This is a genomic window from Paenibacillus sp. FJAT-27812 (assembly GCF_001273905.1).
GTDB lineage: Bacteria > Bacillota > Bacilli > Paenibacillales > Paenibacillaceae > Pristimantibacillus.
Genome location: NZ_LIGH01000001.1, coordinates 6,551,620 through 6,609,290, shown reverse-complemented (window position 1 = coordinate 6,609,290; position 57,671 = coordinate 6,551,620). Strand labels below are relative to the sequence as shown.

Genomic DNA, 57,671 nt, shown 5'->3' with positions numbered 1-57,671 from the left:
CTTGTCATCGGTACGCAAGACCGCGAGAAGATCATGACCTTCGTTAATCAAATTCAAGGCGACCGCATGCCGGTAAATGCCGTGAGAAACATTATGAAAACGCGCGATTTTGAGGAGCTGGACGTTCCCGATTTCTCCGAGCGGACGCGCGCGTTCTTGAAAATTCAAGAGGGCTGCAACAACTTTTGCACATTCTGCATCATCCCATGGTCACGCGGACTTTCTCGCAGCCGTGCTCCGCAAAGCGTCTTAGAGCAGGCGAAACAGCTGGTAGCTGCTGGCTACAAAGAAATCGTGCTTACCGGAATTCATACCGGCGGCTACGGCGATGATATGGAAAATTACAATCTAACAAGCTTGCTATGGGATTTGGACAAGGTTGAAGGGCTAGAGCGCATTCGGATCAGTTCGATCGAAGCAAGTCAAATCGATGATGCGATGATCGACGTGCTGAACCGTTCGAGCAAAATGTGCCGTCACCTTCATATTCCTTTGCAAGCCGGCGAGGACTCCGTGCTTAAGCGGATGCGTCGCAAATATACGACGGCTGAATTTGCCGCTAAGATTAAACGCCTGTATGAGGCGATGCCTGGCGTGGCGATTACGACTGACGTCATCGTTGGTTTCCCGGGCGAAACCGAAGAAATGTTCGAGAGCGGCTTCCGCTTCATGGAAGAGCTCAAATTCGCGGAAATGCATGTGTTCCCTTATTCCAAGCGTACAGGCACGCCTGCGGCTCGGATGGAGGAGCAGGTGGATGAAGAGATCAAAAATGAGCGGGTCCACAAGCTGATTGATCTCTCCGAAAAAATGCAGCTTGCATACGCGAAGCAGTACGTTGGCCAAGTGCTTGACGTCATTCCTGAGCGCGATTACAAGGGTGCGCCGGGAACGGGACTCGTTATGGGTTATACGGACAACTACATTCAAGTGGTGTTTGACGGCTCGGAGGCTTTGATCGGCAAATTATGCCGCGTCAAAATTACCGAAGCAGGCGTCAATGAATGCCGAGCGAAGCTTGTCCGCGTCATGGAAGATCACCCTGCTGAGTCGAGCGAGATGGAGCTTCACAGCTTCGTGCTTGAGCGTCCGGAAGCCATTAGGGCATAACGTAAGCTTCACAAATACGGGGATTCCTTTGCTTATCGATTCCTTCTACGGAAAAGATGGAGGAATCCTTTGCTGCATATACTAAACATTACCGCTGCAAGGGGGAAACGGACATGAAGGAAATTTCAGCAGGCGGAGTCGTTTACCGCCGCACCGAGGAAGGTAAGCTGCAAATTCAGCTCATTCAGGATCGTTATGGAAAAGTATCGCTGCCAAAAGGAAAGATGGAGGCCGGCGAAACGATTGAACAGACCGCATTGCGGGAAATTGTCGAAGAGACAGGTCTTGAAGGAGTGATCATTGCTCCGATTGACCAAATCAAATACAAATATGAGCATGAAGCTCACGGCACGGTAGATAAAGAGGTTCATTATTATTTGGTGGAAGCCGTTGGCGGCTCCTTGCAGGCGCAGGTGGAGGAAATTCGCGGCGTCGACTGGTTTGATCCTCAAGAGGCGTGGAAGCGTCAGAAGCAATCGGGCTACGATAACAACCATCGCATCGTAGCCGGAGCGTTTCATTTGCTAGGGCTGCAAACGGATTAAGCTAGCGGACAGGGTCCAGCCGGCGAAATGCGCCCAGGTAGCAAAATGGCAATGCGAACAATGAGCTTAGAATGTTGAAGATCGTCTGCGTATGGGCGATTTGCCCTGCCGGGGACGAAGAGATCCATTCCGACAGCAGGGTGAGTTCGCCGATGAAGGGCATGAACAGCAAGGCGCCTCCAGCGTTCAAGACGACATGAGACCATGCTACATATTGCCCGGCTTTAGTGCCGCCAATGGAAGCAAGCAGCGCGGTAGCGCATGTGCCGATATTAGCGCCAAGCACGACTGCGATTCCAAGCTCAATAGGCATAGCTCCGATGGATACGAAGCCCATAATAATGCCTATGACGGCAGCGCTGCTATGAACGGCAGCGGTAAGTATGGCGCCGGCTGCTAGACCCCACCATAAGCTATCGTCTGCTTTGTCTAGAAACCATCCAAACAGAGGGCTATCTTGTACGGCAGGGCCGACGCCCTGCATCATGGTGATGCCCGTCAAAAGCAGGCCGAAGCCGCACAGAACGACCGACGATGAACGCAGCGTATCGAGCCAGCGTGCGCTTCGAATGGCCGGAAATAGCCGGATCTCGCCAAACAACGCCGTGACAAGCCATGTGCACATGGCTACCATTAGTAATGGCATGGCAAGCTTATTTAAATTTAAACCGATCAACTCCGTCGTTATACAGGTGCCGATATTCGTGCCGAGTATGATGCCGAGCGTACGAGGGAAGGTAAGCAAGCCGGCATTAACCATGCCGATTGCAATAACCGTTACAGCCGTACTGCTCTGCAGGAAAGCTGTGGAGGCGGTGCCGATCACCAGTCCATGGATTGGCGTTGCGGTAGAACGAGCAAGGAAGCAGGTCAAGTAAGGGCCTGCCAATCGGTGGAGCGCAAGCTCCATCAGCTTCATGCCGCACATGAATACAGCGAAACCGAGCAGCATCGGAATAAGAATCGTTTGAACCATTAGACGGTCTCCTTATTTGTTAGTGAAAAGTTCATTTCGTAAGTATACATATGCCGCCAGCGAGACAAGCATGACAAGCAAGCTCAATGAGGGGAAGAGAGACAATCGTGAGTAATCCAAAAGTAGTTCTACTAAAGGCGAGAAAAAAAAGGCTGGAGCAAGGACATCCTTGGGTCTATGCAACAGAAATTGATCGGCTGGAAGGCGAGGCGCAGCCCGGAGATTTGGTTGATATCGTAACGCATCAAGGCCGTTATTTGGCAACGGGTTATTGGAATCCTAAATCGCAGATTACGGTAAGAGTGGTGTCCTATCAACCGATCGCGGCAATGGACGTTAGCTTTTTCCGCGACAGGCTTCTAAAGTGCCAGGAGCATCGCCGCCGCTTCGTAAAAGATGCCGATTGCCGCATCGTTTACGGCGAGGCGGATTTCCTGCCGGGCCTTGTTGTCGACCGCTTCAACAATGTGCTGGTGCTTCAGCTGCTCACGCTTGGAATGGACGCGAGAAGAGAAGCGCTAATAGAAGCGCTAATCGAAGTGTTCCAGCCGCAAGGCATATATGAGCGCAGCGACGTCAGCGTTCGGTTGCTTGAAGGGCTGGAGGAGCGTACGGGCGTACTATATGGCGATTGTCCATCGATTATTGAAATCGAGGAGAACGGCTTGAAGCTGGAGGTTGATATTGTAGAAGGCCAAAAAACTGGCTATTTCTTCGATCAACGGGAGAATCGCGCAGCCATCGCACCGCTTATGACAGGCTGGGGCGGCCGCAGCGGTATTCGCCTAGCAGATCGCGAAGCAGCGGAATCGGGATTGGCAGGCTCGGGCGAACTTGCGGCGCATAAGGCAGCGGATTCTGCGAACCTTGTTCCCGTTAATGCAAACGGCAAGATCGTTACGTTCCCTTATTGGGACGGCGCTTCTGTGCTTGAATGCTTCGCGCATACCGGGAGCTTCACGCTGCATGCTTGCAAATATGGCGCTAAGAAGGTAACTTGCCTTGATGTCTCGGAGCATGCCATCGATACAGCGAAGCGCAATGTCGAGCGCAATGGCTTTACAGACCGCGTTGAGTTTGTCGTTGCGGATGCGTTTGAGTATTTGCGCACGCAAGTTAAAGGAATCGACGAGCGGAAGCAGCGCGGCCTTGGCGGCGTGGATACCTCGAAGAAGCTTGAAGGCGCCGCTGGACGGACATGGGATGTCGTCATTCTGGACCCGCCCGCTTTTGCCAAAACAAAAAGCGCTGTTCCGGGCGCATGCCGCGGCTACAAGGATATTAACCTTCAAGGGCTAAAGCTTGTGAATGAAGGCGGATACCTTGTCACGGCAAGCTGCTCGTACCATATGAAGCCTGAATTATTTTTGGAGACGATTCAAGAAGCGGCGGTCGATGCAGGCAAGATGCTCCGTTTAGTCGAGTGGCGCGCAGCGGGCAAGGATCACCCTCAGCTGCTTGGCGTGAACGAAGGTCATTACTTGAAATTCGCGATTTTTGAAGTTAGAAGCAAATAACCGATAATTAACGGATAGACGGGAGAGCTGGGTATGTCGCTTCGCTTTGTCATCGGACGATCGGGAACCGGTAAAACATCCTATTGCTTGAATGAAATAAGGGAGCAGCTGCGCGTTCAGCCGGACGGGCCGCCGCTCGTCATGCTCGTTCCGGAGCAGGCAACCTTCCAAACGGAATATGCGCTGCTTCAAAGCGGCGATTTGAATGGCACCATCAGGGCACAGGCGCTTAGCTTTCGGCGTCTGGCCTTTCGTGTTATGCAGGAAACGGGAGGGACAGCGCTTGTTCCAATCGGCGATACGGGCAAGCATATGCTGCTTTATAAGATCGTTCACAGGCTTGGCGCTCAGCTGGAGTTGTTTCAAAGCGGTGCAGAGCAGCCTGGATTCATTGACCGTCTTGCGGAGCTGTTAACGGAGTGGAAACGTTATGGCATCGATTCGGAGCTGCTGCAAGAGAGGCAGGAGGCAGCAGACACGGGTGCGGGGCAGTCCACATTACTAAAGCGTAAACTGCATGATTTGCAGCTTATTTATAGCCAGATGGAGCAGGAACTCGCGGGCATGTACATCGACGCCGAGGATTATTTGCGTTATTTGCAAAATGGGTTCGCGGACGCAGCCTCCATGCATGGCGCGCAAATATGGGTCGATGGCTTTTATGGCTTTACGCCAACCGAGTATGAGGCTCTTGGCGCGCTAATTGCTTCCTCGGCGCAGGTTACGGTAACGCTGACGCTTAACCGGTCTTATGAATTAGGAGAGCTGCCGCATGAGCTTGAGCTCTTTCATCCGACCGCCGAGACGTATAACAAGCTGATGGAGCTGGCAGCTAAATACGAGGTCGATGTCCAGGAGCCGACGGTGCTGGGAACTGACCTTCCCATCCGCTTTAGAAACAGTCCGATGCTCGCCCATCTTGAGAAGCATTATAGCGATCGAGTGCCGATGCTGATTGCGGACCGGGCGATGATGGATCATGAGGACAGGCGCAGCGGCGTATCGCTGCACGCTGCCGCGAATCGGCGAGCCGAGGTTGAGGCAGTCGCGCGCGATATCGTTCGCAGAGCGCAGAAGGAGGAGCTTCGCTGGCGCGACATCGCCGTGATGGTTCGCAATAGCGAGGATTATACCGACTATATTGGACTTGTATTTGCCGATTATGGCATTCCATATTTTGTCGATCAGAAGGAGAAGGCAGTCCATCATCCGCTTGTCGAATTTATCCGGTCCGCGCTCGAAACGGTGCTCTTCGGCTGGCGGTATGACGCGGTGTTCCGCTGCGTCAAGACGGAAATGCTGTTTCCTATGGATGGCAGCTTGCTGCGCGAGTGGTTCGATCTGCTCGAAAACTTCGCTTTAGCGGCAGGCATAGACGGCTGGAAATGGCTCGATAAGAAGCGCTGGCATCCATTAGTTCCGATTTCCCTCGATGATGACGAGGAAATCGATACGAAAATCAGCGATAAAGCGCAGCGAGAGTTCGATATTGTGCTTGCTGCAAGAGAAGCCGTAGTTCCTCCGCTTCGCCGCTTCGGCGAGGCGCTGAAGAAGGCGGAGAACGTCCAGCAGATGTGCGAGGCGTTATACCGCCTGCTCGATCACTCGGATGCAGCGGATCGTTTGGAGCGGTGGAGCTTGCAGGACACGCAAAATGGGAAGACGCAGCGGGCCAGAAGCCACCGCCAGCTCTGGGACAGCGTCATGCTGCTGCTTGATCAGTTAGTTGAGCTTGCAGGTACGCAGTCGGTATCTCCTGAGCTGTTCGCCGGCATGGTTGAGGCTGGCCTCGACAGCTTGAAGCTTGCGGCGGTGCCTCCGGCGCTAGACCAGGTGCTGATCGGAAGCATGGACCGGACGAGGTCCGGCCATGTACAGGTCTGTTATGTTCTTGGCGCCAACGATGGCGTCATGCCGATGAGAGTGAAGGAAGACGGCATTCTTACGGAGCCCGAGCGGGAGAGGCTCGCAGAGGACGGATTAGCGATGGCGCCCGGCGTGCGCCGCCGCTTGCTCGATGAGCGGTTTATGATTTATAACGCCTTGACGACGCCAAGCCGGCATCTGTGGCTAAGCTGGGCGCAAGCAGACGAGGAAGGCAAAAGCTTGCTTCCCTCAGAGATTGTAAGGCATGTCAGGCAGCTCTTTCCCGGCATTCCGGTAAAGAATGTTGCGGCTGAGCCGTCTCCAAGCTTGACGATATCAGAGCAAAGAATGTTCGTGTCGCAGCCGCAGCGAACGTTGTCTTATTTAATTGCCGCAATTCGAAAATGGCAAAATGGCGCGACGATCGCCCCTTTTTGGTGGGATATGTACAATTGGTTCGCGGTTCGGCCGGAATGGCAGCACAAGCTTCAGCTGCTGACAGCCTCCTTAACTTATGAGAACCAGGAGCAGCTGCTGTCGAAGGATACCGCTAGGCAGCTTTATGGAGCGCGGCTGCAGGTTAGCGTGTCGCGCATGGAGCGGTTCGTATCCTGTCCGTTCCAGCATTTTGCGATACATGGCTTAAAGCTCCGCGAAAGAAAGCTATACCGCCTGGAAGCACCCGACGTGGGGCAGTTGTTCCATGCGGCGCTCAGCCGGATGGCAGCAGGCCTTGGAGAGCGCTGGGGCAAGATGCCTGAAGCCGAGATTAGAGCCGCCGCCTCGCAAACAGTCGACGAGCTGGCACCTAAGCTTCAATCGCAAATTTTGCTCAGCAGCAGCCGTTTTCAATATATTGCCCGCAAATTGAAAGAGATCGTTGGACAAGCTGCGCTTATGCTGGGCGAGCACGCGCGCAGAGCGCAGTTTCACCCGGTCGGCACAGAGGTTGATTTTGGACCGGATGGCACGCTGCCTTCCCTGCGCATTCCGCTGGAAGACGGCGGTGTGATGGAGATTATCGGAAGGATTGACCGCGTAGATGCGGCTGAGACGGAAGAAGGTCTATTGCTGCGCGTGCTTGATTACAAATCAAGCTCCACGCAGCTGCGGCTGGAAGAGGTTGCTTACGGGCTTTCCCTGCAAATGCTGACTTATCTCGACGTGCTCGTAACGCATGCATCCGCATGGCTTGGACAGCCTGCGTCCCCTGCAGGCGTACTCTACTTTCACGTTCATAACCCGCTGCTGGCGCTGACAAACAGCATGAGTCCAGCCGAGGTCAATGGACAGCTGCTGAAACGCTTCAAGATGCGCGGCCTCGTTACCGCCGATTCGGAAACCGTAAAGCTTATGGATGATGAACTAGAGACAGGTTACTCGGAGCTGCTCCCTGTGGCGCTTAAGCGTGACGGAAGCTTCTACAGCAGTTCCTCGGTCGTTACGAATGAGCAGTGGGATGTGCTTAGGCATTCCGTCAGAAGCACGATTAGCCGGATCGGCAGCTCGATCCAAGCGGGCGAGGTATCCATTGAGCCTTATCGCATGGGAACAAAAACGCCATGCCAGTATTGTGACTATAAAGCGGTATGCCAGTTTGATGCGCAGTTCGAAGGAAACGAATATAGGAAGCTGGGCAAGCCATCTAAGGAAGAGATTTGGCAGCAGCTGGAGAAGGAGTGATGAGTATGCACACGGCAAAGGATTCCCCCAAACCGGAAAACAGCACATGGACCGACGACCAGTGGGATGCCATCGTCACTAGCGGCTCCAACATTCTTGTTGCTGCCGCGGCTGGCTCGGGCAAAACAGCGGTGCTGGTTGAACGGATTATTCGAAAAATTTCGGCGCATACCGACGTCGACCGTCTGCTTGTTGCGACCTTTACCAAGGCGGCGGCAGCGGAGATGAAGGATCGGATACGGCTGGCGCTTGAGCAGGAGCTTGAGCGTGAACCGGATTCCGAGCATTTGCGCCGCCAGCTTGCTTTGATGAACCGTGCCTCCATAACGACGCTGCACTCTTTTTGCCTCGATGTTATCCGGCGGTATTATCCTTTAATCGGACTGGATCCTGGCTTTCGCATTGCGAACGAAACGGAGAGCGAGCTGATGCGGCTCGATGTGCTTGATCAGCTATTCGAGCAAAAGTACGAGGGAGCTGGAGATGACGGGGCGTTTCTTCGTTTAGCGGACCGCTATGGCGGCGAGCGCGGCGATGAACCCTTATACAGGCTGGTACAGCAATTGTACGATTTTGCGCAAAGCCATCCATGGCCGGAGCATTGGCTGCGCCAGACAGCGGAAGCATTTGACGTTGAAGACGTGGCAGCCCTTCAAGGCAGCCGATGGGTGATCAGCTTAAAGAACGATATCCAGCTTGCCTTGGAAGGCGCGGCTTCGCTGCTTCATCAAGCGCTGGATTTGACGCGGCAGCCTGCCGGCCCTGCGCCTTATGCCGCAACGTTCGATGAGGATTTGCAGGTTGTTCGCAGCCTTGAGGATATGATTCATGCGCAGCCTTGGGAGAGGTGGATTGAATCGTTTCAAGCGATTCAATTCGGCAAGCTGAAGGCGATGCGCGGCGATGAATTTGACAAGTCGCTGCAGGAGCAAGCGAAGGACTTGCGCGATCAAGCGAAGAAGCTGATTACATCGCTTGCGGAGGAGCTGTTCGGCAGGGATGCCGGGCAATTTCTGGAGGAGCTCCAGGAGCTGGCACCGCTGATGCGCGCGCTGGCAGAGCTTGTTATTGAATTCGGACAAGGCTATGAAGCGGCAAAACGTGCGAAAGGGCTGCTTGATTTTGGGGATTTGGAGCATTACTGCTTGCGGATTTTGCGAGATGCCGCATCGACGCCGGAGCATATGACCCCTTCGGTAGCCGCGATTGAATTCCAGCAGCAATTCGATGAGATTTTGCTGGATGAATATCAGGATACCAATATGGTGCAGGAGGCTATCGTATCCTTAATCGAGCGCCCTGGCGCAGGGAATCGTTTTATGGTAGGCGATGTCAAACAGAGTATCTATGGCTTTCGTCTTGCGGAGCCAAAGCTCTTTTTGCAAAAATACAAATCCTACCTCTCGCGCCGGGAAACGAGCAAGCTGACTGAAACGGATGTCCCTCATGCCCTGCGTATTGACTTGGCGCGCAACTTTCGCAGCCGCTCAGAGGTTGTTGACGGGGTAAATGCGGTATTCCGTGCGATCATGCGTGAGAATGTGGCCGAGATGGACTATGACGAGCGAGCGGAGCTTGTATGCGGCGCCTCCTATCCGAATCCGGTACCGGCTGACCGTTTCCAAGTGGAGTTTGCTGTATTAAACAAAGGGGATATGGATGACGCCGAGGATGATGATGCCGAAAATGCGGAGACCTCTGAGCTAACGGATGATGGCGACCAAGGCAATTTAGCTACGCAAGCGGAGTCGCCTTCCGAACTGAAAACGGCGCAGCTTGAGGCTCGCTGGATCGCGCAGCAGCTGAATGCCTTAATCGACAGCGGCTTTCAGGTCTATGACGGGAAGCGGCGCGAGAACAGGCCTATGCAGTGGCGAGATGTCGTCATTCTGCTGCGAGCGACGCAGCAATGGGCGCCAATCATTATTGAGGAGCTTCAAGGGAGCGGCATCCCGGCATATGCAGAGCTGAGCAGCGGGTATTTTGACGCGATTGAAGTAGAGACGATGTTATCGTTGCTTCGCGTCATCGATAATCCGTATCAGGATATACCGCTGGCAGCAGCCTTGCGTTCGCCTTTATTTGCGCTAAATGGGGAAGAGTTAGCCCTCATTCGCATCCAATCGGCAAAATCGACGTATTACGATGCGGTGCTTGCAGCGGCTGGAGATTTGCTTCTGGAGGATGAAACTCGCAGAAAGCTTTCATTGTTTTTGGAGAGCTTGGACCGTTGGCGCGAGGAAGCAAGGCAGGGCTCGCTAGCTAATCTGCTGTGGGAAATCTATCGTGAAACGGGCTATTACGACTTTGTAGGCGGCTTGCCGGGCGGAACGCAAAGACAAGCGAATTTGCGAGCGCTGCATGACCGTGCGCGGCAATACGAGGCGACATCGTTCCGCGGCTTGTTCCGTTTTCTGCGGTTTATCGAGCGCATGCGCGATAGCGGCGGCGATCTAGGGACGGCAAGAGCGCTCGGCGAACAAGAGGATGTCGTGCGCATCATGTCCATCCATAAGAGCAAAGGTCTCGAGTTTCCGGTCGTATTTGTGGCTGGTCTTGGCAAGCTGTTCAATCAGCAGGACGTACGCAGCGCTTTCCTGAAGCATAAAGAGCTTGGATTTGGCCCCCGCTTTGTTGATCCGGCTCTCCGTATCAGCTACCCTACGCTTCCTTATTTGGCGATTAGAAGGGCAATGCGAGGAGAGATGCTTGCGGAGGAAATGCGGATTCTATACGTTGCTTTGACTAGGCCAAAGGAAAAAATGTATCTTGTCGCAACGGTATCGGACGCGGAAGCAAAGCTTCGGCGCTGGCTGGCTTCAGTTGATGCGAATGGCAGAATGCCGGATTTCCGCGTGGCTTCCGCAAGATCCTTTATCGACTGGCTTGGGCCGCTCGCCGCAAGGCAAATCGCGGCAAAGCAGCAGGCGGACGAGAACGCGCCGAAGTGGCAAGCTGGAATCGTATCGGCTTCGATATTCGGCACGGAAGCCGCCGCGGCGGTAGAAGAGCCTGACCAAGAGGATTTGGCTAAGGAAGAAAGGCTGCAAGCCGTAACTTCCTTGTCCTTGCTTGAGCAAGTCGAGGAGGACCGGCAGCTCCGATCCCGGCTGGAATGGCAATATCCGCATCAAGAGGCGGCGCTGCTTGCAGCCAAAACATCGGTTACCGAAATGAAAAGGCTGCATACGGAAGTAATGGAGGATGCGGTTCCTTTGAAGGAGCCGCAGAGTAATGATTATGCTGAGCAAGCGGACCCATTCTCCATTCCGGCTGCTAATTACACCTTGCGCCTTCGACGTCCCAGCTTCATGGAAGAGAAGTCGCTTACAGCGGCGGAGAAAGGCTCTGTCAACCATTTGCTCATGCAGCATGTATCCCTTACGGAGCCAGCAGATGAGGAGAGGTTGAAACTAACGCTCGACGACATGATTAAACGCCGTTTAATGACGGTTAAGCAGTCGCAGGCGATTGATCTGACAGCGGTCGCCGCGTTTTTCACAAGTGAGCTAGGCCAGCGGCTGCTAGCCTCTGAGTGGGTACGAAGAGAGGTTCCCTTCAGCTGCATGTTTCCTGCGAGCCGGGTATATCCGGATTCCAGCGAAGCGTTAATGCAGGAACCAATATTGATTCAAGGCGTTATCGACTGCTTGTTTGAGGATGAGCGCGGCGTCGTATTGCTAGATTACAAGACGGATCGGATCAGCAGGCAGCAATGGGCAGAAGCGGCAGAGAGGCATAGGTTTCAGCTTGAGCTGTATGCGGAAGCGATCGAATCCGTACTCGGGCGCAAAGTGGATGAGTGCCATGTCTTTTTCTTTGACGGCGGACAGTCTGTGGAGCTGAAGCAAACGAACAAAGCATAAAAGGAGGCTGCGAAGTTGGAACAGCAGCAAACGGGCAAACGCTCGATCGCGCTGCCGATTACACTTGTTATTCTCGTATTCAGCTTAATCGGCAATGTATTTTTATACTCACAATTTTTACAGCATAAGCAGGAAAATAGTTTTGTAAAAGGCCAAAAGATTTTTGCGGCAGCCATGGAGTCGAAGCAATATGTGGATGAAATGATTCCGGTGCTTGATGCGATGCTGCAAAGCAAAAGCTTAGAGGAACGCCTTAACGTAAAATTTGATGCAGGCAGAGTAACGGCAAAAGGAAATGCTGTAGCTAAGCTCACTGAAGAAGCGGCGAGCGTATCTGCTGAACCGGAGAAATTTAGTTCGGAATCGACACTGGCTTTTTTAGCTAATGCCGAAAAAGGCTTGCAATCACTAGGAAGCTACAACGGTGCGCTAAACGAAGAGGAACAAAGCTATGCTACAGGATTAAAAAGTTCTTTTGAAGCTATGTCTAAAACGATGAATGGCTTCAATACCAGCATCGCCGATAACCGAATCGCTTTAATCCGCTTGTCCAGCGGGCTTGACTGGATTGATCTGGTTTCGAAGCTTCAAGAAACGATGAAAAGCGCATCAAATTAATGCATGAGCCGGCAGTCTGGTATTCCATTGGACTCGCTCCCGATTTTTCGTTATGATAAGAGAAGGTTATTGAACAGGGGGTGAATCACATGGACTGTATTTTTTGCAAAATAATCGAAGGCGCAATTCCGTCGAAGAAGGTTTTTGAGAACGACAGAATTCTCGCATTCCACGACATACAGCCAGCTGCTCCGGTACATATTCTCATCATTCCGAAGAAACATATTCCGACCATGAATGACGTAACCGATGAAGATGATCCGGTCGTAGCCGAGCTGTTCTCGGTAGCCCGCCAGATTGCCAAGGAGCAAGGGATCGCGGAGTCAGGTTACCGTCTTGTCAACAATGTTAATTCCGATGGAGGACAGCTTGTTTATCACCTGCATATCCATTTGCTAGGGGGAACAAAACTTTCTTCGCAGCTGGCAAATATCCAAAGTTGACACTGCCTTTTGGTTTGACATATAATGAAATTTGATAAACCGTGTTATAGCTCTGGACGGTCTGTTTCGGAGGGAGGGAAAACTGGTGTCTGAAACTAAAGTTCGCAAAAACGAAACTATTGATGCTGCGCTTCGCCGCTTTAAACGTTCCATCGCTAAAGATGGAGTTCTAGCTGAGGTGAAAAAACGCAAGCATTATGAAAAGCCAAGTGTGAAGCGCAAGAAGAAGTCTGAGGCTGCGCGCAAGAGAAAGTTTTAGGAGGATCCTTCCATAATGAACCTGAGCGAAAGATTGACCGACGATATGAAGCAAGCCATGAAGAATCAGGACAAGTTTAAGCTTTCCGTAATTCGTATGATGCGCGCGTCAGTGAAAAACTTGGAAATCGATCTCAAGCGTCCTTTGGACGATAAAGAAGTGCTTGATATATTGAGTCGCGAAATCAAACAACGTAAAGATTCCCTCCAAGAATTTAAAAAAGCCGGCCGTGATGATTTAGTAGCGGGTCTTGAGGTCGAAATTGAAATTATTAGTCAATACCTTCCCGAACAGCTGACTGAAGAAGAGATTCAAGAGATAGTAACGCAGACCATCCATGAACTCGGTGCTTCTTCCAAAGCCGATATGGGAAAAGTTATGAGTGCCCTTTTGCCCAAAACAAAAGGACGCGCTGACGGTAAACTAGTAAATCAGCTCGTACAGCAACATCTCAACTAACTAAACATTCGGACTCACAAAACACCCCTTAACGGGGGTGTTTTTTTGTTTGTTCTGGTTCGAATGGTATAGTATGGAGAGCGAACAATGAAACTTTTTGGCCAGTTGTACGTAGTAGGGATCAATACATGAAAAGAAGGAGGAAGCTTCTTGCACATGAACCGATGGCGAAGAAGATTGTCCGCCGCACCTATTGCACTGCTTACGGCTATTTTTCTGGTGACGCTTGCAGGCTTGTTCGGCACTCCGGCGGAGCAGGCGAAGGCGGCGAATGAAATCGGTCCCGCCGTTTATGTTATCCCAGTAAAGCAAACAGTTGAGTCTGGGCTGCAATCGTTTTTGGAGAGAGCGTATAAAGAGGCAGAGGAAGCGAAAGCAGAGCATGTCATTCTCGTAATTAATACGCTTGGCGGCAAAGTGGTGAACGCAGAGAGCATCGGCCATTTTATTCGGGAGAATAAAATTCCGACAACGGCGTTCGTTGAAGGCAAGGCGGTATCGGCAGGCACATATATCGCGCTCAATGCAGATAACATCGTCATGCAGCCTGGCAGCACGATCGGTGCCGCTGCGGTTGTAGATGGATCGGGTAATCTGATTGAAAATCCGAAGACGATCTCATTTTGGACTTCCGAAATGGCCGAGTCGGCGGGCTTGCAGGGGCGTGACAAAAGCATCGCTGCGGCGATGGTTGATCCGAATGTGACGCTGCCTTTGAAGGATAAGATTGGCAGAGACAAGCTTAAGGGCGAGATCCTTACACTGACAGCCAGCGAAGCGGAGAAGGTCGGCTACTCCGAGCATACGGCTGCTTCTGTCAATGAAGTGGTGAAGTGGCTTGGCCTTGATGGCCGCACGCAGATTGAGGTTGCTCCGTCTCTTGCCGAAAATGCGGCCAGATGGCTCATCAATCCAATCGTCATGACGGTGCTGCTCATCCTAGGCATTGCAGGCATTGTCATCGAAATGCTCGTTCCTGGCTTTGGCGCTCCAGGCATAATCGGGCTGTTGTCGTTTGGCCTTTATTTCTTTGGCCATTACGTTGCCGGATTTGCGGGGATGGAATCGGTTGTCCTGTTCGTAATCGGGATTGCGCTGCTGATTATCGAGGTATTTGTACCGAGCTTCGGAATATTGGGCATACTCGGAAGTGCGTCGCTCATAGCGGGTGTAGTCCTGGCGGCGAATGATCCGATGACGGCATTCATCTCGATTGTCATCGCTCTTGTAGGTGCGATCATTCTGATTGCCATATTTGTAAGATTGAACAAAAAACGCGGCATTTGGAACAAATTTATTTTGCGTGACAAGCTGACGACGGAGCAAGGTTACTTGTCTGCTGATGTGAAGGATTCACTTCTAGGGCTCGAGGGGATGACGATTACGCCGCTGCGCCCAGCGGGTACAGTATTAATCGGCGATAACCGCATCGACGTGGTCACATCCGGCGAATTCGTCGATACGAATCGTTCCGTCAAGGTTATCAAGGCAGAAGGAACCTGGGTAGTCGTCAAAGAAATCGTAAAATAGAGCTGACAATTTAAATACATGGAGGTTGGACAAATGGATCCATTGGTTTCCTTTTTGATTTTGGCCGTAGTCGTTATTATCGTGCTGTCCGTATTTCTAAGCTTCTTCCCGATTATGCTTTGGATTTCGGCACTGGCATCAGGCGTTAGAGTAGGCATTATTACGCTCGTTGCGATGCGCTTGCGCCGGGTTGTGCCAAGCAGAATCGTTAACCCGCTAATTAAAGCGACTAAAGCGGGACTTGGGCTAAACATTAATCAGCTTGAGAGTCACTTCCTTGCTGGCGGTAACGTTGACCGCGTTGTAAACGCATTGATTGCCGCGCAGCGCGCGAACATTCCGCTTATATTCGAACGTGCGGCTGCCATCGATTTGGCTGGTCGCGATGTGCTTCAAGCGGTTCAAATGAGCGTTAACCCTCGTGTTATTGAGACGCCTATCGTTGCGGCGGTGGCAAAGGACGGCATCGAGGTAAAGGTTAAAGCACGAGTAACGGTACGTGCCAATATTGAACGTCTCGTCGGCGGTGCGGGTGAAGAAACAATTATTGCCCGTGTCGGCGAAGGTATCGTAACGACTGTCGGTTCGGCTAGTTCCCATAAGGATGTGCTTGAGAATCCGGATATGATATCGCGTACGGTGCTCGGCAAAGGGCTTGATGCGGGTACAGCGTTCGAAATCTTGTCGATAGATATCGCGGACGTAGACGTGGGCAAAAACATTGGCGCACACCTTCAAACCGAGCAAGCTGAGGCGGATAAGAAGATCGCTCAGGCGAAAGCCGAGGAGCGCCGCGCAATGGCTGTCGCGCATGAGCAGGAAATGAAAGCGAAGGTCGTCGAGATGGAAGCTCGCGTAGTCGAGTCGGAATCACAGGTTCCGCTTGCGATGGCTGAAGCGCTCAGAAGCGGGAAAATCGGCGTTTTGGATTATATGAACTTGAAGAATATCGAGGCTGATACGCAAATGCGCAGCTCCATTGGCAAGCAGGATAACTCCCCTGACCACAAAGAAGGCCGCTAATGCGATCGTTTGCAGCAAATAGCGTGACCGAGCCTTGGAGGTGAAGGCATTTTGAAAATTATTGAGTTTCTGATGAATAACATCTTTATCGTTGTCATAATTTTCGGAGCGCTTGCTTCGCTATTTGGCAAAGCAAGCTCGAAGAAGAAGCCAAGGCAAATGCCGGACTTTGGCGGAGGAGGGCTGCCTCGAACCTTGTTTCCGCAAAGCGAACGGGAACCAAGCCTAGATCCGCCCCAGCAGGAGCATACGGAGGGACAGCCCGTTTACCGGACTGATTCTGATCCGCAGCGTCAGCGTTCAGCTTATCCATCGCAATTAGCTAGAGAAACAGACGAGGCCGCAGGAACGTCTCAGATCGCGTCTCTGCAGCGTTCGCTTGAGCGGGCATCGGCAAGCAAAGCATTGGCCCAGGCTACAGCAGAGCGCAAATCAGCTGGTCAGAGCGCTGCTCGAACAACTGTGCAAGCTGACGATCTGCGCAACGCGGTCATATGGGCTGAAATTTTGGGTCCGCCCCGGTCCAAGAGACCGTATCGAAAATAATGAATGAACCGCCTGAGCATACCGCTCCGGCGGTTTTTTTGTTTTCCAAGGCGCATAAGCTTTATGTGGGAGATTCATCTCATAAAAACGTTAACTCTCGCATATTTTGGTACAGTACATGAAAACCGCCACTCCTTTGCTTTGCTCTGGCAAGGCTTAGCTTATGCTTGCTTACATAGCAGGTTTGCTCAACGAACCTAGAAGGAGGCAAAGATTCTTCCATGCGCCGTATAAAAAAGAAATTTCGCAAAGTGACAGCAGAGCTATTGGATATGCCGCATGATGTCGTCTTTGATTTGCCGCGTCTAACGATGATCGGCGATTGCCAGTTATATATCGAAAACCATCGGGGAGTCGTTCATTTCTCGAGCGAACGCTTGCGGCTCGCGCTAAGCAAAGGAGAGCTGGAGGTTACGGGCACCTCGCTCGTCATCCGCACCATATGGACGGAAGAAGTGTTTGTAGAGGGTCAAATCACTAACATTCAACTGATACCCTAAAATAGATGAAAGCAAGCTTGTTTTGCAAAAAAATAATGTATCGGAGGCGAACGGAATGAGCGGACAAGGTGCCGATTGGTTAAAGGGAATGGTTACCGTTCACATAAGGGGAGGACAACCGGAGCTGCTCGTCAACCGTGCGCTCTCCGGCGGCTTGCAGCTGTCTTCCATTAGATGGACAAGCAGCGGCTTGCTCGAGTTCGAGATCTCGGTTAGCGACTTTTTTGGTCTTCGCCCGTATTTAAAGGAGACAGGCTGCCGGGCGCATGTCACTAAGCGCAAAGGGCTGCCGTTTCTGCTCGTGAAAGCGGAGCGCAGAAAACTATTTGCAGCCGGTATCGTTTTGTTTTTTGCAATCATATTCATGCTTTCGTCCTTGGTGTGGAGCGTTGAGGTGCAAGGCAATGTAAAGCTGACCGAGGATCAAATCCGTCTCGCCGCAAAGCAGGAGGGATTATATCCGATGCAGTGGTCGTTTCGCCTTGCCGATGCCGATGTTTTGTCCAAGCAGCTTGTGCGCAAGCTTCCGGGCTCAACATGGGTTGGCGTAGAGAAGAAGGGCACGAAGGTTATTATTCAAGTGGTGGAAGCTACGATCCCGAAGCTGGCTTCTTTGCAAACGCCGCGTCATCTCGTAGCATCGGCAGACGCTGTCGTGACAGAAATTATCGCGGAGGCGGGCAGGCCCGTAGTCAGAAAAAATACGAAGGTGAAGCAAGGGCAGACGCTGATCTCCGGAACCATTGGCGGAGAAGAGTATTCGCGAACGATCGTTGCCAAAGGCAAAGTAAGAGGCCTCGTCTGGTACGAGTTTGAAATCGCCTCGCCCATGGTTCAGCATGTTAAAGTATACACAGGCGAAAAGAAGACAAAATGGTTTGCGGTAATAGGCTCGCGCGCCCTCCAAGTAAGCGGCTATGGCGATAATCCCTTCAGCGATTCTGAGGCGATACGCCATGAGGAGAAGGCGGCATGGCGCAATTGGTCGCTTCCGATCGGCCGCATGAAGGAAACGATTATGGAGACGCGCATGGAGGAGAGGACGCTGACGGAAGAAGAGGCGAAGAGCGCCGGCATCCTGCAGGCAAAAGCCGATGTGCTCATAAAAGCAGGAAGCGATGCGGTCATCCGAGATGAAATTGTTTTGCATGAAAAGGCGGACAATGGTAAAGTTTATATGAAAGTTCTTTTTGAGGTCGAGCAATCTATCGTTAAGGAAATGCCACTAGTCCAGATGCAGGGAGAATGAGGATTGTTGCAAATTGAGACGAAAGTAGTAAAAATACCTCTAGGCAACGCAGCGGAGGGACTGGCTGTATTCGGACCCCAAGACAATTACTTGCGGCTTATTCAATCGCAGGTTGAATCATCGGTTACATCACGTGAAGCGGAAATTGTCATTTCAGGTCCATCTGAAGAGGTTGATTCGCTAGAACAGCTTTACAATGTGCTCATACAGCTCGTACGCGGGGGCTATCAGCCTTCCGAGAGAGATGTAGCATACGCGCTTGAACTCGCAAGGTCAATGCAAGCAGAAGAGCTGTTAGACTTGTTTAAGAAAGAAATTACGACGACGTACCGCGGCAAGCCGATTCGTGTGAAGACGATTGGGCAGCGCCATTATGTGAAGACCATCCGCAAACGGGATATCGTATTCGGGATTGGTCCCGCGGGAACGGGCAAAACCTATCTTGCCGTCGTATTAGCTGTAGCAGCGCTTAAGGAAGGCTCTGTGAAGCGAATCGTACTGACAAGGCCTGCTGTCGAAGCGGGAGAAAATCTCGGATTTTTGCCTGGCGACCTGCAGGAAAAGGTAGATCCATACCTTCGTCCGCTATACGATGCTTTGCATGATGTGATGGGCCCAGATCAAACAGTCAAAGCGATTGAGCGCGGCATGATCGAAATCGCGCCTCTTGCATACATGCGGGGGCGTACGCTCGACGATGCCTTTATTATTTTGGATGAAGCGCAAAATACAACACCGGAGCAAATGAAGATGTTTTTGACAAGGCTTGGCTTCGGGTCGAAAATGGTAATTACAGGGGACGTTACGCAAATCGATTTGCCGCGGGGCAAAAATTCGGGCTTAATCGAAGCGCAGCGTATTTTGAAAAACATAGAGGAAATAGGCATTATCCTTTTCTCTGAGCAGGATGTCGTGCGTCACTCGTTAGTGCAAAAAATAATTGTAGCCTACAACTGGGATGCTGAAAACAAAGCCTAGAAAGGAATGTCTGCTGCATGAACCAAAACCAGACCGGAAAACAGGAGAGCTTGCGGCCGTCTAAAACGGCGGGCTGGAAGCAAAGCACAGCCGTTCGCTGGGTGCTGATGTTTATGTTTGTGCTGCTATTCTATTTCAGCTTGGCTCCGCATCTCGTTCCCGAAACCTATGATATTGAGGAGGGCGCTGTAAGCGAGAAGGATATTAAAGCGCCCTTCCAAATAAAAGACGAGAAGGCGACAAGGCAGGCGGAAGAGGATGCCGCTGACAAGATCGACGTTATTTATTCGATCGTGCCGGTACGAAACGAGGCGCTGGTTGAGCAAATCTTTGTTCGGATTGAGCAGTTGAATTTGGATGACCAAGTGACCGTTCAAAATAAAATCGATATTTACCGAAATGAAATTCCAGGTCGTTATTCGGAATTCGTTGATAATTTTGTGAAGCTTAACAAGGGCAAAGGCACTTACAACGATACGCTGCTGGAAGAAATGTCGGTCATTACGAAAGAGCAGCAATATACGATTCCGGAAGAAACGTTCTACAAGATGCCGAACTTAACTTCCGAAACCTTAACCGAGATGCGCAAAGTAGCTCGGGATATTGTGCGTAAGCTGTCAGGCGAGCAGCTTCGCGAGGCGGAGACTGCAAGAACACAAGTCGCTGAGCTCGTAAACGCAAGCTCGTTATCTAGCCGGACAAGCAGAGAAATCGTGCAGGAGCTGGCAAGATTCGCGATTATGCCAAACAAGTTTTTGGACAAAGCGGCAACGGATGAGGCTAAAGTGCAGGCGAAGCAAAATACGCCGCCTGTCGTCATTAAAGAAGGGGATCTGATCGTCAAGCGCGGCCAGACGATAACGCCTGATTTGTACAAGCTGCTGGTAGATTCCTCGCTGCTGCAGGATAAGAAGAACTATTGGCCGCAGCTGGGGCTGTTGATTATGTCCTTGATGTTCATCGTTGTGATTTATGCTTATTTGCATCAATCCGGAAGCATCAACGGCATAAAGCCGAAATATAACAATGCGTCGCTGCTTATGTTGTGGCTCATCTTCCTAATAAATGTGATCACAATCCAGATTGTTTCATTGACGCAGACTGATGCCGCGCCGTATGCGGGCTATTTGGCACCTGCCGCGCTTGGAACGATGCTGATTACGCTGCTCCTTGATATGCATTTAGCGATGATCAGTTCGATATTATTTGCGATTATGGGAAGTATTATATTAAATACCAGCCAGAACCAAATTTTCGATTTCCAGTACGGCTTTGTCATTATTGTCGTTTCGTTTGCCGCTATTTTCTCGATACACAGGGCGAGCCAGCGGTCTACCATTTTGAAGGCAGGTATTATGGTGAGCTTGTTCGGCTCCTTTTCCGTCATTACGGTTTTGCTGCTGTCCGAGCAGATGGATCGCATGCCGTTCATTTATTCGGTCGCATTTGCTTTCGGAAGCGGACTAATAACGGCGGTTCTGGTTATCGGCCTAATGCCTTTCTTTGAAATAACGTTTGGCATTTTGTCGGCGCTCAAGCTTGTGGAGCTGTCGAATCCGAACCATCCGCTGCTTCGCAAGCTGCTGACGGAAACGCCGGGCACGTATCATCACAGCGTAATGGTCGGCAATTTATCGGAAGCGGCGGCCGAAGCAATTGGGGCAGATGGCTTGCTGTGCCGCGTGGGTTCGTTTTACCATGATATCGGGAAGACGAAACGGCCGAATTATTTTATCGAGAATCAGACGAATATTGAAAATCCTCACGACACGATCGATCCAAAGCTTAGCAAATCGATCATTGTTGCGCATGCAAGAGATGGTGTGGACATGCTCAAAGGGCATAACATCCCTAAGCCGATCCGGGATATCGCCGAGCAGCATCATGGGTCAACCTCGCTGAAGTTCTTTTATTACAAAGCGGTTAAACAGGCGGAGGAGCAGGGAGTGGAGCCCGCGTTTACGGAGGATGATTTCCGTTATCCTGGTCCGAAGGCGCAATCGAAGGAAGCGGCAGTCGTCGGCATTGCCGATTGCGTGGAGGCGGCGGTGCGCAGCTTGCGCAATCCAACTGTGGAGCAGGTAGAGGCGATGATCCACAAAATTATTAAAAGCAGGCTGGATGATAATCAGTATAATGAATGTGATTTGACGTTGAAGGAGCTTGACAAAATTGCGCAGTCGCTTAAAGAAAGCGTAATTGGCATTTTCCATTCGCGTATTGAATATCCAGATGACGTGAAAACAAAGGAGCGCTTGGCATGAGCTTGCAGCTAGGTTGGAGCAACGAGCAGGATAAATTAGAAATACCTGAGCAGTGGATTACAAAATTAGAACAGCTGTTGCAGCTTGCAGGCGAAGCGGAAGGCATTACGGGCGGCGAGGTATCGCTGACGTTCACGAACGATGAGGAAATTCATCAGCTTAACCGCGAATACCGTGGCATTGATCGCCCTACGGATGTCTTGTCGTTTGCCATGCAAGAAGATGGCGTGGAAGAGCTTGACATCATCTTCGAAGTAGAGAGCGAGGACGAGGTTGATCCGATTTCCGGAATGCTTGGCGACATTATTATCAGTGTCGATACGGCACAGGCACAAAGTGAGGAGTATGGCCATTCTTTGGAGCGAGAAATCGGCTTTTTGTTTGTCCATGGTTTTCTGCATCTCATCGGCTATGACCATCAAGACGATGCAACGGAAGCAGAAATGACCGCGAAGCAGGAAGCGATTTTGCAGAAAGCTGGCCTTTCCCGGTAATGAGTAAGTTTATTCATAGCTTCGCTGTTGCGATATCCGGGATCGGCTTCGCGCTACGAACGCAAAGCCATATGCGGTTTCATGCCGTTGCTGGCTTGGCGGCATGCCTTTTAGGGCTAATCGTATCGCTTGAGCCGCTGGAATGGGCGATTATTTTGCTCGCTATCGCCGTTGTCATAAGTGCGGAAATGATCAATACGGCAGTTGAACAAGCAGTTAATCTGGCTAGCCCGGACATTCATCCGATAGCTAAAGTAGCGAAGGATGTTGCGGCGGGAGCCGTGTTAGTTGCGGCAGCGATCTCTGCTATAATAGGGCTGCTCATCCTTGGGCCGCCCTTATGGCATTTAATGGTGAAATAAGCTGGAATAAAATGAGGGGGATGGTCAGAATGGTATACGAAGGGTTATCGGAGCCGTACACGGAGCTGCTGCTTGCAGCGAAGGAAGCGATGTCTCGTGCATACGTGCCTTACTCCAATTTCCAAGTAGGCGCAGCGCTGCTCGATGATGAGGGACATGTCCATTACGGCTGTAATGTGGAAAATGCGGCGTATAGCCCTACCAATTGCGCGGAGCGCACAGCTTTGCATCGCGCAATCGCAGATGGAAAGCGCCCAGGCCAATTTCAGGCAATTGCCGTAATGGGAGACACGGATGGACCAATCGCGCCATGCGGCGTTTGCCGTCAAGTGTTGGTGGAGCTCTGTGCGCCAGACATGCCCGTTATCATGGGGAATTTAAACGGTCAATGGACGATATCGACCGTATCAGAAATATTGCCGGGAGCTTTCACGCCGGCTTCACTAGTAGATAATAGGGAGCGTTAATTAAACATATGAATCGAACAACATCAAATGAGCGTGACAACAAAAAATTCAGATCCGGCTTCGTCGCTATTATAGGCAGACCGAATGTCGGCAAATCGACGCTGATGAATCATCTAATCGGCCAGAAAATTGCCATTATGTCGGACAAGCCACAGACGACACGGAACAAAATCCACGGCGTCTACACAACGAACGATACACAAATCGTATTTCTGGATACGCCGGGCATTCACAAGCCGCAATCAAAGCTTGGAAACTACATGATGCAAACGGCTGAAAGCGCGCTTCGAGAGGTTGAGGCGGCGCTATTTTTGATCGACGCAGCCGAAGGACTTGGCGGCGGCGACCGCTTCATTATCGAGCAGCTCAAAAAAGTAAAAACGCCTGTTTTTCTTGTTATGAACAAGATCGATAAGGTAGAGCCGGAGCAGCTTCTGCCGATGATTACGCAATATAACGAGCTTCATGATTTTGCGGAGATCATTCCGATCTCAGCGCTCAAAGGAAATAACGTAGAAACGTTGCTCGAGCAGCTGTCTCGTTATTTGCCGGAAGGTCCGCAATATTATCCCGCGGATCAAATTACGGATCACCCTGAGCAATTTGTTTGCTCGGAGCTGATTCGCGAGAAAATTTTGCATATGACGCGAGAAGAAATTCCTCATTCCATTGCGGTTACGATCGAGGATATGCGCGTGAAGGAAAATGGCGTCGTTTATATCGGAGCGGTTATATTTGTCGAACGCGACTCCCAAAAAGGAATCATTATCGGCAAAAAAGGCGAACTGCTCAAGGAAGTCGGAAAACAGGCGCGCAAGGATATCGAAGCGCTTCTCGGCTCACGCATTTACCTTGAGCTGTGGGTGAAAGTGAAGAAGGACTGGCGCAACCAGGAACGCGTATTGAAGGATCTTGGTTATCGCCACGATTAACATGAATTGACGTTTTTTGTTAAGGATAGATTGAAGCGGATTATCGCATCCTATTACCGTCTGGAGCAGCATTTCTTGGGACGGAAAGGGATGAATACGTATGCGAAATTTTTCGTGGAAGTATTTTACGTTGACCGGGGATGTCGAGTCCTTCATGCTTTACAAGGAAATCAATCAATTTGGGTCCGATGACTCCAATGCGTTAGCTGTTGATCAAGACGAGCTTGCCATGATGGAATTAGAAGATACATCAGGCTAATGGATCAAAGGTATTATTGAATCGAATGATCAGGTATAGAAGGTTTGAAAAGATAAGCGGGCATAATTTGGATCCAATATGCAATGCTTGTTTTTAACCGCTAAGCGGAGGTTCGCCGCCATGGGACGGCGAATCTCACGTTTTTGCTTTCAGGGGAGAGTTTGCAATATGCTGTATCGTGTCGAGGGAATTGTCATTCGAAGCATGGACTATGGGGAAGGCAACAAAATTGTTACACTGCTCACGAAGACAAACGGCAAAGCGGGTGTTCTCATCCGCGGCGCGAAGAAGGTGAAGAGCAAACATTCTTCACTCGCCCAGCCGTTTACATATGGAGAGTTCGCTTATTTCCGCACAAGCGGACTCGGCACGCTTAATCATGGTGAGATCATTGAATCTCACCATGTTTTGCGTGAAAAGCTTGATTTGGCGGCATATTCCTCTTATGTAGCGGAGCTGACAGACCGCTCCTTGCAGGACGACGAGGCCACAGGTTTTCATTTTGAGCAGCTTAAGGCTTGTCTTTCGGCTTTCCAAGAGGGGAAAGATCCTCAAATTGTCACCCATCTATACGAAATGCGAATTTTGGACCTGTCTGGCTATGCGCCGGCGTTAGATGAATGCGTAAGCTGCGGCAATGTCGTCGGACCCTTTAAGCTCTCTCCCTATATGGGAGGCATTCTATGTACGCGATGCTCCGGCAAAGACCCGCATGCGGTGCTGCTTGGAGAAGGCGCATACAAGCTGCTTCGATTGTTTCGCAGAATGGATATGAGAAGGCTTGGCTCGATCCAAGTTAAACCCGAGACCAAAGCAGAGCTTAAAATTGCGATGCGCAAGCTAATGGATACGCATCTAGGTCTCCAGCTGAAATCACGTAACTTCCTCGATCAGCTTGATAAGCTGATGTAAGCTGTTATGGATTAATATGGTTTTTTTCTACATCTGAGGTCGTAGACCATGCTCCTACTTTTGCATGTTTACATGAATGGAGCGATTGATTTATGCTAGATGATGTCGTTTGAGACTAGTATTTAATTGGAGGGATTCACCTGATGTCAGCAAGGCAAAATAGGCTGGGATTCGTTGTTGCCGGGCTTTTACTTGGCATATTGGTCGCATCGATCGATAACACGATCGTGTCAACCGCCATGGCTACCATCGTGTCCGATCTAGGCGGTTTGGACAAATATGTATGGGTTACATCCGCATATCTCGTAACGGAAATGGCGGGTATGCCTATTTTCGGAAAGCTGTCGGATATGTACGGAAGAAAACGTTTTTTCGTATTAGGCATTTCATTGTTTTTACTTGGATCGGTGCTTTGCGGCACGGCGGAATCGATTACTCAATTGACCATTTACCGCGCTATCCAAGGTATAGGCGGCGGCGCTATGATGCCAATTGCTTTTGCTATTGTTTTTGATATTTTTCCTCCAGAGAAGCGCGGAAAAATGGGCGGCTTGTTCGGAGCCGTATTTGGCACTTCAAGCTTGTTCGGACCGCTAGCAGGGGCATACTTAACGGAATACATCAATTGGCGCTGGATTTTTTATATCAACGTACCGATTGGGCTTGTCGCTCTTGCTTTCATCGTTATTTACTATAAGGAATCGCATTCCCATTCCAAACAAAGAATCGATTGGTGGGGCGCTGCGACGCTTGTTGGGTCAATTGTCTGTCTCATGTTCGCCCTTGAGCTTGGGGGTTCGGAATTCGCTTGGGATTCTGCGCAAATTATTGGCTTGTTTGCCGGATTTGCCGTACTGCTTGGCATTTTCTTATTCGTGGAAACGAGAGCAGCCGAGCCAATTATATCATTCAACATGTTTAAGCAGCGTCTGTTTGCTTCAAGCACGGGTGCCGGCTTATTTTATGGCGCGGCGTTTATTACAGCAGCTTTGTACATTCCGATGTTCGTGCAGGGTGTTTTTGGCGGAACAGCGGTTAGCGCAGGCTTAACTTTGCTGCCTATGACGCTTGGCTCCGTTATCGCAGCACAGCTGGGCGGCGTGCTGGCTAACAAAATGCAGTACCGGAACGTAATGATGTTATCCGCTGTCATCTTCATCGCGGGCATTGTACTGCTTTCTACGATTACGCCGGACACGACACGCTTTATGTTGTCTGTGTATATGTTCCTGACAGGCTTCGGAATCGGTTTCTCCTTCTCGGTTCTTGGCATGTCGTCGATTCACGGCTTCGATATGAGACAGCGGGGAAGCGCCACTTCCACGATGTCGTTCGTTCGCTCGCTTGGAATGACAGTCGGCATTACGATATTTGGCATCATTCAGCGGAATCATTTTACGAGCGGCATGGCCGATGCTTTTGCTGGAAGCGAAGGCGCCGGCCCGATGACGGAAAATGCCCGCGAGCTGCTATCGCCTGAGAAGCGTGCGGAAATTCCGGCGCCAATTATGGAGAAAATCGTTGCGGCTCTGTCCGAATCGGTGTCGGTAACGTTTCTGTGGTCGATCGTTCCCGCAGGTCTAGCCTTGGTTTGTGTGCTTATGATGGGTAACGCAGGCATGAAGGATATTATCGGTAACCGTACCGGCAAAGCGATTCCTGCTGAAGAGATTCGCGGCCACTAATCTTTGGGTGACGTTGTTTGAATTCCTTGTTTGACAATTGCGCTAAAGAAGCATAAAATAGTGCAATATAAATATTGGGCAATGATGGAGAAAGTAATCGTTTCGTGTCGACAAGATTAGCGAGCTGGGAATAGTGAAAGCCCAGTTGGACAAAGCGGTGAACGGGCACTCCGGAGTCGTATCGAACAAAGAGGGTTTGCTCGAAAGCGAGCTAACCAAGTAGGGTGGAACCGCGGGATTATAACTCTCGTCCCTACGTCTGGCAGCAGGCGTAGAGACGGGAGTTTTTTGCATGTCTTCGCCTTTGCCAGAAAATGTCCGGAACAGGACGAAAACAGAGGAAAAAGGAGAGGGTCAGTAATGAATTTTCAAAAAATGATTTTGACGCTGCAGCAATTCTGGGCCGAGCAAAACTGTATACTAGTGCAGCCTTATGACGTGGAGAAGGGTGCGGGAACGATGAACCCGATGACCTTCCTGCGTTCCATTGGTCCTGAGCCATGGAATGTAGCTTATGTGGAGCCTTCCCGCCGTCCGGCAGATGGCCGTTATGGCGAGAATCCGAACCGTCTTTACCAGCATCATCAGTTCCAAGTTATTTTGAAGCCGTCGCCAGACAACATTCAAGAGCTTTATCTAGAGAGCTTGAAGCAGCTTGGCATCGATGCAAATGACCATGATATCCGCTTCGTTGAGGATAACTGGGAGTCGCCAACGCTTGGCGCTTGGGGCCTTGGCTGGGAAGTATGGCTTGATGGCATGGAAATTACGCAATTCACATACTTCCAACAGGTTGGCGGCATTGACGCTAATCCGGTTGCAGTAGAGATCACTTACGGTATGGAGCGTCTTGCTTCTTACATCCAACAAAAAGAGAATGTATTCGATCTGGAATGGGTAGAGGGCGTAACGTACGGAGACGTCTTCAAGCAGCCAGAATACGAGCATTCCAAATATACGTTTGAGACTTCAGATACAGCAATGCTGTTCTCCTTGTTCAACATGTACGAGGAAGAAGCCAAAAAAACGATGGAGCATCATCTTGTGTTCCCGGCTTACGACTATGTGTTGAAATGCTCGCATACGTTCAACCTGCTTGACGCTCGCGGCGCGATCAGCGTAACGGAAAGAACAGGCTACATTACAAGGGTTAGAAATCTAGCGCGCGCTTGCGCATCGACTTATTTTGAGGAAAGAGAACGTCTTGGATTCCCGTTGCTGAAGAAAGGAGTGGAGCAGCATGACTAGAGATTTATTGCTTGAAATTGGTCTAGAGGAAGTACCGGCTCGCTTTGTTCGAGGCGCTATGAATCAGCTTAAGGATAAAATGGTGAAATGGCTGGCGGATTCCCGCATTCAGCATGGCGAAGTTAACGTATACGCGACTCCTCGCCGGATTGCGGTTCTGATTCAGGAAGTTGCTGAGAAGCAATCCGACATGAATGAGGAAGCAAAAGGTCCTTCGCGCAAAATCGCGCAAGACGATCAAGGCAATTGGAGCAAAGCTGCGCTAGGCTTCGCACGCAGTCAAGGCGTGGAGCCCGAACAGCTTTATTTCCAAGAGCTTGCTGGCGTTGAATATGTATATGCCAACAAGAGCAGCATCGGCGCAGAGACAGCAGCCGTATTGCCAGAGGGCTTGCTATCGCTTATTACGTCGATGTCGTTCCCGAAAAATATGCGCTGGGGAAGCTATGAGCTTCGTTTCGTAAGACCAATCCGCTGGTTGGTTGCGCTATTTGGCCAAGATGTGATTCCGTTTGAAATTACGGGCGTCCAAACAGGAAACGTATCGCGCGGACATCGCTTCCTAGGAAAAGAAGCAACTGTGTCGGCACCTGCCGAATACGTGGAACGGCTGCGCGAACAGCATGTTATCGCAGACGTTAGCGAGCGTGAGCAGCTAATCGTTGCACAGATTGATCGCCTAGCGAAGGAAAAAGGCTGGGAGATTGCAATCAAGGAAGATTTGCTTGAAGAAGTGCTGTTTTTGGTTGAATATCCAAACGTCTTGTTTGGCGGCTTTGATCCGGCATTCCTTCAAATCCCGCAAGAAGTGCTGATTACTTCGATGCGCGAGCATCAAAGATATTTCCCGGTATTTGATGGGGAAGGCCAGCTACAGCCGTTCTTCGTAACGGTTCGCAACGGCGATTTGAAATCGATTGAGCTTGTTGCAAAAGGTAACGAGAAGGTGCTTCGCGCAAGGCTTTCGGATGCGAAGTTTTTCTATGAGGAAGATCATAAGCTTACGATTGAGCATGCTCTCTCGAAGCTTGAAAATATCGTGTACCATGAAGAGCTTGGCAGCGTAGCTGACAAAGTAAGACGGATTCGCGCTACTTCCGATCTGCTTAGCAAGCAATTGCTGCTGGATGAGCAGGTAACGAAGGAGATTAGCCGCTCCGCCGATATTTGCAAATTCGATCTCGTATCGCAAATGGTATATGAATTCCCAGAGCTTCAAGGCATCATGGGTGAGGATTATGCTCTGAAAGCAGGAGAGAGCAAAGCGGTGGCGAAAGCGATTAACGAGCATTATCAGCCACGTTTTGCGGGCGATCTAGCGCCATCTGAAATTACGGGAGCAATCGTAAGCTTAGCTGACAAAATAGATACGATCGTAGGCTGCTTCTCGATCGGCATTATCCCGACCGGCTCGCAAGATCCTTACGCACTCCGCAGACAAGCGGCTGGCATCGTGCAAATTATTTTGGCACATGGTCTCAAGCTGCAGTTGAACGAATTGTATGACGCGGCTCTTTCCGTGCATGAAGCTCGCGGCCTAAAACGCGACGCTGCGGAAATTCGCAAGGATCTTTCCGATTTCTTCGCGCTTCGTGTTAAAAACGTATTGTCTGAGCAAGGCGTTCGTTATGATGTCATAGATGCGGTTATGGCTTCGGGCTTTGCCGATCTGAAATCAACAATCGAGCGTGCTACGGTTGTGCAAGCGCTGGCTGCCAGCGATGACCGTTCAGAGTTCAAGCTGTCGGTTGAGCAGTTTAACCGCGTCAGCAATCTGGGGTCCAAAGCAGATGGCACAACGGTTGATCCGGCTTTGTTTGCAGAGCAGGTAGAAACAGAACTTTATGAGAAATGGCTGCAGCAGCGGCCGGCATTTAGATCGGCGATTGAAAGCGGCGATATGGCAAAAGCCGTTCAAAGCTTGTCATCTCTGAAGCCTTTTATTCATACTTATTTTGAGAAGGTTATGGTTATGGCGCCGGATGAAGCTGTACGCGCAAACCGTCTGTCTACGCTTGCAGGAATCGCTGAAGATATTGCGATTGTTGCCGATTTCTCGAAGCTAGTTTGGTAATAGGCCCAGTAAGGGAGGATGATGGATCATGTCTCGTTCTAATCCGGAAGTGATCGTATATGTGGTATCCGATGCCGCAGGAGACACAGGGGAGCTTGTTGTACGCGCGGCGATTGCACAGTTTCATCCGATTAATACAGATATCCGCAGAGCTCCTTTTATTACGGACGAAGCCAGCCTCCAGCGGATCGCAGAGCAGGCTAAGCAAGCCGATGCAATTGTGTTGTATACGCTAGTTATTCCGCATCTTCGCGACTGCATGCGGAAGCTGGCTGAAACCTACGCCGTTGTCGCCATCGACCTTTTGGGCTCTTTTATCGAAACGCTGGAGCAGCGAACAGGGCGCAAATCCCGTCAAGAGCCTGGTCTTAACCATGTTCTTGACGCGGACTACTTCAGAAAAGTAGAGGCTGTCGAATTTGCTGTAAAATACGATGACGCAAGGGATACATCCGGTGTTCTGAAAGCCGATATCGTTCTTGTAGGCGTATCGCGCACTTCAAAAACACCTTTGTCCATGTATCTGGCGCATCAAAAATTTAAAGTTGCCAATGTACCGCTTGTGCCGGAGCTAAAGCCGCCTGACGAATTGTTTAAGCTTCCAAAACGCAAAATAATCGGGCTTACAATTGGAGTGCCTTATTTAAATACGATTCGTAAGGAACGGCTCAAAGCACTTGGTTTGCCGAATAATGCATCCTATGCGACTCCTGACCGTATAGAGAAGGAGCTTCATTACGCCGATACCATCATGAAGCAGCTCGGATGCGTCGTCATAGACGTATCTCACCGGGCGGTTGAAGAAACGGCAAGCTTAATTATGGAATATGTAAGAATGCCTTAACGGCAGGAGGCAGGATTTTTTATAGTTATGCCGTATATAATAGTACAGGATAAGAATTTGAATTCGAGCGGTGATCTCATATTCGACTAATGCAACCTACTATTGTGGTCGACGCGGATGCATGTCCGGTAAAAAATGAAATAGGCGAGACGGCGAGACGTTTCTCGGTTCGCGTGCTGATGGTCGCCTCTCATGATCATCGCCTTGAGCCGCAGCCTGGCGTGGAAATCGTCCAGGTGGATCGAAGCAATCAATCCGTTGATCTGTACATCGTGAACCATATCGTTCGCGGAGATATCGTCGTAACGCAGGATTTTGGACTGGCATGCATAGCGATCGGCAAAGGCGCCATCGTATTGTCTCCTAGGGGAGAGCAATACTCGGATGAAAACATCGATTATTTGATGGAGCGTAGACATGAGCTTGCAAAACGTCGACGTACCGGAGGCAAAACAAGAGGACCGAAAGCGATGAATAATGACGATCGTGATCGTTTTCAACAAAAGTTGACAAAAGTTTTGCGAAATGAGCAGGAGAACCATGACGTATAGCGAATATTATTTACGTGTTACTAGGATGAAGGTGATGAACGATGACATACGGTAATAAAATACCGGAAGAGGTCATTGATGCGGTACGCAAGCATTATGACATCGTAGAGACGGTCGGGAAATATGTTCATCTCACGAAGCACGGCAAATATATGAAGGGGTTATGTCCGTTCCATTCGGAGAAGACTCCCTCGTTTACGGTTACGCCGGAGCTCCAAATTTACCATTGCTATGGCTGCGGCAAAGGCGGCAACGTCATTCGCTTTGTTGAGGAAATGGAAGGTTATTCATTTCCTGAGGCGGTACGCGTGCTCGCTTCTGACGCAGGAATGCCCGTCACTTGGGCAACGCCCGACGGGGGCAAATCGACGCCGCATGATGCGGATCGAGCCAAGATCATTGAGGCGCATGAGCTGACCATTAAGCTATACCATCATGTGCTCAATAATACGAAGCAAGGACAAGCTGCAAAGCAGTATTTGCGGGAACGCGGACTCACCGATAAGCTGATCGATCATTTCATGATCGGTTATGCTCCTGAGGAGTGGGACTTGCTGGCTCGGTTTCTAACGAATCGCGGCTTTGATTTGGCTTTAATGGAAAAAGGCGGATTGCTTTCGGCTAAATCAGACGGGAGCGGGTATGTGGATCGGTTTCGCAATCGCATCATGTTTCCGATATGGGATCGAGACGGCAAAGCTACCGCGTTTGCGGGTCGCATTATAGGCGAAGGACAGCCGAAATACTTGAATACCTCGGAGACGATGCTTTTTACGAAGAGCAGGACACTATACAACTTGCATTATGCGCGGCCAGCCATCCGCAAAAGCAAGCAAGTCGTATTGTTTGAAGGCTACATGGACGTCATCAAATCATGGAGTGCAGGCGTAAAAAACGGAATTGCAACGATGGGCACGGCTTTGACCGATGAGCATTGCGCGATTCTTAAGCGGCAGGCTGAAGAGGTTATCGTATGCTATGACGGAGATGACGCAGGACAAGCAGCAGCATTTAAATCAATTCCGATGCTAGAGAGCGCTGGCTTGAAAGTATCGGTGGCGATGCTTCCGAAAGGAAAGGATCCCGATGATTATATAAGCGAATATGGACCGGAAGCTTTCTTGCGAGAAACGATGGATCAACCGGTATCTGTAACAAAATTTAAGCTTATATATTCAAGGAAAAACCATATACTGCTAAAAGAAGAAGGTAAAAAAAATTATCTGCTTGAAGCAGTGCAAATTGTTGCGGAGCTTGATTCTTCAACAGAACGCGAGGTCTACTTGAAAGAAATATCCCGCGAGTTTGATATCTCCCTTGACGCCTTGAAGCAGGACTGTCACCAAATCAGACAGGAGCTGCAAAAAAAGAAACCGCAAGGGGATAATAACGACAATTCGTGGAATAATGGTAGGAATGAAAAGCCCAGAAAATCTGGACCGCCCACTCTTATGCCCGCTTACACTCATGCCGAACGAAGGTTGCTGCATGTTATGATGCGGGATAGGGAAGTGGCTCAATCGGTACATGAACGGCTGGGCGATGCGTTTAATGTGGAGGATCATGCAGCGCTTGCTGCTTATTTATACGCTTATTTTGCACAGGGCTACGATCCGGATGTCAGCCGATTTATTGCAACACTGCACGACGATCGATTAGAACGCGCAGCTGCATCTATTCTGATGATGGACGGTGACTTCCCGTTCGACGAAACAACAATGGACGCTTATATCCAGGATATTATCAAAGTACCGCAATATCGGGATATCGAGCGCAAAAAGGAAGAGATGGTACGTGCTGAGCGTACCGGCGATTTTTTGGCAGCAGCACAAATAGCAAGTGAGATTATAACCCTAGAGAGACAGCTTAAAGGGCGACAGGAAGATCGTTTCTAGGGGGGAGGGAGTCGGAACATGGCGAATGATCAACATACTGAACTAGATACCGAACAAAAACTGGATCATGTGAAGGATCAATTGATCGAACAAGGTAAAAAGAGATCTTCTTTGACGTATAAAGAAATTATGGATAAGTTGGCTCCGTTCGATCAAGACCCTGAACAAATTGATGAATTTTTCGAACAGCTCGATGATTTTGGGATTGAGGTACTGAACGAAAACGACGAAGAAAATCCACTCGCAGCCCAAGGGGAAGAGCAAGAGCGTGAGCAGGACGACTTCAATTTCGATGATGATCTTGCATTGCCACCGGGTATTAAAATTAATGATCCGGTACGGATGTACTTAAAAGAAATCGGCCGAGTTCCACTTCTTTCTGCGGATGATGAGGTTGAGCTTGCACAACGGATTGAGAATGGCGACGAAGAAGCAAAGCGGAGACTTGCGGAAGCAAACCTGCGCCTCGTGGTCAGTATCGCAAAACGTTATGTCGGCAGAGGCATGTTGTTCCTTGATTTGATTCAAGAAGGCAACATGGGTCTGATCAAAGCGGTTGAGAAGTTCGATCACCAAAAGGGCTTTAAATTCAGTACGTACGCAACTTGGTGGATTCGTCAAGCCATTACTCGCGCGATTGCTGACCAAGCACGTACGATCCGGATTCCGGTTCATATGGTTGAGACGATTAATAAGCTGATCCGGGTTTCCCGTCAATTGCTTCAAGAACTTGGACGCGAACCGACGCCAGAGGAAATTGCTGCTGAGATGGAGCTTAGCACCGAGAAGGTTCGCGAGATTATGAAAATCGCGCAAGAACCGGTATCGCTGGAAACTCCGATTGGGGAAGAAGATGATTCTCATCTTGGAGATTTCATTGAAGACCAAGAAGCGCTTGCTCCAGCTGATGCTGCTGCATACGAGCTCCTTAAAGAGCAGCTAGAGGATGTGCTTGACACCTTGACCGAGAGAGAAGAAAATGTACTGCGTCTTCGCTTTGGTCTTGATGACGGCCGCACTAGAACGCTTGAAGAGGTTGGCAAAGTGTTTGGCGTTACGCGCGAGCGTATCCGTCAAATTGAAGCTAAAGCTTTGCGCAAGCTGCGCCATCCAAGCCGCAGCAAACGTTTGAAGGATTTTCTCGAATAAAAACTTTATGTTATACAATAGTGACCTTTCTGCACGTGCAGCGAGGTCTTTTTTCTAAGAAACAGACCTTATACATAAGGACTTGTGGATAGGCAAGTCGACCGAAAGGATAGCGGGATTCTATGAATCAGGATCGTCGGCAAATTATCGTGAAAGAAATTGATCACTGGCGGAGAAGCAAGCTGCTGCCGGATCAATATTGTGACTTTCTGCTGAATTTATATGCTGATCAAGAAACGATCCATACAACCAAAGAACAGCATCATACAGTAGGAAAAGCGATTGCTGCTGTTTCAAGAGCAACGGGCATGCAATGGCTGCTTACATTTGGAACTTTTACCTTAATTTCCTTTGTTGTGCTTTATTTTAACGAATTTCATCCTTTATTGCAAATGGCTGTCGTGATAGGCGGAGCGGGCGTTTTTCTAAGGATTGGGCAACGGCTTCGCAAGCGGAATGAAGCGGCTGGATTGGCCATAACGAGCACGGGCATGCTTTTGATTTTAGGCGGCGGATTGTATATGCTGAACGTCCACGGCCTGGATCAATGGGGCTGGAAAACGGGGCTGCTTGCTTTCTGCTCGCTCTTTTGGGTCATTTATGGCATTGCAGCGCGCATTCCCATTTTGCATCTGTGTGGCTGGCTGGCTGCTCTGCTCGTTTACGCTTGGCTGCTGTCGCAATTCATGGAGCATTCCAAATGGTATGAGGTTCAGCTTTACTGGCTTCCGATCGCTTGTTTGTTCGGCTGGAGCAGCTGGTTTGTCAACCGGTGGTCGAAGCAGGTGTCCGCGGTTCTATTCTTGACTTGTGCGCTCGTTTGGTTTATGCCGGAGCTTTATGCGATGATGTTTGTAGATGATGCTATTCTACTGCAGTTGCAGCTCATCATAAAAATTGCAGCCGGCGGGATATTATTATTTTCTATGCGAAAAAAATGGATGGTGTGGGTTGTATAATGTTAAAACTTTCAAGACGTCTGCAGCGTATTGCGGATTATGTAACGACAGGCTCGCGTGTCGCTGACATCGGCTCCGATCATGCGATGCTTCCGGTTTATTTGCTTCAAATCGATAAATGTCCTTCTGCGATTGCAGGGGAACTAAATCTTGGTCCCTTCGAGGCTGCAAGAAAACAAGGCGCTGACGCCGGCTTAACTGCCCGCCTAACCGTTCGCCAAGGCGATGGATTAAACGTGCTGCAGCCTGGCGAAGCTGACACCGTCACAATTGCCGGGATGGGCGGCAGCCTAATGAGCTCCATTCTCGAGGCTGGACGGGCAGCAGGGAAGCTTGAAGGGGTTAAGGAGCTAGTGCTGCAGCCCAACGTTGGGGAGGAAGCGGTGCGCGAATGGCTGCTTTTGCATGACTGGCAGTTAACCGCGGAGAGTATCCTTGAGGAAGACGGTAAAATCTATGAGGTTATGCATGCGATCAGGGCTTCGGATGCCAAATGTCGCAATAGCGAGCTGTATGATGGAAGCTTCTTGAAGCTTAGCCTTGAGACGGATACGATTTTTAAAGTATTGAAGCAAATGGGGCCGTATTTGCTACGTGATCCAAAGCCGGAGCTGTTCAAAAAGTGGCGCCATGAGCTAAATAAGCTTGATCGCATTTGCGAGCAGCTTGCCGGCTCTGAGCTACCGGAGTCCGCTAGCAAGCGTGAACAATTTTTGGCGGAGAAGCATGTGATTGAGGAGGTTTTGTTATGTTTGCCCACGGTCAAACCGTAATTCAGCTGATGGAGCAGCTTGCTCCAAAGCACTATGCGGTTGAAAATGATAAAATAGGGCTTCAGCTCGGCACATTAAATAAGCCGATTACGAAGATTCTGGTTGCGCTTGATGTTACCGACGCTGTCGTAGATGAAGCGATTGAACATGGCGCTGAGCTAATCATCGCGCATCATGCGATTATTTATCGCCCGCTGGCTAAGCTTGATACGTCGACGGCTGCCGGACGCTTATATGAGAAGCTTATCAAAAATGACATTGCGGTTTACATTTCGCATACGAATCTCGATGTAGCGGACGGAGGCATTAATGATTGGCTTGCTGATCTTATCGGTATCGTTCCAGAAGGGCGCCAATGCTTGGAGGAGGTCCATACGGATAAACTTTACAAGCTTGTCGTATTTGTCCCGGAGAGCCATCAAGAGCAAGTGCTGGAAGCGATTTGGCGCGCAGGCGCAGGCGAGATCGGCAACTACAGCAATTGCAGCTTTAACATAAAAGGGACTGGCACATTTGTTCCCGGGCCGGGCACAACGCCTTTTATCGGAGCGCAAGGCAAGCTGGAGCAGGTTGATGAGATCCGAATTGAGACGATCGTTCCCTACAGCGTTCACCGCAAAACGGTGCAAGCGATGCTGAAGGCGCACCCTTACGAAGAGGTTGCTTATGATCTTTATCCAATTGATTTGAAAGGCCGCTCATTTGGTCTAGGCCGAGCAGGCAAGCTTGTGCAGCCTGTGACGCTTGGCGAGCTTGCTGAGCAGGCTAAGCAAATATTTGATGTGCCGGCAGTTCGCGTCGTCGGACCGCTTGACCGCGTCGTGCGGAAGGCTGCTGTGCTTGGCGGCTCGGGCGCCCGGTATGTGCGGCATGCGGTTTTTGCCGGTGCGGATGTGCTTATAACCGGAGATATCGATTATCATACGGCGCATGACGCGCTTGCGGCAGGCATGACTATTATTGATCCTGGCCATAACATCGAGAAGGTTATGAAGCAGCAGGTTGCGGATTGGCTAAGCAAGCAGCTTGCGAGCAGCAAATCAGAAACAGAAGTGATCGCTTCAACACTGAATACAGAGCCCTTTACCTTTGTATAAAATCATTTAAAGTTCGTTTGGCGAAGTTGGCATTTACTATAGGGTTGAACTTTTGTGAAATATCTTGTATACTTATCGACGCTACGGAAAGTTTGACAGACAATCGCTGGCGGCCTTGTTGCCGCGAGAGGAAAGTCCGGGCTCCGCAGGGCAGGATGCTGGATAACGTCCAGTCAGCGCGAGCTGAAGGATAGTGCCACAGAAATGGACCGCCGATGGCCGGCTTTAGAGCCGGTACAGGTAAGGGTGGAACCGTGGTGTAAGAGACCACGAGGAGCATAGGTGACTATGTTCCTGGTAAACCCCATCTGGAGCAAGACCGAGAGGACGCCGCAGCCCCTAAGCTGCAGCCTTAGCCTGAGGCGCGTCCGGGTTGGTTGCTGGAGCCGTATAGCAATGTGCGGCCTAGATAGATGATTGTCGCTTCATCGTGGGAGGGTCGTTCCCGTTTGGACCACCAGAAGTACAGAACCCGGCTTACGGCAAACTTTCCGCACGACCTAACTAACTATAATAACAAAGAGCACCCATCGCATGCGATGGGTGCTTTATTGTCTAAAGAAACCTTAATGCTCGTATTTCGTTACGATGTGATCTAACCTGCGTTTAACTTGATCCGGATAGGTTTGAAGAGCGCCTCCGAATTTTGAAGCAGCGTGAAGCGCTTTGTCGACATCGATCTCGCCATAGCCAAAATAGTTGTCCTTGCCTTTATCTCCTAAATCAATCGCTGATTTACGCATAATCTCCATGACCTCGACATTGGACAGCGCCGGATTGACGGAACGGATCAAACCTGCAAGTGCCGCAACATGAGGGCTTGCCATAGAAGTGCCTGATAGCGCTGCGTACTGACTGCCTGGATAGGTGCTCGCTATGCTGTCGCCTGGCGCGGCAACGTCAATGTAGTCGCCATAGTTGGAGAAGGAAGCTTTCTCCTTGCTGCTGTTCGTTGCAGCGACAGCGAATACCTCCGGATAAGCAGCAGGATAGCCTGGGCGATCCGTATTATCATTGCCGCTGGCAGCGATCATAACGACGTCATGCTCATAAGCATATTTTATGGCGTCGTGAAGGAAGTCAGCCTGCGCATAGTTGCCTAAGCTCATGTTAATGACTTTGGCGCCGTGGTCAACCGCCCAAATGATTCCTTGGGCAACGGAATAGGTAGAGCCTGCACCGCTGCTGTCGAGTACCTTGACCGGCATAATTTTGTTATACCAGGATAGTCCGGCCACACCCTCGCCATTGTTAACGACGGCTCCGATAATGCCTGATACATGCGTACCATGGCCTACATCATCATCCGGGTCTGCTCCTTCATTAACGATATTGGTGCCTTTCGTAATTTTTCCCTTCAAATCAGGGTGATTGCTTTGCACGCCGGTATCAAGCACAGCAATGATAACTTGGTCATTGCCCTTGGATACATTCCAGCCCTTCTCGGTTTCGATGGACGGTAAATTCCATTGGTATTCCGAATAGAGCGAGTCGTTTGGAATGATGGCATCAGTTGTTTCGTTCGTCATATACAGGTAATGCGGCTCTGTATATTCGGTATTCCAAGATTGCTTGAAATACTGGACAAGCTGATCCGTTTCAATGTTTTTGGAGCGGAATATAAACGTATCTCCGACTTGCTTGACCGATTCGGCGCGGATGTCCTTCTTCACGCGATCAAGCTCGTCCGGAGTAAGCGGCTTAGTGAAATGGACAACGACATCGCGTACATGATAGTGGCTGGCATTGCCATTGTCTTCGCCGGTGCGGACCGTCGTATCGGTCGTTGAGTTCGGCTTCACGGATTCAATTTTGTAATTGCCTTCGGCTGGATATGGAACAAGCCTGAGATTACGCAATTGGTGCTTCTCGACAGACTTTACAATATCCTGCTTAATGACGCCGACAACCCCGATGCTGGCGTGCTTGGAATCAGGCACGCCAAGCACCATGTAGCGACTGCCGTTTTTCGCTGTGAAGGCAGGCGATTCATATTTTGCGCCTTTGCTTACTTGTGCTTTGGCCTCGGCGACATACGTTTCGACTTGGCCTTTTTCCGTGGCGGGCAATGTACCGCGGTTAACGCTGCGTTTGCCGGAAATCCAGCTAATATAGGACATGTGCATGTGCTCGTGCATCATTTGCTTGATTTTTTCATCTGCTGCTGGTTTGGAGCCCATGCTTGTGCTCATAAGCTTTTGAAAATCTTTGGAACATTCCGTTGTGCAAAGCATGGATGTTGCCTTCATGTCATTTTGTAGGGTAGCCATTTTGAGCGTGTGCTCACGCTTAACAGAGAAGCTTGAGCTTTGAGGCGTTTTTTTGACATCCTTTGGAGCAAATATTGACGTTGTAGGTATAAGCAGTGCAGCTAAGGCTAAAATTGTAAGGGCACCAATCCATTTTCTAGACATGCTTGAAACCTCCATTGATCGTTCTAATTGGGCTGTGTCTAATCTATAGGTTCGGGTTTCAAAGCGGAAAATATGCGGACAAAAGAGTCAATCGCCAGTACCACTTCCATGTAATTTGTGGTACGATATTGATGACTGTAGTTTTTACGTGTGTTTGGACTATGAAAGGGGAACTACCTATATGCCATCTGCTAACGTCAAATCGCTAACTGATTCAACTCGAACGAAGCTAAAGGATGCGGTAAATCAACTTGAACCGTTTCTGAATAACAATTCTCTGCTTACATTAACTAATGATGATCAAGGTGAAGAAGCACAAACGTTCTATAAAGGACTATTATCCGATTTGAGACATTTATTGGTGTTTTCTGAAGTCGCGGTTGAAAAACTGGGAGTTTTGCTCAGACGCCCCAATTTTGATACAGATTATGCGGAACGGGTGCTGTATGAGGTTTACCATCAATGCGTAAGCGCGTTTTTCTATCCGAAGAATGAGTGTTATTCCGAGGATGGCCGTTACGCGTATACCGGTCAAGACGCAATTCGCTTCCGTTTCAAACCGAGCCGCGACTCCCGCGATATCGTACTTAACGTTTCAAAAATTTTCGAGGAGCTGCGTGACGAATTGGCCTACTACGAAAATGACTACATGACGCAGCGCCGCATGCAAGGACAAAAATAAGGCAGAATGAATCACCTCCGGTCAGGGAAACTTGATAGTGGAGGTGATTTTTTTATGCCAAAAGGCGTGACTTGTAGTGTCGCTAACTGCAGCTTCTGGAAGGAAGGCAACAATTGCGGGGCAAGTGCAATCAATGTTGAAATTGATCAGCATGCCAACGCCCATTTCAACGAAGAGTTTGCCGGGGATGACCTCGGGCTTTATCATCAAGACCAAGCGGAGCAGTCCAAGTCAACTTGCTGTCTTACCTTTAAACCAAAGGAGTGATGGTCGATGGGTAAATATGAGGATGATTATAAACAATTGCTGGATGATCGTGATGATTTTGAGGAAAAAAGCCATCCTATAGTGGGGTCGGATCGCTTGCTTGATGTGAATGAAGAAATGGCAGCGGATTTTGCAATAGGCAATTCTGGCGTGCATGGGGAGCGGAGAGAAGACCGGTACGTTGAAGTGGAACGAACAGATCGGGGAGAACGGGAAGTTGCTCGTTCAGGCGGTTATGCGCTTGGCTGGGTGTCACTCGTATTTGCGATTGTGTCATGGTTTATTTGGCCGGTATTGATGGGAGCTACAGCAGCCGTGCTTGGCTTCATCGCTTATCGACAAGGCGCACGCGGACTCGGTGGTTGGTCTATGGCGATCGGATTAATTGCACTTGCATTAAATTTAATTATCGTGCCCTTTTATTATGCGATTACCTAACTAATATGCAATAAAAAAAGAAGCTCCTTTCCAGCGAATGGGAAGGGGCTTCTTTTTTTGTTATTTCAAGGCTTGCTCACGATGCTTCTGCACCTCTACATTTAATGCCAGCATTTGCCTGTCCAGCAAATGGATCATATCGGCCGAGCCTTTAAGCTGCTCCTGAATATGTGGCGGAATTTGCTCATTAAATTTATAATAGATCTTGTGCTCCAAGCTCGCCCAGAAATCCATCGCAATTGTGCGGATCTGAATTTCGACGAGAACGTTTTCCGTCCGATCCGTAAGGAATACTGGAATTTCAATAAGCAAATGAATGCTTTGGTAGCCATTAGGCTTCGGATTGATCACATAATCCTTAAGCTCAACGACTCTAACATCGCTTTGCTTGCTAATCATATCGACGATTTGGTAAATATCGGTTGAGAAGGAGCAGATCACGCGCACCCCCGCAATATCGCGGATATGCTCTTTGGCATCCTCAAGCGTTATATCTAGACCTTTGCGTTGCAGCTTCTGCATAACGCTTTCCGGCGCTTTAATTCTCGTCTTCATATGTTCGATTGGATTGTAGTCATGAATAAATTGAAATTCTTCATTTAGAATGTTAAGTTTCGTTTCTACGGCATCAAGCGCAAATTTATAAGTTAGAAAAAAATGAGCCCATTGCTTTAGCTGATTGGTTTTCATTTGTAGATCACTCCTGAACTAACGTTTATGTATATGCTTATAATGGTCGATATTATAGGCCAAGTCAAATTTACACCAAACAGAGCTGTCAACAGATAGGAGACTAAACGATGATTATTGACATTCATAACGTATCTTGGGATCGAAACCATAAACAAATTTTGAAAAATATAAATTGGCAGGTGAACGAAGGCGAGCACTGGTGCCTGCTTGGGCTAAACGGCTCTGGGAAAACGACGCTGCTGAATATGATAAATGGGTATATATGGCCAACTGAAGGCAGCATGGCGGTGCTCGGCAAAACGTTTGGGGAGTTTGATTTGCGCGAGCTTCGCAAAAGCATTGGCTGGGTCAGCACCTCGCTGCAGCAGAAGCTGTATGGCAGCGAAACAGCGATAAAGATCGTGCTTAGCGGCAAATTTGCTACAATTGGCTTGTATGACCAAACCGATTCAGAGGATCTCGGCCGAGCGGAAGCTTTAATGAAGGCGCTGGGCTGTACGGCATTGATGGAGAGGACTTATGATACATTGTCACAAGGAGAGCGGCAGCGCGTTTTAATCGCTAGGGCGCTAATGGCGTCGCCGAAGCTTTTGATTTTGGATGAACCGTGTACCGGCCTTGATGTATTTGCGAGGGAGCAGCTGCTGCAGATGGTCGCTGCCGTTGCGGCCGAGAGCAATGCGCCGACGATCATTTATGTGACGCATCATGTTGAGGAGATTTTGCCCGTTTTTACGAAGACGTTATTAATTAAGGAAGGACAAGTCTTCGCAGCCAATGAAACGTCCGACGTGCTGACTTCAGCTCTAATGAGCGAGTTTTTTGAAGTGCCGGTAGATATTCAGCGTCGAGACGGGAGAAACTGGCTGTCTGTGAAGGGGGATTTATGGAATTAGGCTTACAAGACACGGAAATACAACGATATGAACCAAGCAAGTGGGAAAAAACGAAAACATGGCTAACAAATCGGTATGTAACAAGAAATGCCCGTGATCATCTCGTATGGCGAACGGCTACCGGCAGCACCGCCTTGTTCGGATCCTTATCGATGCTTGCTGCTGTCCTTGGGATGCCGACAGGTCTTGGCACAGCAATAGACATCATTATATTTTTAGCTATTAACGCTGCTGCTATGAGCATAGCTGCTATCTTGCTATCATTCCTTTTGAATCTAATGTATCTGCCTTTGCCGCGAAGATTCACAGCAGTTTGGATCTTTGTGCTCGTTGAAACATATATAATCTTATATTTTGCCGAACTTGGCATTATGATGTCGATTGTCGTTTCATTGGCGTTCACACTAGCAGGTGCATTTGCTGGAATTTTACTAGGATTACTATTCAAAATGCGAATAAAACCGGGCAGCAAGGCGCTTCTTGCATTTGGATTTGCCTGTTTGATAGCCTTTGGTTATGTCTTTATTGATTGGCCGGGACCAGCGGCTGTGCCGCAAAGGGAAAGCGCGTTTAACGATCAATTAGCCGATAGCGTTGTTTCTTTGGACTTGCCCAATCCTGCGGAGCAGGGAGCATTTACTTTCCAAGCCTTTGCTTATGGAAGCGGGCAAGACAAGCATAGAGCGATTTTTGCGGATGAAGTCGGTGTGAAGACTACCCCAGTCGATGCGTCTGCCCATATAAGCAAATGGTCATCACTCAAAACAAGGTTTTGGGGTTTTGATGAGCATGATCTTCCTTTGAATGGTCGGGTTTGGATGCCAGAAGGTGATGGCCCGTTTCCAATTGTGCTAATGGTTCACGGCAACCATCTTATGGAAGATTTTTCTGACGGCGGATATGGCTATCTTGGTGAAATGCTTGCCAGCAAAGGCATTATAGCCGTTTCTGTCGATGAAAATTTTCTTAATTATTCGGTATGGTCGGGAATTCCCAATAATGATATGAAGGTGCGTGCTTGGCTGCTATTAAAGCATTTGCAGCAAATCAAGCAGTTAAACGATTCAGCAGGAAATCCTTTTTCGGATCGCGTAGATTTAGACAAGGTTGCCTTGATCGGGCACTCGCGAGGCGGGCAGGCTGTTGCGATGGCAGCGGATGCCATGCGGTGGTTCAAAGAGGATAAAACAATGAACAGCCTAAAAGACATTTCGATCCAATCCGTAATCGCGATCGCGCCTACGGACAAGCAGGTAGATGATAAGTCTGCCCGGTTAACCGATGTTAACTATTTAACGCTTCAAGGGGCTAGAGATGCTGACGTGAACAATTTTTACGGCGATCGCCAGTACGGCAGAACAGCCTTCACGGAGCAATCGGATAAGTTCAAAGCGGCATTATATATAGCTGACGCGAACCATAGCCAATTCAATTCAGACTGGGGAAGGATGGATGAGCGCCCGCCCGGCGGCTTGTTCTTGAATCGCCAGGATCTATTGGAAGCTGAGGAGCAGCGCCAAATATCAAAGGTGTATGTCTCGGCATTTCTGCAAGCGACATTACTCGGAGACGAGAGCTACAAGCCTTTGTTTAAAGACTATCGCACGGGATTAGCATGGCTGCCGGAAACGGCATATGTGAATCGATACGAGCAATCCGCTTTTACCGAAATCGCCCGCTATGACGATGGCAAACGGAAAACGGTGCTTAAGGACGGAGGCAAGGCTACTGCGACAGGCATGAAGGAATGGCAGATTGAATCTGCCGAGGACCGCGACGGGAAAAACAAAGGCACAAAAGGAATCGAACTGGAATGGAATAAACCCGGGGCACAATATGAGCTGGAGCTTTCTCCTAAGACGAGTATCGAGGCAGAAGGTTTAACGGAAGGCAATCTTGTGTTCTCTATGGCCAATCTTGAGCGTGATCTTGCCTCGCAAGTGGTTGCAGAAGATGAAGCTGAAACGTCAAACGCTGCAAATGACGCAGATGCCGCCGCTGCGGACACGGGATTGCCGCCGCTGCCAGCAGTTGAAATCGAGCTAACAACGGTGAACGGGGAAAGTGTGGAGCTGGTGCTAGACGATATTATGCCAGTAGCTCCGCCAGCATACACAGCCTTTATGAATCTGTCTTGGCTGGAAGAGCGAATAAAGGAAGAGAAATACAAAGAAGCGACAGAGCCTGTGTTCCAAACCTATGTGCTGCCTATAGATGAGTTTGGCACGGAGGGGAAGCCGATTTTGGCTCAAGAAATCAGCCGGATTACGTTCCGGTTCGTGAGCGAATCCGGGAAAGTCATGCTCGATGATATTGGATTTATGCCATAAGGATAAAAAAGCGGGATGCTGGCAGAAGGCAGTCCCGCTTTTGTATCCTTATTTAACTTAAGCAGCCGAGCTTTCCTTCTCTTCTTTGAAGGTGAAGCTTCTTGCCGCATATAAGAACGGTGTCGAAACAAGGGAAACAATAAATTTAATGACATAAGTCGACAAGAAAATCGACAGCCAAAGCTTATTGTCATAGCCTTCAGCGCCAGCGAATGCAATCGTACAAAAAATGAACGTATCAACAAGCTGGCTTACTACCGTGCTTCCATTGTTGCGAATCCAGAGCTGATTTGGAGCAGGACACAGACGTTTTAATACAGAATAGATCTTAACGTCAAGGAACTGGCTGACAAAATAAGCACACAAGCTAGCTAAGGCAATGCGAGGCATAAGCCCGAACAACGTTTCCAGCGCGCCCTGAACCTCAAGCGGAAATGGCTCGTTCAGCGGATTAAAGAGCAGCGCCATTTGCATAATAATAGTTGTGGCAATAAGGGTGAAGAAACCAAACCATACCGCTTTTTTAGCCGCTTTCTCGCCATATTTCTCGTTTAATAGGTCAGAGGCTAAATAAATCGTGCCGTACATGGTGTTGCCGAGCGTAATCGCTATAATCATGCCAAAAGCATGGATATCGATTGTTTTGACTACTTGAATATTGGCAAGCACGGTGGCCATGCCGATCCAAGCGTATATGCCTATCCGTCCGAAAAAACGGTAGGATAAAAGAAATAACGAAAAATGCACGAGCATAAAGATCGCGCCAAACCACAAATTAAACATCTTACATGTAACCTCCTAGTTTTGATAACGCGGGAGTTTTCGAACCGCGGATTGCAAGTATAGTGTATCAATTGACCTGTTTTTCTGCCTTTGTCATTATAAACGCTTCTTATGAGCGCGGCAATAGATTTTCATAAGGCGTTTCACATAGGCGGCAGAAGATGGTAGAATGGATGTTCCGTTTTAGGAATGGTATGATTATGTACTGGTTAGCCTTACTAAATAGTTAAGGAGTGTTATCATGACGAATCCAAATGAACAGTTGCAGCAAGAGCAGCAGCGTGTAAATGGCGTGACGGGGATCATCCGCTCGCGAATAGAGGAATTTCAAAAACAGGTAGGCGGGATGCGCGAGGATATTGTTGATATTCGTCGTAATTTCTGGGATGACGTAACGCTCAATTTTGAGGATGCGGCAGAATCAGCTGAATCGCACGCGAGCATGAAGCAGCAGGCAGAGGTGCTGTCGGAGCGCGAAAGAAGCCATCGCCATGCCGAGGAACAGCTCAAAACGCTATTAAAGCTGGAGCATTCCCCGTATTTTGGCCGAATCGATTTTGTGGAGCAAGGACAAACAAATTCGGAGCCGATTTATTTAGGCGTGGGCTCGCTGCTTGACGAAAGCGGCTATGATTATTTAATTTATGATTGGCGCGCGCCTGTCTCCAGCCTATATTATGATTACGGCCCGGGACCGGTCAAATATGAAACGCCGAGCGGATCGATAAACGGCGAAATGCTGCTCAAGCGGCAATATATTATCCGTGACGGACAGATTCGCAGCATGTTCGATACGGGCGTTACCATTGGCGATGAGCTGCTTCAAGAGGTGCTGGGCAAGCAATCCGACGCTCAGATGAAGAGCATTGTCGCCACCATTCAGCGGGAGCAGAACCGGATCATTCGTAATGAGCGCGCGCGTCTTCTCATCGTACAAGGCGCGGCTGGAAGCGGGAAAACGTCTGCTGCATTGCAGCGCGTGGCTTATTTGCTTTATCGTTATCGGGGCTGGCTGAATGCCGATCAAATCGTTTTATTTTCCCCCAATCCGATGTTCAACAGCTACGTAGCAACGGTGCTGCCTGAGCTTGGCGAACAAAATATGCAGCAAACGACGTATCAGCAATACCTTGAGCACAGGCTTGGACAAACATTTGCGTTAGAGGACCCTTTTTCGCAGATGGAATATACGCTCGCCGCTGATCATGACAGCGAATATGAGGCTAGAATCGCCGGCATTACCTACAAATCCGGCGCCGAGTTTATGCGCCTGATCGATGGCTACGCTGCCGCGCTTGGCCAAGAAGGGTTGGTTTTTAAAGCCGTCACCTTTAAGGGGCGTACGCTCATTTCCCAATCGGACATTGCGGAGCAATTTTATAAAAACGACCGTTCCATTTCAATCGGCAACCGCATGCGCTTAACGGCTGAATGGATGTTGAAGGAGCTTACGAGACTAAGCCGAGAAGAGCGCGAGCAGGAATGGGTTAAGGATCAGATCGAGCTGCTGGACCAAGAGGCGTATGCCAAAGCCTTTGAAGAGCTGCAGCGAAAAAATCGTTTTGCCGGCAATTCCTTTGATGACTTTGATGCGGAGCATGATTATTTAGCGGCTATGGTCGTGCAGGCGAAATTCAAGAAGCTGCGCAGACGGGTGAAGCGTTTATCCTTTCTGGATGTGCCCGCGATTTACAGGCGCTTGTTTGAAAACAATCATTCCCTGCTGGAGCGCGTGAACGCGAGCGAGCATAAGCTCCCGGACAAGTGGAAGGAGATCAGCGAGCAAACGCTTGTTATGCTTAAAAGCGGGAATATTTTCTACGAGGATGCGACGCCATATTTGTATTTAAAAGAAAAACTGGAAGGCTTCCATACGAATACGTCGGTGAAGCATCTGTTTATCGACGAGGCTCAGGATTATTCACCGTTCCAGTATCACTACCTAAAGCGCATTTTTCCTAACTGCAAAATGACCGTGCTCGGTGACCTTAACCAGTCGATATTCGTGCATGCCGTCGCAGGCAACGGATTCGATCCTTTATCGGAGCTTTACAGCGAGGAAGAAACGGAGAAGATCATTCTTACTAGAAGCTACCGGTCTACGCGGCCAATCGTAGCCTTCACGAGCCGAATGATTGACGGAGGCGACCAAATCGAGCCATTTAACCGTGACGGCGAAGAGCCAACGATTACCAAAGCTGATGATGAATCGCAGCTAGCGAACAAGATGAAGGACCGAATCGATCAATTGGTGCAGTCGGGCTATCAATCGGTGGCGGTCATTTGCAAAACAGCTGCTGAAAGCAAACGCGTGCACGCAGCCTTGCAGACTCATCTGCCTAAGCTGCGTTTGGTCGAGAAAGAAACGGTTACCTTTGAGAAAGGGATTATCGTCATTCCTTCTTATCTCGCCAAGGGCGTCGAGTTTGATGCGGTGCTTATTAGCAACGCCAGCCAATCCTATTACGGGCATGAAAGCGAAAGAAAGCTGTTTTACACGGCCTGCACAAGAGCCATGCATGAGCTGCATCTGTTTTATACCGATGAGCTCACGTCATTTATCCGTTAGTTTTATTTTCTTATTTCCGACCATATCTCATGAACTTCAATTTGAAGCTCCGAAGCGATCAGCTCTGCTGTGAGCCTTTGGGGCTTTAATATTTTTCCGTTGCGCAGCTTCGATATCGTTTGAATCGAGATGCCGGTTAAGGCAGATAGGTGACCTGCGGTTATATCTCTTTTGGCCATCCAAATGCGGAGCTTTACCGAGGCGTCGATTTGGTTGTCTATGGGGCGTAAATCCCAGATCACGAAGGCAAACTCGGATACGTCGCCATAGCCGTCGATGATAGGGGCGAGCGTGACGGACATTTCAAGCTCAATGCCGCTTTGCTTGCTTGTTGTAATCGTTATGCTTTTCTCTTTTTTATACTGATAGGCTTCCCGGAGCACTTCTCTCATGGAACCGTGATCCGTATCGGCGATAAACTGCATGAGCGTCTCGTCCTTTAAGTTGCGATCCGCTTCAAACAACAGGGGAGCGAGGCCATCTCTCACAAAACGGACATGCTGGTGGCTGTCCACAATACCGCTGATCAATACTTTGTTTCGTTCTGCTTTCTGCTCAATCCATTTGTAGGGGGTTAAGTCTTCAAAAATAACAAATGCGCGAATACGTTCATCTTGGCTGGATTTGGGCAAGGGCTGCTGATCAATGCGAACGGTGACTTGGCGCTTCAGCTTCGTATAGATGTTTACTTCGCTTTTTAATACTTGCCTGGAATTATCAATTTTATATTTTTTAAGCAAATAGCTGCTTTTTTTGGATTGCAGCTCCGCAAGCGTGTAGCCGGTTAACCGGAGAAAGGCTTGATTGGCATCATCGATACGCACCTCTCGGTCATTTTGACTCAAGAGAATCATCGGCTGATCCATCAGTTGAAAAATTTGGCTATAAATCGACAAAAATAAACACTCCTCTAACTACCATTCCGTTCCTTAACAAACAAGTAAAAGTATAAAATAGCCGAAGAGGACAAACAAGCCCATGAATTTGACATTTTCGTTTCAGTGATTCAAATGGGCGTTTTAGGTTTAATTAATTAAACTCGGTAGCTTAACGCTTACAAATCACGTGCATTTGGTGTTTTGCTTGTAATTAATCGCTCTTAACAAACGTACAGCAGGCTTTATTCTATTTTCATTTCCCGATAATATGGATAGCAGACAACTTCTATCAATAGGTATGAGCTATCAGGCAAACACACAGGGGAGACTGAATATGAACCAATGCAGCATAGAAAACTGTTTGAAGCCGATTAAAGCGAAGGATTTGTGCGCCATGCATCATCAACGACTGCTGCGCCACGGAGATCCCCATACTGTAAGGCCTCGACGCGAGAAGCAAGCCCCGAACTGCAAATGGATCAATTGTCCTAAACTATCGATTACGAAAGGTTATTGTTCTAAGCACTATTACATACAGCGTGTAATGGGGACAGGTCAGATCAATGTCACGAAATCTGACATAAGATAAATGAAGCTGTCGAATATCTATGAAAACAACTGTGTTTTTTTCATCAAACCATGTATAATGTGGTTACGGTAAATCAAGCACAGCTGTTTTTTGCCTATTCATAGATCATCCAACTGGGAGGTGAAACCACGAATGGTTCAAACGGCACCTAACGGATTATCGCACAAGGACCTCTATTTATTTAACGAAGGCAGCTCTTATCACAGCTACCGTTTTATGGGTGCGCACCTCGTCCGTGTGGGCAGAAATGATGGCGTCCGATTTACTGTATGGGCTCCAAATGCAGCAAAGGTTCGAGTTATCGGCGGTTTCAACAAGTGGGATGGGAAGCTTCATCCGATGGAACGTATCGGTACGACGGGCATCTTCACCTTGTTTGTTCCAAAGATCGGCGAAGGCGAATTGTACAAATACGAGATTGTGACTTCCGAAGGGAACGTCATTCGCAAGGCTGATCCGTATGCGTTTTTTGCCGAGCTTCGGCCTGGTACGGCCTCAATCGTAGCGGAGTTGCGCGGTTATGAGTGGGAGGATGAAGAATGGCAGCTTCAGAAGCGGGAGCTTCCAGCCTATTCGAATCCGCTGCTTATCTATGAGGTACACGCAGGCTCTTGGAAGATTAAAGGCAAAGAAGACTTTTTTACGTTTGATGAATTGGCTGATGATTTGATTCCTTATACAGTGGAATTGGGATATACCCATATCGAGCTGATGCCCATCTCAGAGCATCCACTTGATCAATCATGGGGCTACCAAATTACTGGCTTTTATGGCGTAACAAGCCGATACGGCACGCCTAAGCAATTGATGCGTTTTGTTGACAAGTGCCATCAGTCCGGGATCGGTGTTATTTTAGACTGGGTACCTGGACATTTCTGCAAGGATGATCACGGCTTGCGTCTATTTGACGGAAAGCCGATCTTCGAGGGTGCTGACGCTAAGCGCGCTGAGAAGCCGCTCTGGGGAACGCTTGCCTTTGATTTTGGCAAAAATGAGGTCGTAAGCTTTCTAATCTCCAACGCCATGTACTGGATGGATCTCTATCACATCGACGGCTTGAGAGTGGATGCTGTCGCCAGCATGATTAATTTACATATGGACAAACCGCCAGAAATGCACACTTACAACTACCTCGGCGGGCCAGACAACCTAGATGCTCTTCGCTTCATCAAGAAGCTCAATGAAACGGTGTTTCATTATTACCCCGATACCCTTATGCTTGCTGAAGATTCTTCCGCTTGGCCCGCAGTCACAGCACCAACCTACAGAGGCGGCCTCGGATTTAATTTTAAATGGAATATGGGCTGGATGAACGATATGCTGCGCTATATGGCGCTCGATCCGGCCGAACGCTCGCACCACCACCATCTCATCACGTTCTCGCTCCTATACGCATTCTCTGAAAATTATGTTCTACCTCTTTCACATGATGAAGTTGTACACGGCAAACGCTCGCTCTTAAACAAAATGCCTGGAAGCTATGAAGAAAAATTCGCGCAGTTGCGATTGTTTTACGGATATTGGATGACGCATCCCGGCAAGAAATTGTTATTTATGGGCAGTGAATTTGGTCAATTCGACGAGTGGAAAGACGGCGATATGCTCGACTGGATGCTCCTCGATTATGATACGCACCGCAGCATGCAACGATATGTAAAGTCGCTCAATCATATGTACAAGAATGAGCCTTCGCTCTGGGAGCGAGACAGCGATCCCGCATGCTTTGAATGGATTGACGTTCATAATTCAGCACAATCTGTCATATCCTTTATCCGCCGCGGAAAATCCAGCTTTTCCATCATCATTGCCAATTTCTCTAGAAATGACTATCAGCCATTTCGTATCGGTGTTCCAGAGCCAGGTTCTTATCGCTCTTTCATAAATAGCAATGACAAGCAATTTGGCGGAACGGAAACACAAACACAGCTATGCTACAGCAGCGAAAACGTCGCTTGGCACGGTCACGATCAGAGCATTGCGCTTCATTTACCCCCCTTTACATTCCAGTTCATCACCTTAGATCTGGGGGATACACATTGAGAGGGAGTTGGTGTCCATGGGCCGAAAAGAAATGATCGCTATGCTGCTCGCAGGAGGCGAAGGAAAAAGGCTAGGCGTGCTCACTAAGGATTTGGCAAAGCCAGCTGTCTATTTTGGCGGGAAATACAGAATTATTGATTTTACCTTAAGCAATTGCGCGCACTCAGGGATTGATACGGTGGGCGTATTGACGCAATATCAGCCGCTTGAGCTTAATCGCTACCTTGGAATCGGCAGTCCTTGGGGACTTGACCGCCGTGATGGCGGGATGACGATTCTGCCTCCGTTTATGAAACAAAAGGGCGGCGTCTGGTACAAGGGAACGGCGAATGCCATTTATCAAAATATGTCTTTCATTGAACCTTATAATCCTGAATATGTCCTCATTATTTCGGGAGATCACATTTACAAAATGGATTACGAGCTGATGCTGCAGCATCATAAGCGCTCTGGCGCCGACGTGACGATCGCAGGCATCGAGGTGGATTGGAAAGAAGCAAGCCGCTTTGGCGTGATGCACATCGATGATGAGGATCGCATAACCTCATTCGAGGAAAAACCGAAAAATCCAACGAGCAACATCGCATCGATGGGCGTTTATATTTTCACATGGTCAGAGCTTCAAAAATATTTGATTTACGATGAGGCAAGCCGCAGCTCCAATCATGATTTTGGCAAGGATCTGATTCCTGCCATGATGAGGGACGGAAAACGTCTGCATTCCTATCCGTTCAAGGGATACTGGAAGGATGTTGGTACGATCGAGAGCTTATGGGAAGCGAACATGGACCTCATCGCCGACGAGCCGCCGCTTGAGCTTGCCGACGCCGGTTGGCGCATCTATTCGGTTAGTCCTAATCAGCCGGCGCAGCATATCGGATCTACCGCGGAAGTATCCGCTTCGTTAATAACGGAAGGCTGCATGATTGAAGGCATCGTGGACCGATCCGTTCTGTTCTACGGCGTCAAAGCAGCAAAAAACACGGTTATTACCGAGTCCGTAGTCATGCCTAATGTACGTATAGGTGAAGGCGCGCGCATTTATAGAGCTATCATTGGCGAAGGGGCAGTCATACAAGCGGGCGTTACGATCGGCAGCCCTGATGATGATGCCATAACCGTTATTGCTGTTGATCAATACGTGACGAACGACCATTTGCTGCAGGAGGTGGAGCACTCATGAAGCATAAAGTCATGGGCGTCATCAATCTAATTCATGAGACTGACGAGCTTGAACGACTTACACAGGGACGCTGCCTCGCAACGGTACCCTTTGGCGCACGCTATCGCTTAATCGATTTTGTTCTGTCGAGCATGGTCAATTCGGGCATTTCTAAGGTAGCCGTATTCGCTCATACGAAATACCGCTCGCTTATGGATCATCTTGGCTCAGGCAAGCACTGGGATTTACAGCATCGCCAGAGCGGATTATTTGTGCTACCGCCGGCAACGGACGATATTCAGGAGATCAGCCGCGGCGATCTGTACCATTTCTATCAGCAGCGTGATTATTTTAATCGCTCATCGCTCGATTATGTGGTGATTACTCGCAGCCATATGGTGTGTAATATAGATTTTGAGAAGGTCATTCAATTTCATCTGGAGAAAGAAGCCGATATTACGGTTGTGTGCAAGCAGCAGGAGGATTTGCTGTCGGGCAAAGCCCGCAAGGTGCGGATGAATGATGAAGGCCGCATCACCTCGATTCAAGATCATTATGGACGGATGACCAGCGATATCAGCTCCATGGAGATGTACGTTATGCGCAAGGATTTGCTTATGGAGCTGGTAGAAACCTCGCTTGCGCAGGGCCAGGATCATTTGGTTCGCCATGCTATTTTTTCCAGGCTCGACAAGCTGAACGTTTATGGGTACATGTATGATGGCTACTTGGGTGTCGTCAATACGCTGAGCAGCTATTATCGCAATAATATGAATTTACTCGATCCCGACGTGTGGAAAGAGCTTTTCTACCAGCCAGGCCCTATCTTTACCAAGGTTAAGGATGAGCCGCCGGCACGGTATTTAGGAAGCTCCAAGGTTACGAATTCGCTTATTGCGAACGGCTGCCGCATTGAAGGCACGGTTACCAATAGCATCATATTCCGCGGGGTTCATGTTCAAAAAGGCGCGGTCATCAGCAACAGCATCGTTATGCAAAACGGCGTTATCGGGGAAAATAGCTTCCTCTCGCACAGCATCTTGGACAAAGATGTTCGCGTTGAAGCGGATCGTGATATTAGAGGCGCCGCAAGTTCGCCGTTTCTAGCAGGAAAACGGAAAATCATATAATACAATTTGCTCGCTAGAGCCGTCCTAAAGATGTGTCTCCAGTTGGGTTTTTGAAGGCGCTCATACCGCGTCAATTAGAAAGGAGAATCCTATGAACATATTGTTCGCAACCTCTGAAGCGGTGCCGCTAGCGAAGACGGGTGGTCTCGCCGACGTTGCAGGGGCGCTCCCTAAGGCGCTGAATAAACGGGGCGTTGATACCAGAGTCGTATTGCCAAAATATGAAGAAATTCCAGCCGCACTTATTGGGCAGTTCGAGCAAATTGCCCATTTTACCGTATCGTTTGGCTGGCGCAACCAATATTGCGGTCTGCTCAAAGCGGAGTTTGACGGAACGATTTATTATTTGATCGATAACGAGTTTTATTTTAAGCGAAAAGGGCTTTACGGCTATGGCGATGATGCGGAACGGTTCGTTTTTTTCTGCTTTGCCGTGATGGAAGCGGTCCGATATATGGAATTTCATCCTGATATCGTGCATTGCCATGATTGGCAAACCGGCCTCATCCCGTTCCTGCTGAAGACCCGTTATTATTTCGATCCGGCGTGGGCCTACACCAAATCGGTATTTACGATTCATAACCTGAAGTATCAAGGTTTGTTCGGCATCGACCTGCTGAAGGATCTGCTGGGAGCGGGCGATGACATGTTTCTTACCGACAGCTTGGAATTTCATGGTGCCGGCAGCTGCATGAAAGGCGGTCTCGTATATGCAGACAAGCTGACAACGGTCAGCGGCACATACGCGCAAGAGATTCAAACCGAATATTTTGGCGAGAGGCTGGATTCGCTGCTTAGATACCGTTCAGGAGATTTGATCGGAATCGTGAACGGCATCGATGACGAGCTGTTTGATCCGATGAATGATAACGCGCTAGAGGTGCCATACCGGAATTCGATCAGCCGCAAGCGAAAAAATAAAGTAGAGCTCCAGCGCGAGCTGGGACTGCCGCAATCCGAAGAGGTGCCTCTTATCGGAATTGTATCCCGGCTTGTGGAACAAAAGGGCTTTGATCTGATCGCCGCTACTTTCGAGGAGCTGCTTCAAGAGGACGTTCAATTTGTAATCTTAGGTGCGGGCGAAGGTCGTTATGAGCATTTCTTGAATGATGCCGCATATCGCCATCCCGATAAGGTTGCAGTATGGATAGGCTACGACGACAGGCTTGCCCGCCGCATCTATGCGGGCTCGGATATGTTTGCGATGCCTTCTCAATTTGAACCCTGCGGTCTAAGTCAGCTGATTGCGCTGCGCTACCGTACCGTGCCGATTGTTCGCGAGACAGGAGGACTTAAGGACACGGTACAAGCCTACAACGAATATACTGGCGAAGGTAACGGCTTCAGCTTTACGAATTACAATGCGCACGATTATATGTACACCGTACGCAGAGCGTTAGCTCTTTATCGTAATGAGGAAGCTTGGAAGCAAATTGTGTTTAACGGCAACAAGGAGGATTACAGCTGGAACCGTTCCGCCAAAGCCTATATATCCGTTTACTCACAACTTGCAGCGCATCGAAAGGAGAAGGAATCATGGCCCGTCATCTTGTAATCGGCAACGGAAAGATGCTTCTTAATTTGGATCAGCACTGTTATATTCGCGATATTTATTATCCGTACGTTGGACAGTTGAATCATGTAGGCGGTCAGTATTGCCGCTTAGGTGTCTGGGTGGAAGGCGCTTTTAGCTGGCTTGATGAGCCGGAGTGGAGATTCGATTTGGATTATATCGAGGATTCCTTAGTGACGAACATTACAGCGAAGCATGATGGACTGGGAATCGAGCTTCATATGAATGACGGCATTCATCAGCGCGAGTGTATTTATATTAAGCGGGTTGTCGTCCGCAACAGAACAAACGATCCTAAAGAAGTCCGTTTGTTCTTCCATCAGGATTTGATGATCGATGGCACGGAGGTTGGAGATACCGCGGTCTATTATCCGGAGAATCATACCCTGTATCATTACAAACGGAACAACTACTTTATGTTCAACGGCTTCTCTGACGAAGGCGGCATGACGCAATACTCGACAGGCATAAAAAGGTTTCAATCCGCAGAAGGCACTTGGCGCGATGCGGAGGATGGCGTGCTGATGGGCAATTCGATTGCCCAAGGCTCCGTGGACAGTACGATCAGCTTCCGAACGGTCGTTCAGCCGAACAACGATAAGACGATTTATTATTGGATGTCTATCGGCCAAAATCTCGAAGAAGTAAAAGAGCTGAACCAATACGTACAGGAAAATCATCCGGAGAAGCTTCTCAGCCGAATGGTTATTTACTGGAAGCATTGGCTGCGCCGCGCAGAATCCGATCTTGGCGATTTGCCGCATGATGTTGTGAAGATGTTCAAGCTAAGCTTGCTGCTTGTTCGAACGCAGGTTGATGAACGCGGAGCAATATTGGCTGCGAATGATACCGATATTTTGCAGTACAATCGTGACCATTACAGCTATATGTGGCCGCGTGACGGCGCCCTTATTGCTGACGCCATGTCGATGGCCGGCTATCAAAGCGTGATCGCTCCGTTTTTTCACTTTTGCGCGCAAGCCTTATCGCCAGATGGGTATTTGTATCACAAGTACAACCCGGATGGCACCGTTGGCTCCAGCTGGCATCCTTACATCGTGCAGGGAAGCAGACGTTTGCCTATTCAAGAGGATGAGACAGCTCTCGTGCTGTTTGCCTTATGGAAGGACTATTCGCGCAATCAAGTCATTGAGCTGCCGCAGTCGCTGTACAGCAATTTAATTCGAAAGGCAGCAACCTTTCTAAGCTCCTATATGGAGCCATCCTTGTCGCTGCCAAAGCCAAGCTACGACCTGTGGGAGGAGCGCTACGGCATCTGGACGTATACGGCTGCTTCTGTCTATGGCGGCCTGATGGCTGCTTCGTTCTTCACCGATCTGTTCGGCGATTATGAGCGCAGCGACCATTACAAAAAAACGGCAGAAGAGATTAAGCACGGCATCATTACCCAACTGTGGGATGAAGATGCCGGACGGTTCGCGCGCGGCCTTATTCAGAAGGACAATCGCTGGGTGAAGGATATGACGCTCGAGAGCAGCTTGTTTGGCGTTCTTGAGTTTGGCGTATTGCCTGTTGATGATTACCGCGTCGTGCAAACGATGCTGGCGATTAAGGAAGGCTTGCAGGTGAAAACTCATATCGGGGGCGTCGCTCGCTACACGAATGATTATTACTTCCAGCAATCCGGCGAAATTGATAAGGTTCCCGGCAACCCATGGATTATTTGCACGCTTTGGGTAGCTAATTTCGAGATTGATTCAGCCAAATCGCTTGAAGAGCTGGAAGGACCGCGCCGCACGCTGCAATGGGTATCCGATCATGCGCTCAAAAGCGGCTTGCTGCCGGAGCAGCTTAATCCGTTTGACGGATCGCCGCTATCGGTAGCACCGCTAACGTGGTCACATGCGACGGTAGTCCACAGTGTAAGCAAGTATGCGGCAAAGTATAAGCGTCTTCGATTGGAAGCTGAGGCTAACGGTTTGCTATAAAGCTTCAAAACAAAGAATGAAATAAACTTAAAAAAAGCCTGTATGCATTTGGGACTGACCCCCATTTATGAGACAGGGATCAAAACACCTTTCAAGTTTAAACGGCCAGTCGCCTGTAATCAATCGGCGACTGGTTCTTTAGTTT

48 protein-coding genes and 1 other RNA gene (1 of these 49 running past the window's edge) are annotated in these 57,671 nt (G+C 49.3%); 44 read left to right on the top strand and 5 right to left on the bottom strand.

The window, feature by feature from the left end:
- Together mtaB and ADU23_RS28355 are read left to right on the top strand one after the other, a co-directional pair.
- Positions 1-1,110: the 3' portion of a tRNA (N(6)-L-threonylcarbamoyladenosine(37)-C(2))-methylthiotransferase MtaB gene (gene mtaB, locus ADU23_RS28360; protein WP_053376832.1), read on the top strand. The gene continues 282 nt to the left of window position 1, outside the view; only the last 1,110 of its 1,392 coding nucleotides appear in the window; the start codon falls outside the window, past its left edge; its stop codon occupies positions 1,108-1,110.
- 113 nt (positions 1,111-1,223) lie between these two features.
- Positions 1,224-1,655: an NUDIX hydrolase gene (locus tag ADU23_RS28355; protein WP_053376831.1), complete on the top strand. Its 432-nt coding sequence runs from the start codon at positions 1,224-1,226 to the stop codon at positions 1,653-1,655.
- Position 1,656: 1 nt separating this feature from the next.
- Here ADU23_RS28355 and ADU23_RS28350 read toward each other — a convergent pair whose 3' ends face one another.
- Entirely contained in the window at positions 1,657-2,631 is a 975-nt protein-coding gene (locus tag ADU23_RS28350) for a Na/Pi cotransporter family protein (protein ID WP_053376830.1), read from the bottom strand.
- A 107-nt stretch (positions 2,632-2,738) separates the two neighbouring features.
- On the opposite strand from ADU23_RS28350, the gene ADU23_RS28345 reads away from it, so the two are divergent.
- From ADU23_RS28345 to rnpB, 31 genes are all read left to right on the top strand, one after another.
- Complete coding sequence (locus ADU23_RS28345; protein ID WP_231637550.1) at positions 2,739-4,148, top strand: class I SAM-dependent rRNA methyltransferase; 1,410 nt, start codon at positions 2,739-2,741, stop codon at positions 4,146-4,148.
- Positions 4,149-4,181: 33 nt separating this feature from the next.
- Positions 4,182-7,697, top strand: coding sequence for a helicase-exonuclease AddAB subunit AddB (addB, locus tag ADU23_RS28340; protein ID WP_053376828.1), 3,516 nt, complete (start codon positions 4,182-4,184; stop codon positions 7,695-7,697).
- A 5-nt stretch (positions 7,698-7,702) separates the two neighbouring features.
- A complete protein-coding gene (gene addA, locus ADU23_RS28335; protein ID WP_053376827.1) occupies positions 7,703-11,563 on the top strand; it encodes a helicase-exonuclease AddAB subunit AddA in 3,861 nt (1,286 codons plus the stop codon).
- Between the two features lie 15 nt (positions 11,564-11,578).
- Entirely contained in the window at positions 11,579-12,181 is a 603-nt protein-coding gene (locus ADU23_RS28330; protein ID WP_053376826.1) for a hypothetical protein, read from the top strand.
- A gap of 89 nt (positions 12,182-12,270) precedes the next feature.
- Complete coding sequence (locus ADU23_RS28325) at positions 12,271-12,624, top strand: histidine triad nucleotide-binding protein (protein ID WP_053376825.1); 354 nt, start codon at positions 12,271-12,273, stop codon at positions 12,622-12,624.
- Between the two features lie 85 nt (positions 12,625-12,709).
- Positions 12,710-12,883 (top strand): 30S ribosomal protein S21, encoded by a 174-nt coding sequence (rpsU, locus tag ADU23_RS28320; protein WP_005547957.1) that lies wholly within the window; start codon positions 12,710-12,712, stop codon positions 12,881-12,883.
- 15 nt (positions 12,884-12,898) lie between these two features.
- Complete coding sequence (locus ADU23_RS28315) at positions 12,899-13,342, top strand: GatB/YqeY domain-containing protein (RefSeq protein ID WP_053376824.1); 444 nt, start codon at positions 12,899-12,901, stop codon at positions 13,340-13,342.
- 156 nt (positions 13,343-13,498) lie between these two features.
- On the top strand, positions 13,499-14,872 hold the full coding sequence (locus ADU23_RS28310; protein ID WP_053376823.1) for an NfeD family protein: 1,374 nt from the start codon (positions 13,499-13,501) through the stop codon (positions 14,870-14,872).
- 33 nt (positions 14,873-14,905) lie between these two features.
- Positions 14,906-15,895, top strand: a complete 990-nt coding sequence (floA, locus tag ADU23_RS28305) for a flotillin-like protein FloA (RefSeq protein ID WP_053376822.1) — start codon at positions 14,906-14,908, stop codon at positions 15,893-15,895.
- Between the two features lie 51 nt (positions 15,896-15,946).
- Entirely contained in the window at positions 15,947-16,441 is a 495-nt protein-coding gene (locus ADU23_RS28300; protein ID WP_053376821.1) for a hypothetical protein, read from the top strand.
- A gap of 221 nt (positions 16,442-16,662) precedes the next feature.
- Positions 16,663-16,941, top strand: coding sequence for a sporulation protein YqfC (gene yqfC, locus ADU23_RS28295; protein ID WP_053376820.1), 279 nt, complete (start codon positions 16,663-16,665; stop codon positions 16,939-16,941).
- 55 nt (positions 16,942-16,996) lie between these two features.
- On the top strand, positions 16,997-18,190 hold the full coding sequence (gene yqfD, locus ADU23_RS28290; protein ID WP_053376819.1) for a sporulation protein YqfD: 1,194 nt from the start codon (positions 16,997-16,999) through the stop codon (positions 18,188-18,190).
- Positions 18,191-18,196: 6 nt separating this feature from the next.
- Positions 18,197-19,168: a PhoH family protein gene (locus tag ADU23_RS28285; RefSeq protein ID WP_053377870.1), complete on the top strand. Its 972-nt coding sequence runs from the start codon at positions 18,197-18,199 to the stop codon at positions 19,166-19,168.
- A gap of 17 nt (positions 19,169-19,185) precedes the next feature.
- Positions 19,186-21,432, top strand: a complete 2,247-nt coding sequence (locus ADU23_RS28280; protein ID WP_053376818.1) for an HD family phosphohydrolase — start codon at positions 19,186-19,188, stop codon at positions 21,430-21,432.
- Positions 21,429-21,926 carry an rRNA maturation RNase YbeY gene (gene ybeY, locus ADU23_RS28275; protein ID WP_053376817.1) on the top strand — a complete coding sequence of 166 codons (498 nt, stop codon included), beginning with the start codon at positions 21,429-21,431 and terminating at the stop codon, positions 21,924-21,926. Before ADU23_RS28280 ends, ybeY begins: the two co-directional genes overlap by 4 nt.
- On the top strand, positions 21,926-22,288 hold the full coding sequence (locus ADU23_RS28270; RefSeq protein ID WP_053376816.1) for a diacylglycerol kinase family protein: 363 nt from the start codon (positions 21,926-21,928) through the stop codon (positions 22,286-22,288). Before ybeY ends, ADU23_RS28270 begins: the two co-directional genes overlap by 1 nt.
- Positions 22,289-22,317: 29 nt before the next feature.
- Positions 22,318-22,755 carry a cytidine deaminase gene (gene cdd, locus ADU23_RS28265; RefSeq protein WP_053376815.1) on the top strand — a complete coding sequence of 146 codons (438 nt, stop codon included), beginning with the start codon at positions 22,318-22,320 and terminating at the stop codon, positions 22,753-22,755.
- An 8-nt stretch (positions 22,756-22,763) separates the two neighbouring features.
- A complete protein-coding gene (era, locus tag ADU23_RS28260; protein ID WP_053376814.1) occupies positions 22,764-23,687 on the top strand; it encodes a GTPase Era in 924 nt (307 codons plus the stop codon).
- Positions 23,688-23,787: 100 nt separating this feature from the next.
- Positions 23,788-23,946 carry a YqzL family protein gene (locus ADU23_RS32510; RefSeq protein WP_082311236.1) on the top strand — a complete coding sequence of 53 codons (159 nt, stop codon included), beginning with the start codon at positions 23,788-23,790 and terminating at the stop codon, positions 23,944-23,946.
- 168 nt (positions 23,947-24,114) lie between these two features.
- Complete coding sequence (gene recO / locus ADU23_RS28255) at positions 24,115-24,858, top strand: DNA repair protein RecO (RefSeq protein ID WP_053376813.1); 744 nt, start codon at positions 24,115-24,117, stop codon at positions 24,856-24,858.
- Between the two features lie 143 nt (positions 24,859-25,001).
- A complete protein-coding gene (locus ADU23_RS28250; protein WP_053376812.1) occupies positions 25,002-26,543 on the top strand; it encodes an MDR family MFS transporter in 1,542 nt (513 codons plus the stop codon).
- Positions 26,544-26,903: 360 nt separating this feature from the next.
- Entirely contained in the window at positions 26,904-27,791 is an 888-nt protein-coding gene (gene glyQ, locus ADU23_RS28245) for a glycine--tRNA ligase subunit alpha (RefSeq protein ID WP_053376811.1), read from the top strand.
- A complete protein-coding gene (glyS, locus tag ADU23_RS28240) occupies positions 27,784-29,865 on the top strand; it encodes a glycine--tRNA ligase subunit beta (RefSeq protein ID WP_053376810.1) in 2,082 nt (693 codons plus the stop codon). Before glyQ ends, glyS begins: the two co-directional genes overlap by 8 nt.
- Positions 29,866-29,893: 28 nt before the next feature.
- Positions 29,894-30,709 carry a pyruvate, water dikinase regulatory protein gene (locus tag ADU23_RS28235; protein ID WP_053376809.1) on the top strand — a complete coding sequence of 272 codons (816 nt, stop codon included), beginning with the start codon at positions 29,894-29,896 and terminating at the stop codon, positions 30,707-30,709.
- Positions 30,710-30,798: 89 nt separating this feature from the next.
- Positions 30,799-31,260 (top strand): YaiI/YqxD family protein, encoded by a 462-nt coding sequence (locus tag ADU23_RS28230; RefSeq protein ID WP_053376808.1) that lies wholly within the window; start codon positions 30,799-30,801, stop codon positions 31,258-31,260.
- Positions 31,261-31,301: 41 nt separating this feature from the next.
- Positions 31,302-33,155 (top strand): DNA primase, encoded by a 1,854-nt coding sequence (dnaG, locus tag ADU23_RS28225; protein ID WP_053376807.1) that lies wholly within the window; start codon positions 31,302-31,304, stop codon positions 33,153-33,155.
- Positions 33,156-33,173: 18 nt separating this feature from the next.
- Positions 33,174-34,304 carry an RNA polymerase sigma factor RpoD gene (rpoD, locus tag ADU23_RS28220; protein ID WP_053376806.1) on the top strand — a complete coding sequence of 377 codons (1,131 nt, stop codon included), beginning with the start codon at positions 33,174-33,176 and terminating at the stop codon, positions 34,302-34,304.
- Positions 34,305-34,426: 122 nt separating this feature from the next.
- Entirely contained in the window at positions 34,427-35,263 is an 837-nt protein-coding gene (locus tag ADU23_RS28215; RefSeq protein WP_053376805.1) for a hypothetical protein, read from the top strand.
- Entirely contained in the window at positions 35,263-36,036 is a 774-nt protein-coding gene (locus ADU23_RS28210; RefSeq protein WP_053376804.1) for a tRNA (adenine(22)-N(1))-methyltransferase, read from the top strand. The genes ADU23_RS28215 and ADU23_RS28210 overlap by 1 nt, the downstream gene beginning before the upstream one ends.
- Positions 36,012-37,133: a Nif3-like dinuclear metal center hexameric protein gene (locus ADU23_RS28205; protein WP_053376803.1), complete on the top strand. Its 1,122-nt coding sequence runs from the start codon at positions 36,012-36,014 to the stop codon at positions 37,131-37,133. The genes ADU23_RS28210 and ADU23_RS28205 overlap by 25 nt, the downstream gene beginning before the upstream one ends.
- An 87-nt stretch (positions 37,134-37,220) precedes the next feature.
- Positions 37,221-37,628, top strand: an RNA gene (rnpB, locus tag ADU23_RS31655) — RNase P RNA component class A.
- Between the two features lie 71 nt (positions 37,629-37,699).
- On the opposite strand, the gene ADU23_RS28200 is transcribed toward rnpB, so the two are convergent.
- The gene (locus tag ADU23_RS28200) at positions 37,700-39,547 is read right to left on the bottom strand and encodes a S8 family peptidase (protein ID WP_053376802.1); all 1,848 of its coding nucleotides are present in this window, start codon (positions 39,545-39,547) and stop codon (positions 37,700-37,702) included.
- Between the two features lie 181 nt (positions 39,548-39,728).
- On the opposite strand from ADU23_RS28200, the gene ADU23_RS28195 reads away from it, so the two are divergent.
- From ADU23_RS28195 to ADU23_RS28185, 3 genes are read left to right on the top strand one after another with little or no spacing between them, the layout of a single operon-like run.
- Positions 39,729-40,229 (top strand): YpuI family protein, encoded by a 501-nt coding sequence (locus ADU23_RS28195; protein ID WP_053376801.1) that lies wholly within the window; start codon positions 39,729-39,731, stop codon positions 40,227-40,229.
- Between the two features lie 54 nt (positions 40,230-40,283).
- Positions 40,284-40,496: a DUF1540 domain-containing protein gene (locus tag ADU23_RS28190; protein ID WP_053376800.1), complete on the top strand. Its 213-nt coding sequence runs from the start codon at positions 40,284-40,286 to the stop codon at positions 40,494-40,496.
- Between the two features lie 6 nt (positions 40,497-40,502).
- Positions 40,503-40,934, top strand: coding sequence for a hypothetical protein (locus ADU23_RS28185; protein ID WP_053376799.1), 432 nt, complete (start codon positions 40,503-40,505; stop codon positions 40,932-40,934).
- A gap of 60 nt (positions 40,935-40,994) precedes the next feature.
- Here ADU23_RS28185 and ADU23_RS28180 read toward each other — a convergent pair whose 3' ends face one another.
- On the bottom strand, positions 40,995-41,624 hold the full coding sequence (locus ADU23_RS28180) for a GTP pyrophosphokinase (protein WP_053376798.1): 630 nt from the start codon (positions 41,622-41,624) through the stop codon (positions 40,995-40,997).
- Between the two features lie 110 nt (positions 41,625-41,734).
- Here ADU23_RS28180 and ADU23_RS28175 point away from each other — a divergent pair, with 110 nt between their 5' ends.
- A complete protein-coding gene (locus ADU23_RS28175; RefSeq protein ID WP_176707850.1) occupies positions 41,735-42,523 on the top strand; it encodes an ABC transporter ATP-binding protein in 789 nt (262 codons plus the stop codon).
- A complete protein-coding gene (locus tag ADU23_RS28170; protein WP_053376797.1) occupies positions 42,514-44,853 on the top strand; it encodes a poly(ethylene terephthalate) hydrolase family protein in 2,340 nt (779 codons plus the stop codon). Before ADU23_RS28175 ends, ADU23_RS28170 begins: the two co-directional genes overlap by 10 nt.
- Before the next feature lie 57 nt (positions 44,854-44,910).
- On the opposite strand, the gene ADU23_RS28165 is transcribed toward ADU23_RS28170, so the two are convergent.
- Positions 44,911-45,636 (bottom strand): queuosine precursor transporter, encoded by a 726-nt coding sequence (locus ADU23_RS28165; RefSeq protein ID WP_053376796.1) that lies wholly within the window; start codon positions 45,634-45,636, stop codon positions 44,911-44,913.
- Between the two features lie 241 nt (positions 45,637-45,877).
- On the opposite strand from ADU23_RS28165, the gene helD reads away from it, so the two are divergent.
- Complete coding sequence (helD, locus tag ADU23_RS28160) at positions 45,878-48,205, top strand: RNA polymerase recycling motor HelD (RefSeq protein ID WP_053376795.1); 2,328 nt, start codon at positions 45,878-45,880, stop codon at positions 48,203-48,205.
- Between the two features lie 2 nt (positions 48,206-48,207).
- On the opposite strand, the gene ADU23_RS28155 is transcribed toward helD, so the two are convergent.
- A complete protein-coding gene (locus ADU23_RS28155) occupies positions 48,208-49,101 on the bottom strand; it encodes a PAS domain S-box protein (RefSeq protein ID WP_053376794.1) in 894 nt (297 codons plus the stop codon).
- A gap of 703 nt (positions 49,102-49,804) precedes the next feature.
- Between ADU23_RS28155 and glgB the strand changes: the two genes are divergently transcribed.
- The 5 genes from glgB to ADU23_RS28130 all read left to right on the top strand — a co-directional run bounded on the left by glgB (position 49,805) and on the right by ADU23_RS28130 (position 57,526).
- Complete coding sequence (gene glgB, locus ADU23_RS28150) at positions 49,805-51,712, top strand: 1,4-alpha-glucan branching protein GlgB (protein WP_053376793.1); 1,908 nt, start codon at positions 49,805-49,807, stop codon at positions 51,710-51,712.
- Positions 51,713-51,728: 16 nt separating this feature from the next.
- Positions 51,729-52,895: a glucose-1-phosphate adenylyltransferase gene (locus ADU23_RS28145; RefSeq protein ID WP_053376792.1), complete on the top strand. Its 1,167-nt coding sequence runs from the start codon at positions 51,729-51,731 to the stop codon at positions 52,893-52,895.
- Positions 52,892-54,004, top strand: coding sequence for a glucose-1-phosphate adenylyltransferase subunit GlgD (gene glgD / locus ADU23_RS28140; RefSeq protein ID WP_053376791.1), 1,113 nt, complete (start codon positions 52,892-52,894; stop codon positions 54,002-54,004). Before ADU23_RS28145 ends, glgD begins: the two co-directional genes overlap by 4 nt.
- Positions 54,005-54,095: 91 nt before the next feature.
- Positions 54,096-55,559: a glycogen synthase GlgA gene (gene glgA, locus ADU23_RS28135; protein WP_053376790.1), complete on the top strand. Its 1,464-nt coding sequence runs from the start codon at positions 54,096-54,098 to the stop codon at positions 55,557-55,559.
- Entirely contained in the window at positions 55,541-57,526 is a 1,986-nt protein-coding gene (locus ADU23_RS28130; protein ID WP_053376789.1) for a glycoside hydrolase family 15 protein, read from the top strand. The genes glgA and ADU23_RS28130 overlap by 19 nt, the downstream gene beginning before the upstream one ends.
- Positions 57,527-57,671 lie beyond the last annotated feature (145 nt).

Coding starts and splice junctions, on each gene's coding strand:
- dnaG (WP_053376807.1), top strand. CDS start 31,302: ATGACATACGGTAATAAAATACCGGAAGAGGTCATTGATGCGGTACGC.
- glgB (WP_053376793.1), top strand. CDS start 49,805: ATGGTTCAAACGGCACCTAACGGATTATCGCACAAGGACCTCTATTTA.
- recO (WP_053376813.1), top strand. CDS start 24,115: ATGCTGTATCGTGTCGAGGGAATTGTCATTCGAAGCATGGACTATGGG.
- ADU23_RS28190 (WP_053376800.1), top strand. CDS start 40,284: ATGCCAAAAGGCGTGACTTGTAGTGTCGCTAACTGCAGCTTCTGGAAG.
- addA (WP_053376827.1), top strand. CDS start 7,703: ATGCACACGGCAAAGGATTCCCCCAAACCGGAAAACAGCACATGGACC.
- glgD (WP_053376791.1), top strand. CDS start 52,892: ATGAAGCATAAAGTCATGGGCGTCATCAATCTAATTCATGAGACTGAC.
- yqfC (WP_053376820.1), top strand. CDS start 16,663: ATGCGCCGTATAAAAAAGAAATTTCGCAAAGTGACAGCAGAGCTATTG.
- glgA (WP_053376790.1), top strand. CDS start 54,096: ATGAACATATTGTTCGCAACCTCTGAAGCGGTGCCGCTAGCGAAGACG.
- ADU23_RS28235 (WP_053376809.1), top strand. CDS start 29,894: ATGTCTCGTTCTAATCCGGAAGTGATCGTATATGTGGTATCCGATGCC.
- ADU23_RS28205 (WP_053376803.1), top strand. CDS start 36,012: ATGTTTGCCCACGGTCAAACCGTAATTCAGCTGATGGAGCAGCTTGCT.
- ADU23_RS32510 (WP_082311236.1), top strand. CDS start 23,788: ATGCGAAATTTTTCGTGGAAGTATTTTACGTTGACCGGGGATGTCGAG.
- ADU23_RS28210 (WP_053376804.1), top strand. CDS start 35,263: ATGTTAAAACTTTCAAGACGTCTGCAGCGTATTGCGGATTATGTAACG.
- ADU23_RS28200 (WP_053376802.1), bottom strand. CDS start 39,547: ATGTCTAGAAAATGGATTGGTGCCCTTACAATTTTAGCCTTAGCTGCA.
- ADU23_RS28250 (WP_053376812.1), top strand. CDS start 25,002: ATGTCAGCAAGGCAAAATAGGCTGGGATTCGTTGTTGCCGGGCTTTTA.
- ADU23_RS28170 (WP_053376797.1), top strand. CDS start 42,514: ATGGAATTAGGCTTACAAGACACGGAAATACAACGATATGAACCAAGC.
- rpoD (WP_053376806.1), top strand. CDS start 33,174: ATGGCGAATGATCAACATACTGAACTAGATACCGAACAAAAACTGGAT.
- ybeY (WP_053376817.1), top strand. CDS start 21,429: ATGAGCTTGCAGCTAGGTTGGAGCAACGAGCAGGATAAATTAGAAATA.
- ADU23_RS28230 (WP_053376808.1), top strand. CDS start 30,799: ATGCAACCTACTATTGTGGTCGACGCGGATGCATGTCCGGTAAAAAAT.
- helD (WP_053376795.1), top strand. CDS start 45,878: ATGACGAATCCAAATGAACAGTTGCAGCAAGAGCAGCAGCGTGTAAAT.
- ADU23_RS28315 (WP_053376824.1), top strand. CDS start 12,899: ATGAACCTGAGCGAAAGATTGACCGACGATATGAAGCAAGCCATGAAG.
- ADU23_RS28310 (WP_053376823.1), top strand. CDS start 13,499: ATGAACCGATGGCGAAGAAGATTGTCCGCCGCACCTATTGCACTGCTT.
- cdd (WP_053376815.1), top strand. CDS start 22,318: ATGGTATACGAAGGGTTATCGGAGCCGTACACGGAGCTGCTGCTTGCA.
- ADU23_RS28355 (WP_053376831.1), top strand. CDS start 1,224: ATGAAGGAAATTTCAGCAGGCGGAGTCGTTTACCGCCGCACCGAGGAA.
- era (WP_053376814.1), top strand. CDS start 22,764: ATGAATCGAACAACATCAAATGAGCGTGACAACAAAAAATTCAGATCC.
- glyQ (WP_053376811.1), top strand. CDS start 26,904: ATGAATTTTCAAAAAATGATTTTGACGCTGCAGCAATTCTGGGCCGAG.
- ADU23_RS28145 (WP_053376792.1), top strand. CDS start 51,729: ATGGGCCGAAAAGAAATGATCGCTATGCTGCTCGCAGGAGGCGAAGGA.
- ADU23_RS28280 (WP_053376818.1), top strand. CDS start 19,186: ATGAACCAAAACCAGACCGGAAAACAGGAGAGCTTGCGGCCGTCTAAA.
- ADU23_RS28325 (WP_053376825.1), top strand. CDS start 12,271: ATGGACTGTATTTTTTGCAAAATAATCGAAGGCGCAATTCCGTCGAAG.
- glyS (WP_053376810.1), top strand. CDS start 27,784: ATGACTAGAGATTTATTGCTTGAAATTGGTCTAGAGGAAGTACCGGCT.
- ADU23_RS28180 (WP_053376798.1), bottom strand. CDS start 41,624: ATGAAAACCAATCAGCTAAAGCAATGGGCTCATTTTTTTCTAACTTAT.
- floA (WP_053376822.1), top strand. CDS start 14,906: ATGGATCCATTGGTTTCCTTTTTGATTTTGGCCGTAGTCGTTATTATC.
- ADU23_RS28270 (WP_053376816.1), top strand. CDS start 21,926: ATGAGTAAGTTTATTCATAGCTTCGCTGTTGCGATATCCGGGATCGGC.
- ADU23_RS28350 (WP_053376830.1), bottom strand. CDS start 2,631: ATGGTTCAAACGATTCTTATTCCGATGCTGCTCGGTTTCGCTGTATTC.
- ADU23_RS28195 (WP_053376801.1), top strand. CDS start 39,729: ATGCCATCTGCTAACGTCAAATCGCTAACTGATTCAACTCGAACGAAG.
- addB (WP_053376828.1), top strand. CDS start 4,182: ATGTCGCTTCGCTTTGTCATCGGACGATCGGGAACCGGTAAAACATCC.
- ADU23_RS28185 (WP_053376799.1), top strand. CDS start 40,503: ATGGGTAAATATGAGGATGATTATAAACAATTGCTGGATGATCGTGAT.
- ADU23_RS28165 (WP_053376796.1), bottom strand. CDS start 45,636: ATGTTTAATTTGTGGTTTGGCGCGATCTTTATGCTCGTGCATTTTTCG.
- ADU23_RS28215 (WP_053376805.1), top strand. CDS start 34,427: ATGAATCAGGATCGTCGGCAAATTATCGTGAAAGAAATTGATCACTGG.
- ADU23_RS28130 (WP_053376789.1), top strand. CDS start 55,541: ATGGCCCGTCATCTTGTAATCGGCAACGGAAAGATGCTTCTTAATTTG.
- ADU23_RS28175 (WP_176707850.1), top strand. CDS start 41,735: ATGATTATTGACATTCATAACGTATCTTGGGATCGAAACCATAAACAA.
- yqfD (WP_053376819.1), top strand. CDS start 16,997: ATGAGCGGACAAGGTGCCGATTGGTTAAAGGGAATGGTTACCGTTCAC.